This is a genomic window from Alkalihalobacillus phoenicis (assembly GCF_047302405.1).
In the GTDB taxonomy this organism is placed as follows: Bacteria; Bacillota; Bacilli; order Bacillales; family Bacillaceae_D; genus Alkalihalobacillus.
The window spans coordinates 3,114,257-3,171,927 of the sequence record NZ_CP154853.1 but is presented as its reverse complement, the minus strand read 5'-3'; the positions used below and the strand labels follow the sequence as shown (position 1 = coordinate 3,171,927).

Genomic DNA, 57,671 nt, shown 5'->3' with positions numbered 1-57,671 from the left:
TTTAGGGTTTGGATTAAGTTTACTAGTCGGGGTTCCGCTGGCGATTTCGATTGTATACTCCCGTTATTTAGCGTCTTCTTTTTATCCAATTATTATTGCGATTCAATGTATTCCGATGGTCTCGGTTGCTCCTATTCTTGTGATCTGGTTTGGGTACGGTTTGGCGACAAAGGTGCTTCTCGCGAGTTTAATTTCCTTTTTCCCGATTGTGATTAATTCGGTTGTTGGCTTCCGTTCCCTTGATTCGGACATGCATGACCTTGGTCGCTCGATTGGGATTTCGGAATGGAAAATTTTTTACTACTTACGACTTCCAAACGCGTTGCCTCATCTTTTTGGTGGCTTCAAGGTCGGGATTACGTTAGCCGTAGTTGGAGCCATTGTCGGTGAGTTTGTCGCGTCAGAAAGAGGGCTTGGCTATTTACAATTAACGGCCAATAATCGTTTAGATACGGTGATGGTTTTTGCGACATTGTTTGCTTTAGCACTTCTAGGGATGATGTTATTTTTTGCAGTACATCTTGTAGAGCGGTTCGTGATGCCTTGGTATAACGCGACAAAAGCGGAAGGGAGCAAATAAGATGACGACGAAATTGGAACTGAATAATGTCGGAAAAATTTTCAATACAAAATCGGGTGACGTTCAAGCATTAAAAAATATTTATCTCTCGATCGAACCAGGGGAGTTCTTATCGGTTGTTGGTCCAAGTGGGTGCGGGAAAAGTACGATTATGAGAATCATTGCTGGTCTAGAGAAACCATCTAGCGGAGAGGTCGTTATAAACGAGACTCCTTTGAAAAAAATAGCGGAAGGTTCAGCGGTTGTGTTTCAAAAAGACGTTCTGCTCGCGTGGCGGACGATTTTAGAAAATGTATTGTTTCCTTTGGAAGTGAAGGGCATTACTTGGTTTCATCGTGAAAACCACCAAACCAATCGTTCGAAGGCTTTGGAATTATTAGAATCGGTTGGGTTAAAAGGCTTTGAAGATAAATACCCACATGAACTATCAGGTGGCATGAGGCAACGAGTCTCGATTTGTCGGGCTTTAATTCAAGATCCAAAACTATTATTAATGGATGAACCATTTGGTGCGCTAGATGCGTTAACGAGAGAACAGATGATGTATGACCTTTTAAAGTTATCGAATAAGTTTGGTTTTACGACGGTCTTTATTACCCACAGTATTGAAGAAGCGATTTTCTTGTCAGATAAAGTGGTCGTCATGTCAGGGCGACCGGGAACGATATTGAAGGAGATTCCGATTCGATTAAACCGTCCACGTAATGCTCAAGCGAGAAGGCAACCGGCGTTTGATGAGCATGTACAAGAAGTACGAACGATCTTTAAATCACAAGGGATTTTAGCTGAGGCCTAATTCAAAAATAATAGGAGGTACTGATATGGTGAAGTTCTTGAAAATGATGATGCTGGCTATTCTTTTTACGGTTGTGTTAGTGGCGTGCGGGGATTCAGAGTCGGCGACAACGGAATCGGATGGAGAGCTCGAGGCTGAATCAACAATAGACGGCATTGGGGCACCGGAGACGACAGATGTTACGTTACGATTAAATTGGAAGTTTAAAGGAGAGTTTGCCCCGTTATTTGTCACGAAGGAGAAAGGTTTTTTTGAAGAGTACGGTTTAAATGTTGAGGTATTAGAGGGAAATGGGTCGGCATCGGTTATGCAAGCTGTTGCTCAAGGACAGGAAGAGTTTGGGATTACATCGACCGTTGAACCGGCTCAAGGATTAGTCGAAGGAATGCCGATTAAAATGATTGCTTCCTATATGAGCCGTTCCCCCTTTTTAATTGTGTCACACCCTGATTCGCCTGTTGAGACACCGAAGGATTTGGAGGGCAAGAGTATCTCGATTTCGATTTCATCTACTTTAACGAATGTTTTTCCAAACTTTCTGCAGAGCAATGGAGTGGATGAATCCAAAGTAAAATCATTACCAGTCGAAACATCGGCGAGAAATAGTTTGTTTTTAAATAAAGATGTTGAAGCAGTCGCTATTTTCTCAACCAATGAGTACCCCGTTTTTGAACAGCAAATGGGTGTTGAGTTAACGCCGCTTTATTTAGCCGATTACGGGTTTGATTTAGCGAGTCTGACGATTATTGGCAACGATAAGTTTATGGAAGAAAACCCTAATACCGTGAAACGTTTTCTAGCCGCTTTAAATAAAGGGTTTGAATACACATTTGAAAACACGCAAGAAGCAGCCGAAATTTCTGCAGAGCTTTTCCCAGAGGCAACCGATGTGGAGACCGCGAAAGGACAAATTGAAAGGTTAGAGGAAATCGCTTTATTTGATGGGGTTCCTTATGGGTGGATGTCGCCAGAAAACATGGAACAAACGCTTGATATTTTAGAAGAAAGTGACTTGATTTCAGAACGTTATGAGCTTGAAAGATACTTTACGAATGAGTTTTTGCCTCAAGACTAACGGAGAGTATGGAAGTCAGTCGCTCTATTTAAAACGGTTGACTGCTAAAAAGTGAGGAATTCGGAAGCGACTGAAAGGGTATCATTGCCCTTTTGAGTCGCCTCTATAATTGGGGGATAAAAATGAATTATGATCCAGCGAGGCTTTGTTCGTTAAAGTCAGCCTTACTTATTATTGATATGCAAAATGACTTTGTCGCGGATGGTGGTGCATTTGATCAAGCTGGTTTTGATGTGACGCCTTATCAAATGCTTGAGCCGACTATTTACAACATGATGGAGGCAGCGAGAGAAAGCCAATTACCGGTTGTGTTTGTTTGGATGGAACATAATGACGAAAATGACGGGAAGTCAGCTTGGAAAGAGCGGAGAGTCGCCAAAAAGCATCCCTATAGTTGCCGAGAAGGGTCATGGGGGAGTGAGCCGTATGGTCGGTTAACTCCAAGTACCGACGAGAAAGTGTTTAAAAAGTATCGCTACAGTGCCTTTTCAAATAACAGTCTTGAACAATATTTACAAAGTTTGAAAATTGAAACGTTGGTGTTATGTGGGATTAATACGAATGTCTGTGTAGAGTCAACCGCACGCAATGCTCACGAAAAAGATTTTCATGTCGTCTTAATAAAGGATGCAACCACTTGTGCTTATCAGGATGTATATGAAGCTTCTTTAAAAAATATGGAACGACATATTGGGGCTCTCACAACGAGTGAGGAGTGGATTGGTTTGATAAGAGATTTTCAAGTAGAAAAGAGCTGATACGGTATGGATATATTATTTACTCGTTGTTTTAATCCAACTTTTCCAACTTGGGTCGATATCGGAATTCGTAATGGAAAGATTGCCTATTTAAAGCCATCAACAGAGAACCCTCCTAAGGCAGAAGAAGTCATTGATTTAGGTGGGAAATTATTGCTTCCGGGGTTGGTTGAGAGTCATATTCATTTGGATAAGGCGTATTTGTTAGAGCAATTAACTGGAGATGTCACGACACTACGTCAGGCAATTGAGAAGACAACCGAATTGAAGCATGGATTTACGGCAACCGATATTGAAGAGCGCTCGCTTCGAGTCATTCGTCAAGCTGTGGCTAAAGGTGTGACGAGAATGCGCTGTCATGTTGAGATTGATCCCATTAGTCGATTAATGGGAATGGAAACAACTTTAGCTTTAAAAGAGCAAGTGAAGGATAGCATTGACCTTCAAATCGTGGCCTTTCCTCAAGAAGGCATTTTTAACGACGGAGAAACAGAAGGATTGATGGAACAGGCAATGGAAATGGGGGCCGATGTCGTTGGGGGAATTACGTATAACGACCGTGACCTAGATAAGCATCTTGATTTTGTCTTTCGTCTAGCTAAAAAATACGAAAAACCTGTTGATTTGCACGTCGACTTTTCTGATAACTCGGATGAGTTAGCGATCATGGATGTGATTCGATTTACTCATCAGTTTGGCAAACAAGGTCGTGTGTCAGTTGGACATTTGACTTCACTTGGTTCTGTTGAGAAAGAGAAAGCGGCATTCATAGCGAAGGAATTAAAACAAGCTGACATACAGGTTATTTCTCTTCCAGCAACCGATTTATATTTAAATGGCCGTGGCGATAAAGAGTGTGTGAGAAGAGGACTGACTCCGGTAAAGCTTTTGCTAGAACATGGGGTCAAGGTGATTTACGGTAGCAATAATATTCAAAATGCGTTTACTCCTTTTGGAACGGCAGACCCACTAGACATAGGGTTTTTATTGGCCCAAACGAGTCATATGGGAAGTGAACAAGATGCTAGGCAATTAATCGACATGGTAACAAGTGGAGCTGCTCAGTCGCTTGGATTTGAACAGTACGGGTTACAAGTAGGAGCTGACGCGGATTTGGTTATTTGCCCAGTGATGGACATCAGAACATTGCTCTATACAAGGCCGGAAAGAGAGCGAGTGTACAAGAGTGGAAAACTTGTGGCCGAAACAACGGTACAAGTAACCAACCATTTGAAAGGAGCCACAACGTGATTTTTATGGAGGGTAGAGCGAGATGAAAACATATTGGAAGCAAGTCAAAATAGGGGAGCATCTCTACAGACTAGAAATGGAAAATGGTTTCTTTACCGCCGTAGAACGAGATGATTCGAGCTTAGGAATAGGGGAGCAAGGATGGAACGCTAAAGGATTGCTTTATTTACCGACATTATCCGATCGGCACTGCCATTTGGATAAGCATTTTATCGGAGAAACGTGGCGTTCCCGTACCGCGATTGATACATTGCCAAACCACTTACGGAGAGAAAAGGAATTATTGGCCAGTCTACAAGGGGATGTGCTTGAGCGGGCAAGAACATTACTAAATATTATGTTACGTCATGGCACGACGAAAATTCGAACACATGTCGATATTGATCCAGCTCTTGGCCTTGCTCATTTAGAAGCCATTTTACAAGTGCGAGAGGAATTTAAGGACAGCATTGAGTTTGAAATTGTTGCTTTTCCACAACAAGGTCTCATTCGCTCTAAATCGATTGACATCATGAAAGAAGCGATGCAAATGGGGGCTGATCTTGTTGGAGCAGTGGACCCAGGTGGGTTGGATCATCAGATTGAGTCTTGTTTGGAGCACGTCTTTGAATTAGCGACCGAGTTTAATAAAGGGGTGGATATTCATTTACATGACCCAGGGCATCTAGGTTTATATACGATCGATAGAATGATGGATAAGACGGAGCAAGCTAGGTTACAAGGGCGTGTCGCTGTTAGTCATGCTTATTGTCTTGGTCACGTAACCGAATCTGAGTCTAGCGAACTTGCCAAAAGATTAAAAGAGCAAAGAGTAGCGATCATTAGTAATGTTCCCATTGATCGTCCAATGCCGAATGTGCCACAGTTAGCCGCATTAGGGGTCGATGTCCAAATCGGGACGGATAATGTTCTCGATTCTTGGTCTCCTTTTGGTGATGGTGACATGCTTAGGCGAATGAACCGATTGGCGGAACGTTTCCAGTGGATTGAAGACGATCAGCTCCTTGGAACCTATCGATTTGCAACTAAACAGTCGCTCGTACCACGTGTAGGTGCTCCGGCTGATTTTATGTTAGTGTCGGCGATGAATTTGGAACATGCTGTTGCTTCTGTACCACCGAGAGAATTTGTGGTGGTTGCAGGAAAACTCGTCTATGAAAGAGAGCAGAGTGTAAGAGCTGCTTATGAAAGAAACGATCAACTTTAGAGCCTTTGTAGGAGAGGATGAAAATGGTTGAAGAAGTAGAAAAGAGAGGGCTCAGCATTGATGAATTGTTAAAACTCGGACCACTGGAGGGTGCTGAGGTCGTTGCTGGACATACAAACACACAGAAACTGATTAGCCGTGTCAACATTATTGGAGGGCCAGATATTTTAGATTGGGTTAGAGCGGGTGAGTTCATTATGACGAATGGATACCCATTTCGTGATAACCCTGATGAATTTGTGAACTTAATTGAAAGATTACAAGAGAAAAAAGTGGCAGGAATCGGGATTAAAGTGAGAAGATTTCTCCCGACGATTCCTGAGAGTTTAATTGAGAAGGCAAATGAATTACATTTCCCCGTTATTCAGATTCCTCCCTATGCAATATTTTCGGATATCGTTCGGATCGCGATGGAGGAAGTGTTTAATAAAGAATCTGAGCATCTCATTACTCTTTATAACCGTGTCCAAGAGTTTACTGTACAAATCATGCAAGGCAACGCGATTTCAGATGTCATTTACGATTTAGAAAAGTTAATGGGAAACCCGATTATTGTTTATGATTTAGAAGGGAATATTATAGCTCCTTTAATAGAGGAAGTGCTAGATTCGGGTGAAGTGTTTAAGGTCGCCGAGGACATTGAATCAAAGACGGGAACTGGCATCACGACGATCAAAATGAGGGATGAGACGTTTCGGTGTTATTCTACCCCATTAGCGAATGAAGGATTATTAAGCTATATTCCATTTATTGCATGTATCGAAACGAATTATAAATTAACAGAAGTAGATTGTTTAACGATTGAAAAGATTAGTTCCCTTTTAAACATGGAGTTAGCTAATATAACAGCTCGAAAAAAAATCGAGAAAAAATATTTGAATCAATTTGTTCAGGATTTGCTAATTGGAGATGTATTAACGAGTAGAGATCTAGAAGTAAGAACGAGTTCATTTGATTTAGATTTACAAGATAAATGGTTTCAAGTCCTCATTCTTGCCACTGAAAAACGAGACACTTTGACGACAGGAGAAGAGCTTCATTACTTTATGAAAAACGTATCAAGTCCTCTTCATGGGAAGGTGCTTAGTACAATTTTAAATGATGAATATGTGTTCGTTGTTGTGGAAGAATCAAAAACGTTTCTTCGACAAACGATTAAAATCATTCATACCGAGTTAGAGAAATCTCCTATATTCAAAAAACACCAGCTCGATTACCGATTATGTGTTGGCGAACCTGTGCATTCAATGGAGAACATCACTAAAAGTTATCAACTTGCGGTGAATGTAAAAACCATTAGTCAGAAATTTATATTTAACGAAAGAATCATTACGTATAAAGATTTACACCTATTTCGCTTGTTGTATTTATTGCCTCAAACTAAAGAGGTAGATGACTATTTAGATGATCTAATAGGTCCACTAGAAGCTCAACCTAAAAAAAGAGAAGAGTATATTGAAACGTTAGAGGCGTATTTTCAATCCAATCGTAATATTAGGAAGACAGCAGAACAGCTTTTTACTCATTACAATACGATTGTCTATCGAATTGAAAAAATATCTTCATTATTAAATATGGATTTTGAGAATGCAGAAAGTAGTTTAGAATTACAAGTTGCCTTGAAGTTACGAAAAATGCGGCAAAGTTCAGGGCTTATTAGTCAAACGAGTTATTAAATGAAATGAATGAAATAGGAAAAGGGGAGAGCAGATGAACGATCAATGGAATGCATTTAAACACATCGGTGTAACAGGTGATGGCCCTAATAAAAAGGGAGCACTCAGTGGGGCGTCTTTTGCAGTTAAGGATGTATTTGATGTCAAAGGGGTTGTGACAGGAGCGGGTAATCCTGATTGGGAACAAACACATCTTCCTGCCACTACGCATGCAAAGGTGGTTGAGCAATTAATCAATCAAGGAGCCAAGCTAGTTGGGACAACACATACGGATGAATTAATGTTTAGTTTAAACGGAGAGAATGTTCATTATGGGACACCAGTGAATCCAAAAGCACCTGAGCGTATTCCGGGAGGCTCATCAAGTGGTTCTGCTGTCGTAGTAGCAGCCGAGCTTGTCGACTTCGCCATTGGAACGGATACAGGAGGATCTGTCAGAATTCCTTCGAGTTATTGTGGAATCTTTGGAATCAGACCGACGCATGGAGCGGTCTCAATGAATGGCGTCATTCCGCTAGCTCGTTACTATGATACAGTTGGTTGGATGGCCCGAACTCCAGAATTATTATATGAAGTTGGCACCCACTTGCTAGATCAAGTAGGAAACACAAATCCTTTTTCTAAAGTGATTATTCCGCAAGATGTTCTTGCTCTTGTTGATGAAAAATTGAAGGAACCATTCGCTAATATTGTTGAGCAATTCCAACAATCTATTAATCAAGTTGATTATATAACGCTTGATGAGGGGAACTTGCAAAATTGGTTAACGACGTTTCGAACACTTCAAGGATTTGGAGTATGGGAGTCTCATGGAGCTTGGATTGAAAAAGTGAATCCGAATTTCGGTTCTGACATTGCCGAACGGTTTAAGTGGGCGAGCACGGTTACAGAGGAAGAGGCTGAAGAGGCACGATTAAAACGAGAGCAAATTCGTCAACATGTGCTAGAGCTACTTGGTGAGGATCATGTGATTCTTATGCCAACATCTCCCGGTGTCGCTCCTTTATTACAAACAGAAGGAGAAGGACTCGAAGTGCAGCGAAACAAAACATTACAAATGACATGTATTAGTGGTTTGACCGGATTTCCCGAAGTTACTTTACCTTTACTGAACATAAATGGGACCCCTGTTGGATTATCGATTATTGCCGGTCCAGGGCAAGATTTACGCCTTTTAAATTGGGTCAAAAACAACATTACTCAACAAAGCGAACAAAAAATATAAAACGATTTTAAAAGGAGCGTAAAAGATGAAGCTAGCTACCTTGAAAATAAAAGATAAAGAAACAGCTGCTATTGCCGGAGATGATGGACTTGTCTTAATGGAAACTCTAAATGAAATAGACCAAAAAAATTGGAATACGAGCCTCCTTGAAATGATTGAATCAGGTCAAATCGATGGACTAAAAGATTGGTATAACACTGGAGGGAAGGAGTGTTTGCGTGATTGTGAGACAATCCCTTTTGAACAAGCGAAATTTGCCCCACTATATCGGCGTCCTCGAAAAATTTGGGGTGTAGGGATGAATTATTTGCAGGAAAGGCCAAATAAAAACGAAACATATCTTTCCCCGGTTAGTTTTATGAAGCCAGATACGAGCATTATCGGAATGGAGGACACGATTCAGATTCCAACAGGTTCAACGAATACAACAGCAGAAGCCGAGTTAGGCATTATTATTGGCAAGAAATGCGTACAGATTGAAGAAGAAGACGCAAGTCAATATGTATTAGGATTTACAACCGTTCTTGATATGACCGAGGCAGATATTCATGCTGAAAATCAAAGATACCTCACCCGTGCCAAAAGCTTCGATACCTTTTTAAGTTTTGGCCCGTATTTATTGATTGACGAATACGAAGAGGTTCTTGATTTAGAGGTCTCGACAGTATTAAATGGGCGCTTAGAACATCAAGATGTTGTCGCCAATATGAGATATAACCCTTGGTATTTGGTTGCATTTCATTCGAAGGTTATGACATTACTTCCTGGTGACATCATTATGACTGGAACTCCTGGTTCGGTCGTTATTAGAGATGGAGATGTGGTGGAGGCGCATATTAGTGGAGCTCCTCCTTTGGTGAATCGGGTTAGAGGAGAGAAAGTGAATGAGGTTAACTGATAACAATTTGAAAAAATATAATGAATAATAGCATTGGGAGAGCTCCAGTGCTTTTTATTTTGGATACTTAATAGATTTAACAACAAGTGTAAAAAGGAAGAAAGAAGTTATGATAAATAATAATTATAAAACAGTCGTTAAGAACCTTACTCTTAACGACTTTTCAAGTAATTAAAAAACTTTCAATAAAGAATAATCCTTTCTATATTTTGGTATTATTTTCCGAATTATCTAGCATATGAAAGGGCAAAACGAGTACAATATATATAGTAATAGCTCGAATTTGGGAGGTCATGATGTCAGATTTATTTCTTGTAATGATAATTTTAGGCTTAGGTGCAGTTGCGTCACTTATTGCTAATTTATACAAGGGGAATCGCTATAGATTAAACATGATTATCTGGGCAATTATTGTAGTAGTTTTTCTCTTGCTTTGGTATTTTAAGAGTTAAATTACCTTTTAAGCGAATTATCAGTAATTATAGAATAGTTACCATGCATATGTAAATATTACCCAAGTTTTAATGTTAGAGATGACTTATAATAAAGGAAAAGAGCAAGCTTCAAAGCCTCTGCTGTCGCACTCTATACGGGTGCGTGGATTGACCCCTTTGAGAATGAAAGCAATTCCCTATAATTGAAGTGCCTGACCCCGGTTATACTGCACAGTAATCGGGGTCAGGCACTATTATTTAGAGTTTAACTTAATCGTTCAAATTGTTTGGAATAAAGGTGTGCATATTCTCCATTCCTAGAAAGTAATGAATCATGTGTCCCTTCCTCAACAATCCCGTCCTCTGTTAAAACGATAATTCGTTTGGCATTTCTAATCGTAGAAAGCCTGTGGGCGATCACAATGGTTGTTCGGCCTCTTGCTAATCGCTCCAGTGATTCCTTTACGATGTTTTCACTTTCGTTATCTAGTGCACTTGTTGCCTCATCGAAAATTAGAACAGTTGGATTTTTTAGGAATACACGTGCGATACTTAGCCGTTGTTTTTGGCCACCAGACAGTTTGACTCCCCGTTGCCCTATTTCAGAATCGTATCCATTTGGCAAGCTCATGATAAAGTCATCGGCATTGGCAAGCTTGGCTGCTGTCCTAATCTCTTCTTCGGTAGCTTGTGGATTTCCATAACGAATATTTTCCATGACCGTACCGGCAAAAAGGTAAACGTCTTGCTCGACAACACCAATGTTTTTTCTTAAAGATTGTAGGTCGACATTACGGACGTTTATCCCGTCTAGTAAAACCTCACCGTTTGTCACGTCATAAAAGCGTGGGATAAGCGAGTATAAAGTCGTTTTACCTACTCCAGATGGTCCTACTAAGGCCACATATTCTCCAGAACGTATATGAAGTGAAAGATTAAAGAAAACGTCATTTAAATGCTCATCGTATCGGAAGGAGACTTGTTTGAACTCAATTTCACCGGATACATCCTTTAGAACTTTGGCATTTGGCTTGTTTTCAATCGTTGGCTTCATCTTCATGATTTCCATAAAGCGCTGAAAGCCTGTTAATCCTTCTTGAAGCTGGGTACTCATATGTGTCAATTTTTGAATCGGCTCAATCAGAAAGCTGATATACAGCAAGAAGGTAATTAAATCAGCTAAATCTAACGTTTGATTCACGATATTTGCACTACCAAAAATAATGAGCGTAACGGAAATCAATTGGATAACCGTTTGAAAGCTATTGTAAAAAAGTGCCTCAGTCTTGTATGTTTTCTTTCGACTAATAAGAAAACGATTATTTTCCCTGTTAAATTTTTTGATCTCCATCTGCTCGTTCGCAAACGACTTGGCTACACGGATTCCTGCCAAACTATCCTCAACTTGTGCGTTTACATCTGCAATACGTTTTTTGTTGTCTTTAAGGGCCCTATATAACATCTTATTAAAAAATAAGGCGAAAACAGCTAACAGTGGAAGAAAACAAAATACCGCAATCGTTAAGGGAGCGTTAATCATAAACAAAATCACAAATGCTCCGATAAAGCGAACGAGGTACTTGATATAGTCTTCTGGACCGTGGTGATACAATTCGGACAAAAGCAGCAAGTCGTTTGTAATACGAGACATGAGCTGACCAGTTTTTTCCTTATCATAAAAGCTAAAGGAAAGCTTTTGCATATGAGCAAAGAGCTCACTCCGCAAATCCGTTTCCATACGAGCTCCCACTTCATGACCTTTATAATCAACAAAGTAAGAGCCAAGCGTTTGAATGGCGACGATAATTAGCATCAATCCACCAATCCAATACACTTCATTTAACGCCGTCGAAAGGTCGCCCTCTAGAACTTCTTTCGTAATGTAGCGTACGAGAAGTGGAATGACCAAAGTCAACAACGAGACGATAAGAGCACAGCTTAATACGGCTATATATAATTTTAAATACGGTTTATAATACGAAAAAAATCTTTTAAATGGAAAATTCATAAATTACCCCTTTTGTGTTAGTTAGTTAAACACATATAAGGGGAAATGTTTACATTTTAAATTAGTGATTCACCCTTATATGTTGGTGTGATTATCTTCACTAAATTTCGCATGTAAATGACCTCCTCGATTATTGATAACTCTAATTATAAAGGGTGGTTTTTATTTTTGTAAGGGTAATTTTGATAATTAAGAAAATATACTTAACGGGACGGATGCCGATGAGAAGGACCGACGTATTGTGAGGTTAGGTAAAACAGAAGCTGGCTTAGACATCGTTCGTAAGGCAAACGAAAAGGGCAAAAGCTTGTCTGAAACATTGGACGAGAAAGAAGGAGAGCAAATACTCCATACTTTTAAAAAGCCAAGAGATTCGCTTTCATGATTTAAACTTGATACATGTTCTAAAGAAAGACTCCTCAACCCATGTGGCTATGAAGAGTCTTTCTTTAAATGAATCATGAATCATTCTAACACTCAGGATTTGATAGATGACTTACGAATAACGAGCTCAGGGCTAAGCTCAAGGCTTTCCTGTTGAAATTGGCCATTAATTAAATTTAATAATTGTTGGACGAGTGCTTCTGCCAATTGCTCGACGGGAACACCAACGGCGGAAACAGGGACCTCTAACTCAGCTAGCTGTGGAATATTGTCATAAGAAATAAGAGAGAGATCACGTGGAAAAGAAAGATTTGCTTGGCGTAGAGCTGATATCGTACCAATTGTAATATCATAACTTGAACAAATAAGGGCTTCTGGTAATGAATGAGCATGTAAAAAGGACGTCGTTGCTTGCGAGCCATTTATGACATCGAGTCCTTTAGTTGGAATAAAAAGTGGTGATAACCCCCGCTTTTGCATCGCTTCCGTATATCCTCTTTGTTTTGTTTGTTGACGTCTACCAAGGCCATCAATAATCCCAACATAGCCTATTTTTTTATGACCTTGACGAGCAAGCTCTGTCACAGCGAGCTCCATGGCATCTTCATGCTTGACCCCGACCGTTGGAAACTGGTTAATTCCTGGTACACCATAAGATAGTAAAGGAATATCAAGGTGAGCAGGTAATTGATTTTGAGCAATATCTTCTTCAAATAAGAGAATCCCATCGCTACGCATGTTTGAAAATAACTCAATTGCTTCCATCGGGTCATTGATGGACAAGAGCATATGCATCCCTTTTTCTCTCATTTTCTTGTTAACTTGACTAGCTAGTTCAGTTAAAGCAACTCGGTTAATCGCAGGCCAGACGAGCCCGATCGTATTCGTTCTTTTGGTTACTAAATGTTTGGCCGCAAAGTTAGGTGTATATCCGAGCTGCTTTGCTTTGGCAATAATCGCTTGTTTCGTTTCGGGCTTAACAAGCGGGCTATCATTAAGAGCTTTAGATACGGTCGAATAACTTACATTTGTCGCTTTTGCTATATCTTTAATGGTGACCATACAACTTGTCTCCTCATTGATTTAAATATCAAACTATTTTTACTGTCTATATCTATTTTACGTACTCTACAAAAAAATAACAACGTTTTCATTGAAATCGATAGCGTTTTCATTTATAGTATGAAATAACAACGTTGTTATTTTGTGAGGGGGAGCAAATTATGCGTCAATTTCTGATTTTTCTGGTAGGTGCATCTGTTCTTTTTCTGAGTGCATGTTCGTCTGTAGTTGGGGTTTCAAGTGATGTTACCGTGATGCGGTTACCTCATAATATGAATGAGAGTCATCCCATTCACAAATCTCTCGTTTATTTTACAGAATTAGTAGAGGAGAAGAGTGGGGGAACTTTACAATTTGAGATTTTTCCAAATGGACAACTAGGCTCTGAGAGGGAGGCTATTGAATTAACGCAAACAGGTGCGGTCGATGCAACAAAAGTTAGTGCAACCGCTTTAGAAAGTTTTTCACCTGTCTATGCTTTGTTTAGCATTCCATACGTATTTGAAGGAACCGAACATTATTATGAGGTGATGGAAAGTAGTATAGCGACAGATATCTATGACTCAACTTCTGATAGTGGTTTTTTCGGCTTAACTTATTATGATGCAGGTACGAGAAATATGTATACGATTAATCAGCCCATTTTGGAATCGAGTGATTTACAAGGGTTAAAAATACGGGTACAACCGAGTGAAACGGCGATTGAGATGACACGCTTAATGGGCGGAGCACCAACTCCAATGGCTTTTGGTGAAGTATACACAGCTTTGCAACAAAGGGTAATAGACGGTACTGAGAATAATGAAACCGCTTTAACTGCCAATAATCATGGAGAAGTAGCGAAGGACTATTCTTATACGGAGCATGCGATTGTTCCTGACTTATTAATCTTTAGTAAGCAACGCTGGGATAGCTTTAGTAATGAAGAAAAGGAGATTATTACGGAGGCTGCCCTAGAATCTACCCAATACCATAAAGAAATTTGGGCCGAGGAAATAGAAGATTCGACTGAAAAAGCGAAAGAAATGGGTGTAACGTTTCATGAAGATGTGAATAAGGAGGCGTTTCGTGAGCTTGTAGAACCGATGCATGAACGAGTTCGAGAAGATGAGGTAATGGGTGAGTATTATAAAAGGATTCAAGACATGATTGGCGGGGGTGGAATCAATTGATTGACACGATTAATAAAACATTAGGAAAAATTATCATGTCTTTTTCTGCAAGCATGTTTGCCATCATGGTCCTTGTTGCTGTTTGGCAAGTATTAAGTCGCTATGTCTTAAATGCACCGAGTACTTTTTCAGAAGAGTTTTTAAGGTATTCGTTAATTTGGGTGACGATGATTGGTGGTGCTTATGCCTTTCATATGAAAAAGCATATTGCGATTGGGATGGTGGTTGAGCGTTTGTCAGAAAAGGCAAGAAGAGTCGTACAAATGATCGTTCAATTGTTTTTACTTACCTTTGCATTAGTTGTGATGGTTTATGGCGGAATTCAACTTGTTTCACTAACGATGGCTCAACAAACCGTTTCATTGGGGATTCCAATGGGTTATATTTATCTATCACTTCCTATATCTGGGCTTTTGCTTACATGGTTTTGTTTAACGGAATTAATTACTGGTAAACACGGGGCGATGATAGATAGTTAAGTTTGTCATATCCATCCAATATTTCGAAAAAAGAAGGAGACTCAAATGGCCTTATTTGCTGGAATTAGTTTAATTGTTGTTTTTGTCCTTTTGCTCTTAATTGGCGTCCCTATTGCCATAAGTGTTGCAGGAGCATCGATTATCACGATGTTATTTATTGCTCCATTTGATGCAGCCATTTTTACTTCAGCACAGAAGATGGTAACTGGGATTGATAGTTTTACTTTATTAGCAGTGCCTTTCTTTTTGCTTACAGGGATTATTATGAATCAAGGCGGGATTGCCTTAAGGCTTGTAAATGTTGCTAGATTAATAACTGGTAGAATGCCAGGTTCATTAGCACATACTAATATTGTTGGGAATATGCTCTTTGGTTCAATTGCGGGTTCTTCTGTTGCATCTGCTGCTGCAATCGGAAAAGTGATGCATCCTCTTCAAGAAAAGGAAGGATACGACCGTAAGTTTTCTGCAGCTGTCAATATCGCTTCAGCACCAACGGGTTTAATCATCCCACCAACAGGTTTATTTATTATTTATTCACTTGTAAGTGGTGGAACATCGGTAGCGGCTTTATTTTTGGCTGGTTACATACCAGGTATTTTATGGGGGCTAGCAACGATGGTCGTGGCATATATCATTGCTAAAAAGAAAGGATATACGTTTATTCCGAATCAAACAGCCATTCACCCCTTAAAAGTCATTTGGAATGCAGTGCCTAGTTTATTTCTTGTCATTATTATTATTGGTGGTATCATAGGTGGGTTTTTTACAGCGACAGAAGCATCAGCTATTTCGATCGTCTATGCCCTCCTCTTATCCTTTGTTTACAAGAGCTTGACGTTAAAACAATTACCAGGGATTTTTAAAGAAGCGGTTGAACTAACGGTTGTGATTATGTTCTTGATTGGGACATCGGCTATGCTTTCGCTGGTGATGGCTTTTACAGGAATTCCTAGTGCGATTAGTTCGGCGATTCTATCATTAACGGATAATCCACTTCTTATCTTATTGTTAATTAATTTAATTCTTTTACTTATTGGGATTGTTATGGACGTCACTCCGGCTATCTTAATATTCACCCCAATTTTCTTGCCTGTTGTGATGGAATTTGGCATGGATCCTGTCCATTTTGGCGTTATTTTAATTGTGAATTTATGTATTGGAAACATTACTCCACCTGGAGGGAGTGCCTTGTTTGTTGGGAGTACCGTTGGTCGCGTTAAGATTGAGGAAGTCGTACGCCCATTAATGCCATTCTATGCAGCGGTCATTATTGTTTTACTACTTGTTACGATGTTCCCATTCTTAAGTACATGGTTACCAACACTCGCAGATTTAATGTAAGTTGAGAGGAGAGAAAAAGATTGAATATTCAAGAGAAATATCAATTTTTACTAATAGATAAAGAGAAGGATTATGTCCACTTTAATTGCAAAGAAGCTCATGTACATGCATATGTATTTGTCCTTGAGGATAACATTTTTCGTGTATTACTAGAGCGGGATGGAGGTCTTGAACTACCTGTGACGTGGAGCATTGCACCAGGCAGTGATGATGTCGAGGTTCAAGGACGTCCGCGCATGAGTACAGAAGGATTTACTTGTCCTCCTTTTGACTTAGAGGAAACGAACGAACAATTTGCTATTTATACAGGCTCTTTAAAGGTGATTATCAATAAAAAAGGGCTTCGGATGACTTGGTACACAATGAGTGATGGAGAATGGCGTCTTTTTACTAGTGATCGACAAACACAGGCTTATAACTTTAATGGAGAGTTAGGCTCTTCGTTAAAGCATTATTTAAAAAGAGACATCCATGAGCAGTATTATGGTTTAGGGGAAAGAACGGGGGAGTTGAACCGTCACCATGGTCGTTTTCGTAATATAACGATTGATGCGATGGGCTATGATGCCCAATTCTCTGACCCTTTATATAAGCATATTCCTTTTTATATTACACGGAATCCAAAAACAGCTTTTTCCTATGGCTTATTTTACGATAATCTGGCCCCAGGCTATTTTGATTTAGGAAGGGAACTAGATAATTATCATAATCTATACCGTTATTTTGAAGCGGAATCTGGTGACCTTGATTATTATATGATTGTAGGAGAAACGGTGCTTGATACAGTAAAGTTGTATTCTTGGATGACTGGAAACACCGTGTTACCACCGAAGTGGAGTATAGGTTATTCTGGTTCTACAATGAGCTATACGGATGCACCTAATGCCCAAGAGCAAGTAGCTGAATTTATCGATCTATGTGAAGAGCATGACATTCTATGTGATTCCTTCCAATTATCATCTGGCTATACATCTATTGAAGATAAACGTTTTGTCTTTCATTGGAATAAGGAAAAATTCCCTGAACCAAAAAAACTTGCTGCTGATTTCTTAGAAAAAGGTTTAAGGCTTGCAGCGAACATTAAGCCTGCCTTTTTAGCTGGACATCCGAAATATGAAGAGCTCAAGCAGAGCGGTTATTTTATTGAAGATGGCAAAGGCGATACAGAGAAGGCTCAGTTTTGGGATGGCGGGGGTTCTTACCTCGATTTTACAAACAAAGAGGCTTATGACTGGTGGAAAAGCCAGGTGAAAGAGCAGCTCTTAGAGTATGGAATTACGTCAACATGGAATGACAACAATGAGTACGAAATATGGAATAAACAGGCAGTAGTGAATGGTTTTGGGAATGAGTTACCTTTCCAAACGATTCGTGCTGTTTTCCCGTTATTAATGATGAAGGCTTCCTTTGAAGCTCAAACAGAATTTCAACAAACGGAACGACCTTTTCTTATTTCCCGTTCGGGTGGTCCAGGGATGCAACGTTATGTCCAAACATGGACAGGGGATAATCGGACGGAATGGAAAACGATTCGTTACAATAATAAGACAGGTCTTGGATTAAGCTTGTCTGGAATTTACAATTATGGTCATGATGTTGGGGGTTTTGCAGGTCCAAAACCAGAACAGGAGCTTTTTGTACGTTGGGTTCAAAATGGCATATTCCACCCTCGATTTACGATTCATTCTTGGAACGAAGATGAAACCGTGAATGAGCCATGGATGTATCCAGAGGCCACTACAGCGATTCGGAAATTAATTCAGCTTCGTTCGATGTTGACTCCATATTGGTATACAGCATTTTATCAAGCCAGAACCACATATGAGCCTATTATGAAACCGACTTTCTTGGACTTTGAGGAGGATTTACGTACGTGGGAGGACAATGATGATTTTCTTGCTGGACCTGCCTTCCTTGTAGCCTCCGTTGTTGAGAAGGGGGTATCGGAACGCCAAGTCTATGCCCCTAAGCATGAAGGTGGCTGGTTTGATTTTTACAGAGGGACAGCAGTAGAACCTGGTTCTGACGTCTATCTACCTGCACCTGATGATGAGACGCCTCTTCTTGTTAAAGCAGGGTCGATAATACCGATTAATACAGCGGAAAGGACTTTTAAGAATAAAGATCAAGATGAACGTGGATTTTTATTATTTCCAGCGACCTCTAGTGGATATGAGAGTGAGTATACGCTTTATGAAGACGATGGCATTTCTGCTAACTGGGAAAAGAAGCATGCTCTTATTCATTTAAAAATGGTGACCACTTCAGAAGCCATTTTAGTCACAACCGATGTACAGGAATCAGGATTCTTTCTCCCATACAACGAGGCCATCTTTAAAGTAGTACCTACTGAGACGCGGAAGCTTATAGTCAATGGACTTGAAATTCGCTCAGGGGAAAAAGGAGTTATACAATAATGTTCATTCATCAAGACTTTATGCTTCAAAATGAATATGCCAAAAAGCTCTATCATTCTTATGCTAAGGACTTACCGATTTATGATTTTCATAGTCACCTCGACCCAGTCGCAATTGCAGAGGACGCCACTTTTTCATCCATCACGCAATTGTGGTTAGAGGGTGATCATTATAAGTGGCGTGCAATGAGAGCTTGTGGAGTGGATGAGACCTTTATTACAGGAGATGCCAGTGATAAGGATAAATTCTTTGCATGGGCGAAAACTGTCCCACAATTACTTGGAAATCCTTTATACCATTGGACTCATATGGAGCTAAAACAGACATTTAAGATTGATCAATTATTAAATGAAAATACGGCAGAAGAGATTTGGGAGGAAGCGAACCGGAAGCTTCAACAAAGAGAAATAACGGTTCGTTCCCTTCTGCAAGAAGCAAAAGTGGATACCCTTTTTACAACAGATAGTATAACGGATACACTGGCAGCACATAGGAAAATTGCTCATAATCATGAGGTAGAAACAAAGGTGCTACCGACATTTCGTGCAGATATAGCCCTTCAGGTCGGAACAGAATCCTTTTGGTTTTTCCTTCAGCAGTTAGCGGAAGTGACTAAAAGGGAAATTACGAATCTAGACACCTATTTAGAAGCCTTAAAAGATCGAATTGATTTCTTTGACGAACATGGCTGTCGGGCGAGTGATCATGGGATTGGAACATTCCACTTTCTAGTGACATCCGCTCAAGAAGCTCATATTTTATTCGAACGTCTCTATGAAAAGGAGGAGCTAACTATCATGGAGACACAGAAGTTAGCTTCCTTTATTTTAGAAGAGTTGGGAAAGGCGTATGCGAATAAAGGATGGGTGATGCAACTACATATCGGCCCAATCCGTAATAATAATGAGCAGATGTACCAACAGCTTGGACCTGATAGTGGATTTGATTCGATGAAGGATGATTTGTTTGCCGAACCGTTAAATGCATTCTTTAATCGGTTAGAAGAATCAGAGGAGCTTCCTAAAACGATTTGTTACAATCTGGACTGGACAAAAAATGAAATGATTGCAGCGACCTTAGGGAACTTTCAGAAGGGTGGCATTCCTAGTAAAATGCAGCTTGGCTCTGGATGGTGGTACAACGATACAAAGGATGGAATGCGCCGTCAGATGAAAAGCTTGGCAAGCATTGGTGTCTTTAGGCATTTTGTCGGGATGTTAACGGACTCAAGAAGCTTCTTATCCTTTGCAAGACATGATTATTTCCGGCGAATTCTCTGCCAAATGGTTGGGGAATGGATGGCTGATGGAGAGATACCTGACGACGCGGAGCTGGCTGGAGAATTAATTAAAGCGATTAGCTTTAATAATGCTCAGACCTTTTTTGAATAGTGGTTCTTTTTAATGGTTTGTTACTTACCACTCTAAAAATTCCTTTGCGTGCCTCTTGATTCTGTGGAGATCTTCGTCGTTTAAAGTACTTTAGCTATTTAATAAGGAATCCCTTTTGAACAATTTTAATACCAATAAAATTAAAAAGCTTGTTCACATCTCGTTCTAAGAGAGTAAACAAGCTTTTTAATATGCTAAGATTTGTTTTGTATAATCCTTTAAGTTTAACGGTTCGTATCTTTGGAAAATGATCCAAATATCAAGATAAATGAAGGATTAAATGTAGCAACTAAGTATTTTTGTACTTGTTGAAAAAGCTCTTGATTCATCCCCTACACTCCTTAAATCCATTTCCTTTATTATTTCAAATTCACAGTAAAGAAACATAAAGATTAAAAACCTTACAAGTACATTTTCCCATTTCCTACAGTTACCTTTTTTATAGTTATGTTCTTTCTAGTTTTTAAAAACTTTTTTACCTATTTCTTTAGCCATTATGGACAAGAGGTTAGACAAACAAACCCGAATAGCTTAGGGTTTAATTGTAATCTATTTTTGTCTGATTCCCTCTAAAAATGCGATAATATAAAGTATGGAATTTTATAAGCAATAGTAACAATACGGAGGCATTAAAATGATCGATCAATCCATTAAGAACTTTATTGAGAGATATGTCCTGAAAAAAGGGGAAGAGTTACTGATTAAGGGTTTGGCTGAGGAATCGTCTCCATTTATAGAAGTAGAAATGGTAAAGAAAACCGCACGGACTTATCGGAAAGTTGGAGAATTAATGCTCTCTCCGACTGTTTATCCAGCTGCTGATAAGAGACCAGAGCCCAAACTTGAAAAATGGAACTTAACACCTAAAAAAAGGGTTCAACTTAATGATTATGATAGAACGACCCTTCAGTGGCTTGAGCAAGGCTGGATTATGAAGGAAGTGCGTTTTGAAAAAGATGAAAAAACGATTCAATCGAGTGATTATCGGATGGGGTATCGACTATTCGCCTATTTTGAACATATCTCGAATCAAAATAGAGTCGCTAGTATAGAAGAGTTTAATCTATGGAAGGAAAAACTGAACGAAATTTTACAAACGATGCCAGTGAAGCAGCATTCGAAGAGAAAAGAAGTTTCAAAGCTATTAGAAAAGTCACTAGTCTCACAAGTACATAATGACATTGATGCCGTGCAAACCGCTCTTCCATTTCCACATAAATGGAGTTTGAAAAAGCGGATTAAATTTCTTCATTTTGCTCTTGCTACCCTTCAACTCTCGAAACAAAAGGATAATTTTGATTGGAAAGAAGTGGGGGCAAGTTATTATAAGGAAATTGGTGGTTCAAAAGTATTTGATTCGAACAAAGAAGAATTTATTGCCCAATTAGAGGAGTGGGCTGAATGTCCGATTGTTAATCTCGGTCTCACGAGTCTTGGAAAAATAACGCCACTCTATTTTTCAGGAGATATAAATGGCACATACTCTTCTTATTCATATGGTCCTGTGCATAGTTTAACCGACTTAGCGATCACAGAGGAAAACTATCAAACGAAGGCAACGACATTATGGCTTGTAGAAAATCGAGCGATATTAACGAGAGTAGCTTCTGAAAAGGGATTTCTTGAAGAAATGAACACCCTCATGGTCTGTGTAGATGGTCATTTACGAACGTCTCACAGACACTGCATTCAACAACTGCTTGCTAACGGTTCTCTTAAACAGGTCATTTTCTGGTCTGATTATGATAAGGATGGGTTCCAAATTAGTAAAGAGTTGTTTCAAGCGTGTTCAAACGATTTTGACATGAAGTATAAATGGATTACCGATAGGCACAACGTTATGACGGAGATAGAAGAATTTGAAAAGTATATGGAGACATTATTAGGAGAGCGCTCCATTGAACAAGAGCAAGTGTTAGGAGGAAAGGAGGACTGGGTTAGATGGATCACTCATTAACTTCCATATTTACAGCGAATCAATCAGAGCCAGAGGTCTCTCAGTCGATGCGAGACATTGCTTCGTTAGCAGGGGTGTTAAAGGACTTGGGTTCACAAGACGCTTTTCAATCACCCGGAGAGATTCTACGTTTTTTAAGAATCATCCAGCTTATTAATGAAGAGGCACTTGGGCTTGATGACCCGATTGAAAATGAAGAAACGGTTTTTTATCGGTACCAAAATAAGTTTAATGATGAATCGCCTCCTTCTAAAAAGAGAGTGGAACAGGTTATTCGTATTTTAATTAACAACAATTGGATGTCGAAGCAATCGAAACAACTGAAAATGAGGGATTTAGGAAAGCGGATGATGGATATGCTCATCCGACTTGCGAATGATTCACTTGCTTATTATAAACATGATGATATTGGTCGTTCTCTGTTTCAGGCAAGGCGAGATGCAGAGCTTAGTGAAGCCTATGATGACAAAGGGATATCTGGTGGAAACAAGATTGCCAGTATTATTCGAAATGTCGAAAATGCGATTCAATTAATGAAAGAACGAGAGCTGGAAATGTTAGCTGACCGGAATGCTTTACCACAACTGGAGCTCATTCATGGGCTGATGGAAGATTTAGATATCAAACTTAAGGAGCGTTTTCGTCAATTCCAAACGATGGAGGAAAGTCTAGTCCTCTCATCCCTTATGCAGAAGGGAACAGGAGTACTTGCGGAAGGAACCAATTTAAGCGTTGGTATGATAAGTAAGTTTTTGAAATTTACACATATGCAGGAAACCCCTCTTTCCTCGAATATCCAACCTGAAAAAGTAAGGGAATTTATTACGAAGATGTTTGCCCCTCCATTAGATTCGGACGTTCCAAATGCCCATCAACTTCTAAGTTTTATGGAACAAAATCAATACGAAGATGAAGCAATTGATGGCCTATGGATTCCGGTGAAATTTGCAGCACCATTGTCACCAATAGCCATTGAAGAGGGGATACATTATCTTGAAACGTATGAACCGATTGAAGCTCCGCTGGAAGAAGAAGAGGAGGAACTCATCTATTCCACAGAGCTCATCTCTGAAGAAGATGTCGAAGAATTATTGAATAGTGCCAATTGGTTAATGATGAAAGAAATGATCGAGACCGAAAAAATAGAAAAGTATATAGAAAAACAAGAAGAGGCACCAATGGAGCAAGTCGTGATTGAAGCGACCTCGGTGAATTGGAGTGACGCTATTAATGCGATGACCGCGATTTCGGCATTAGTTGGAAATAAAAAAATATCGATTTCGAATGAAAAAAAGGGAGCAAGAGTGCCTGTGTATGATAGAGAATGGGAGTGGTTGAAAGATGCAGACAGAGCGAAAGTCGTCAGGAAGCGAACAACGAACAAGTCAGCAGAATGATAATAGGCCAATAACGGAAGAAAAAGAGGAAACAAATGTGAACCCTCTTAATGTGTTGCAATCCTTAAAGGGGGTATTATCAGAAAAGGAAGAGCTGGCTTTTATGAATATCCTGTTTTCTTCCTCTGCATCTATCCGTGGTGGGAATTTTGGTTTGTCTAGAAAAGAAGTGGAAAAGCAATTAGAAATTCAAGGGGACGATAAAGAATTTTATTCCTTTATCACAAGATTAAATCAAGCGGTCAGCAGGTATTTTAAAATTATTTATGATGAACGAAGAGATCAAGTGATTGTGTTGATGCGTGTACCAGCAAGGGCGGCCCGAAACACACTGACAAAAGAAAGCTTAGTGATTCTACTCTATATGTTCTATCAACAAGAGGTCCTTCAGCATGAGTTTACGTTATTTGATCAACTTTTAAATGCGTTTGGGCATGAATCAACGAAGGCCAATCAACGAATTTTAGTTAATCTTGATCCTTTGAAAAAAATCGGTGCAATTGAAGACTTTGAAACTTCTTCTCATGAAAAAGCATATGCTTTAACGGCGATCGGTGTTCACTTGTTTTCGGATTCTTTTTTACGACGCTCAACGGAATTTAGTCAATCCAACCAATTAAATAAGGACGAGGTTATGAAGTTTTTTAAACGATATAATCTTTATCAGGAAGGGGAATCCGAATGATCCCGTGGCGCTTAACTTTTTCAGGCATCCGCGATTATGAGCCAACGCAACTAGATTTGTCCGAGAAAGATCATCATGTCATGATAACTGGACCAAATGGAGCTGGTAAATCAACGATCACATTTTGTATGGGAGCTGTATTGTATTCATCGAAAGTAGATATTGAAGGGTTAAAATCTCGTAATTTACCAGAGCAGCAGACGTGGAGGGGAAAGATTACTCTCCTTTTTAAAAATGAAGGAGCAATGAAAATAGATGCCCCTACCTATATTCAATTTTCTTTGCACATCGTTCAAGAGCCAGGACAACCAATCAAAAAAGAGTTCTATATTTATGCGGGAGAGGAAATCGATCAGTGGGAAGTCCCTGTTAAATTTACCTCAGGAGACCGATTTAATAATTTTACTGCTTATAAAAAGGCACTCGAGCAAAAATACAAAATTGCTCCTGACTTATTTTATTTAATTTGGTACCAGCAGGAAGTCAATCAATTTGCGGTCATGAATCCAGAAGAGCGATTTCGGATCTTCAGTGAAATGCATGGAATCGACCGAGTACAACAAAACTGGGAAGAAAGTATGGAGAAGTTAAAGGATACAAAAGAAACATTAGGCTCTGCTGAGATTAATATGAAACAAAAAAAGCAATTACTCTCTTTATCAAAAAATGCTTTAGACCGTTTTTTGGATAATAAAAAGCGCTTAGAATCGGGTGCTAAGCTTTATATAGAATCTTTATTGCACCTAGAAGTTCATTATCAGAAGGAAAAAGAACAGTTTGAAGATATTATGGAACGAATAAGCAGTGAGATTGAAGAAGAACAGGAGCTTTTAGTAGTTAAAGAAAACGAGCAAGAACAAAATAGATTCGAATTAAAAAAAGGCAAGAGTGAGAATGAGTTACTCTCGCAAAGGTTAGAAACCGAACGAGAGAAAGAGAATCGATTAACTGAAACGATTAAAGAAAATGAAGATATTATAAATCGATTAGAGAAAGAACTATCTGTTATTTTGGAGCGAAAACAATATATTCGTCGAACAGAAGAACAAGTCTACGGTGAATTAGAGGCTTTGAACAGAGCTCAAAAAGAAACAGCTGAGTTATTTAATTTAGTCAAAAAGAGGCTAGATGAAGTGTCCGTTGAATGGCAAGCGGTTGTTGAAGAGATAACAAGCCTTAAACAAGAAATACAAGTTGATAAAGAGGCGGCCCTTACTCACGAAGAGCGATTAGCAACCTATAAGAGTAGTTACGTTGTGCAGAATAAGATTGAGAGATTAGAAAACGAATTAAAGACCAATCGAAACGAACATATTGATATAGAAAGAAGATTAACTGAGTTATCTCAGGAACTAAAACAGTTAGAGCAAAACCGTGATTTATCAGAGAGACAAATAGATTCATTGAATTTTTTTAAAACGAAAAGAATCGAAGCATACCCTCTTCGTGAATTAGTAGAGTTAGATGAACAGGCGAAACTAAAGGATGAACATCGGTTTGATGCGATCAAATACACGATATTTTTTGAAGGGAAGAGCATTAAACCACCAAATGATCTTTATCATGTCCCGCTAATGAAGTTAATTCCTGACCGTTCCGTCACTCATCTCTCTTCGCTTCATTTAAAGATCAAAAGTGGAATGGGTGCAAAAGAGCATTTAGCGATGAAAGCCTTATGGTGGATTGAACAACTGTTTGTCCAAGGGGAAGTAAAGATTGAAAATGGAATCTTAGTTGATTCATTAGGATATAGAGGTCCGCAAGAAAAAGAGCGTTTTATTTTAAGTGACAAAGCTTTACTGGCGAGAAAACAAGTGGTCATCCAGCAGATTAAACTAGCTAATGAAGACAAAATAAAATTAGATGAGAGCATGGAACAGTCTACTAAAGCTCTCCGGGACTTGAATAGCATTATACATCGTGTGAAGGAATCAGAGGCGTTTATGACGTTGGAAGAAGAACGAAGAGTACGATTGGAAAAGTTAGCTGGAAAGATTGAACAAAAGGAAGTATTGGAGTCCGAGCAAAGAGAGTTGGACGTGAAAAAAGAAAAGTTAATCCATCAGAAAATCGAGCAAGAAAATGTACTGAATGAATTAGAAAAGGAAGAACAGTTTTATAAAGAGCTTGGACAAATGTCAGATAAATACGAAAAGCTTCATAGCTTAAGGGAAAGAACGGCAAGTGATCGAAACGACTTGGACGAGCAAAAGCAACTTACGAAAGAACTGGATCAACAAGAAGAGGCTTTAGAAGCTAAGATTAGACGGTTGGAACGGAAAAGCAGTGGAATCCAAGAATCAAATTGATTCGGTGCACGATAGAATAAAAGCTAAAGGAAATCAGCTCCAAAGCTATCAAGAAGATTTAGAACTAAACAAAGAACAGATAATCAAATGTATCCAAGAGCTGAATGAAATGAAGGGCCTTGTTGCTGAAATTTATGATGAGTGCTCATCTAAGTTAGAAGGTGGGGAGTTATTAACGCTTGCGAAGTTACGTAATAACAGTGAATTAGGGAAAGCTAATTTCGATTGGGCCCGCTCTGAAGATGGGATTGACCCAGCAGCAGAGGCAAACTATGAAACGATAAATGAGGAATATGAGCGATTAGCTAATGAGTATAATCGAACAAAGCTATTGCTTGAGCAAGATACAGCACGGACACAAGAGCTAAAGAATAACCTAGAGATCACGATAAACATGCGAGTTCTAGAAATTCAACAGCGCTTTAAAATGTATATGAATGAATTTCAATTTGAAGGGGATGTTAGTTGGGAATCCTATGAGGACCGAAGACAACGGACACTTTTTAAACTATACATTAAAGCAAGAAAAGAAGGGCATAAAGGAGCCTTAGAGGATGTAAGTGTCAAAGCACGTGGGGGGAAAGTGGGAAAAGGGGTATCTGGTGGAGAAGAATCACTTAGTTCCCTTCTATTTGCTTTAGCACTCCTACAAAACTTACAAACGACCCCAGGTTTTATTGTCCTTGATGAGTTTGATAGTGCGTTAGATGAAAATAGAAAAGTAAAAGTATTTGATTTATATGTGGAACAGTTGCAACGAAAACTCATTATTTTAACGCCAAAGTCACATGAATCAACATACCATAGCCGTTTTTCAAAAGCGTTTATCGTCAAACATGACCCAACTATTCCGAAAAGCAATGTGGTAGGGATTGTGAAGGCTTAAGTATAGCCATACAAGCATATAAATAAAGTAGGGATTACAGAACGATAAATAGCTATCTTAGCAATTGAAAACAATTTATATAAAAAGTGATGAGCACAAAAAGCTACATCACTTTTTTATTATAATAAACTAACCTAAATTATTGGGACACTATAAAACACCTTCGAAATGGTACACTTAAACAAAGTACTAATTCGGAGGTGTTTTTGCATGGGCAAAAACGTATATTCAAATGAGGTTAAGTGGTCAGTTGTGAAAGATAAGATGAGTGGTCAGTTTACTAACCGTGAGATCATGGAGAAGTATGGGATTAAAAATGTATCCCAAATCAAAACGTGGATGAAGTGGTATCGTGAAAATCAGGTTCATCGATTCGAACAACCAATAGGAAAACAATATTCATATGGTCATGGGCCTGACAGTTCAAGTAATGAAGAGAAGAAAGAACGTCAAATGAATCACTTAAAACAGGAAAATGAAATCTTAAAAAAGTATTTGGAGATCGAAAAGGAGTTGAGAAAGAAATCGTCCTCCAACTAGTCCAGACTTTACGAAAAAAATATACAGTATCAGCTATTTTATCAGCTTTAAATGTTCCCAGATCCACCTATTATCGCTGGGCATCTGCGCAATCAGTCGAGTTGTCTAAGGAAGAGGAAACGATTATTTACCTTTGTGAAAAAACAAAGTATCGATATGGTCATCGTAAAATCAAGGAGCTACTAAAACGTGACTATCTGATCAAATTAAACCGCAATACCGTTCAACGGATCATGCAGAAATACCACCTTCAATGTAGAGTCAAGCAAAAAAGAAGGTGGAAAGCTCAAGGGGAATCTGTCGTTATCGCGCCAAACTTATTACAGCGAGAGTTTCACGCAAGCAAGCCTAACCAAAAGTGGGTAACGGATATTACCTACATTCAATATGGTCCAGACACCTTATATTTATCAACGATCATAGACTTGTTTAATAATCAAATCGTTGCTTATAAGCTTTATACTCATCAACAAATCCCTTTGGTGATTGATACCTTGGATGAAGCACTAGAAAAGCGAGGGAACCCTAAAGGAGTCATCATCCATTCCGATCAAGGAAGTGTCTATTCTTCTTATGCTTATCAAAATCGGATAAAAGAAAAGCATTTAGTCAGTAGTATGTCACGCCGGGGAAACTGTTGGGACAACGCTGTCATTGAATCTTTCCATTCGAACCTGAAATCAGAAGAATTTCAGTATGTTAAATTCAATTCTTTGTCTTTAGAAGAAGTAAAGGATCGTGTAGATCAATTTATGAGGTATTATAACGAAGAGCGTATCCAAGAAAAATTAGGCTACCACACACCAATAGAGTTTGGTGATATGGCAGCCTAAGAAGGTGTTTTATTACTGTCTCAAATGACTAGGTCAGTCTATAAACCCAATTTCTTTTATCCCTGAGAGAAGAGAGAGTAATATTGGGAAATTTACATCTTTATAGTTAATTAATGGTTGTTATAGTGGGTAAAAATACCTATAATGTAAGTAGGTATAAAACGGTTTCAAATTGATAAAGGCAAACTCATCGAAAGGTGGGGACGCAAAGCTATAGGGACTAACGGATCTTGATCCTATGTCAGCCAGTTACCGAATTCCCACATTAGTGCTTATTTTTAAAAGTGGCTTGCTCGGTTTCTTCGAGTGGGTCACTTTTTTTATAAAAACGAGAAGGAGGCTCAGGGATATGGTCCAAAAAAGGGATGATTCAAAAGATAATGGAGTGTCAACTAAATATATTCAACAGTTATCATCAAGTTTTGCTATATTGGAAAATATAACAGAAGGAGTTCTGGTCTTAGACGAACATTGGTGTATTATATACGTCAATCATAAAGTTGAGAGGTTTGTTGGGAAAACAAATGATGAGCTTATTGGTAATATTCTTTGGGATTTATTCCCTGAATCAAAAGTAGATAGTAATTTTAGTAAGTACGCACATCAGGCAATGGCAAAACAAGTTCCCGTTGTGTTTGAAGAATATTTTAAACCAGCGAATGTATGGCTAAAAGTTAGAGTGATACCTTGGAATAAGGGGTTAATTTGTTATTCATTTAATATTACTGAGCGCAAAAGCTTTGAGAGATCAATTGATTATATTGCTTTTCATGACTTTTTAACAGATTTACCTAACCGCAGGTATTTTGAAAAGAAGTTACAACAAATAATAGAGGAGTCGAATCAAAACAAAAGCTCCTTTGCTTTGATCTCATTAGATATGGATCGATTTAAAAATATTAATGATACATTGGGACATCATATCGGTGATCAATTAGTCATACAAATGGCTGGAACATTAATTCAACAAATGGGTTTAAAAGGATTTATTGCCAGGCTAGGAGGCGATGAATTTGCCGTCATTTTAGATAAGCAGTTCCAGACCGAAAAAGTGGTAGATAAGATAGTTAAAGATTTTATTACTCATTTAGAAGAATGTCCTTTTAAGATATCTGATCATGAATTTTATGTAACGGTTAGTTTAGGAATCAGTTTTTATCCACAACATGGTACAGATGTTCAATCCTTATTAAAAAAAGCTGATATCGCTTTATATCGGTCAAAAGAACAAGGTCGAGATACATATCGAATTTATCATCCGGACATGGATATCGACAGTTATAAAAGGTTTTCGCTTGAAAAAGACCTGCGTATGGCGATTGAAGGAAACAAGTTAGAATTGTATTATCAACCACGAGTGCAAGCAGATTCTGGAAAAATGATAGCGGCAGAAGCACTTGTTCGTTGGAGACATCCGGAATGGGGGATGGTCTTACCGAAAGATTTTATTTCAATAGCGGAAGAGTCTGGACTTATATTCCCACTGACATATTGGGTTTTACGAACGGCCTGTAAGCAAATAAAAGCATGGGAACTTGGAGGAGCTCCGATTGTTCCAATCTCTATCAATATCTCAGCTCATCAGTTTTCAGCATCAAATTTAATTGATAATATTCAACAAATTCTTAAGGGAACAAAAGTAGATGGGAAATGGATAGAAATAGAGATTGCAGAAACATCTATTTTGAATAACCAAGACTTAGTCGAATCAACGATTGCCGAATTAAAGAAATTAGGGATAAAAGTGTCATTAGATGACTTTGGAACGGGCTATTCTTCGCTTGCTTATTTAACGCAATTTAAGGTAGATGTCTTAAAGATAGATCGGCATTTTATTCGGAATATTACGACGAATGAATCTGAAGCTACTGTTGTAAAGTCAATCATTCGCTTAGGACATGGTCTAGGTTTAAAAGTAGTGGCTGAAGGAGTCGAAACACATGAGCAGCTGACTTTCTTAAAACAGCAAGATTGTGATGAAATACAAGGTTTTATTTATAGCAAACCGGTCCCTATACATGAGTTTGAGAAGTACCTCCGAAAGCCAAAGTTAGCCTTAACTAGTTATGAAATTGAAATAAATTATAAGAATAGAAGAAAATTTTTCCGGATCATTCTTCCTTTTCCTCTAAGCTCACAAATGACGATTATCAAAATAAAAGATAAAGATATTAAATTAGGCTATTCGGAGGTGGTCATTGAAGATATTGGACTTGGGGGGATTTGTTTCTTATCACATTTATGTTTAGCTGTAAATGAAGAGATTATTTATCAATTTGAGACCGAGGTTTTAGGAGAGCATATAAGGGCTTCTGGTTGTATTGTTTGGAGACAAGAGGTGGAGAGGAACACTTACCGATATGGGGTAGAATTTAATCGTGATACGAAGGAAAGTGAACAGTTATTTCAGCTATTGAATCGGCTAGCTTTACAAATGAAAAAGAGTCCACTTGTCCCAAATAGTCGAATTATTGAGATAGATAAATTTAAATATTTTAAAGAGAATATAATGAATAACTAGTCATTTCCAGTATTTAAATGGAGCTTTTCCCTGAGAAAAGCTTCTTTTTTTGGCTGTCATCAAGTAAAATGACTGTTAGATAATGAGAATCAATATCATTTGGATTTTCTTTGAAAGGAAGTTACATGATGTTAACGAAGAGGGAACTGACTCAACTGAAGAATACAATGTTTGTCTATTCTGAGATTCATTATAAACATTATGAGCCGGGTTCGGAAATGAAGCGTAAATATGTTTCAAAGCATACGCTCATTTATATCATCTCTGGAAAAGGACGATTAACTTGTAATGAAAGAACGTATGTCGTGGAGCAAGGGAAGGTCTTTTTGTTAGCTCCCGGACAAATAGTCGAAGGAGTCGTTGATTGTACAGAACCTGTTCGGTTTTATGCCATTCCCTTTTTCTATCAGTGTTTTGGAGGTGGGGCCCCTATGCAAGCGTCTTTCCCATTTTTAGACGAAGGGGAAGTTTCTATTAAAGACACTTCACAAATTCTGACTTTGTTAAAGCAAATCGATGAAAACAAAGAGACCGAAGATCCTTTGCAAGAGTGGAGGCAACGAATTCGTTTTCAAGAAGTGATGTATACCATTGTATCAAATAGGCAGAGACAAAAAGAATGTGGTGACACTCATATAGTAATCGAACGAATCGTGAAATATATCAATGAAAATTATATGAAAGAGATTTCGATCAAGGGACTCGCAGAATGGTTTGGGTTAAGTCCAACGAATTTCGCAAAAATCTTTAAAGCTTATGTTGGGGTGAAGCCGAGTCACTATCTCACGCAAATAAGAATGAAAAGGTCAAAGGAATTACTCTATTCGAATCAACGTCTAAAAGTGGTTGCTAAAAGTGTTGGTTACAACGATGACCAACTGCTGCTTTAGTCGGAGCGTTGTTAATGATTTTCGCTGATATGATCGGTAGGATTTTTCTGTCCCCTTCTGAAATCCCAGCCGGAATCGTTGTATCCGCGATTGGAGCACCGTATTTTATTTATTTGTTGATGAAGAGTCATTGAGTACGGAAGCGAGTGTGGCGTGTGGATATGCGATTATATGTAACGTAAAGTTTGTGATCCTGAGATTAGGGTACGGATAAAGGGTTATAGGTAATGAAAAACATGTGACCCCAAGATTAGGGTACGAATAACCGATTTTATGTAATAGAATATTCGCAATCAAAAGATTACAGTACAAATAACATACAGTCTCTGCAAATGATTCGCTCCAAATAGCCATTAACTTACTGATAATAGTTAATGGCTATTTAAATCCTGCGAACGGTGTTTCATGGATTCATACTGAACTGACTATTAAATTAGCAAATAAAAAGAGGAATTTTAGAATGTTTTCAGAAGGTATTTATGAAAGTTTTCATATGGGGAGGGGAATGAAGATGAAGGAGTTGAGGGTAGAGGATGTTTTGAAAGCATTAAAACTAAGATTAGATGAAAATAACTTATTACATGTCCACCGTACATCAGAAGTGATACCTAAAATGGGCTTTATATTTAATGAACCTATTACTCATCATGAGTTAGAACATTTAATCTCCAAGTATAATTTAACTTTACCGCAAGAATATAGAGATTTTCTATTAGTACATAATGGAGCAAAGTTTTTTACTGATGAATATGGCGATTCTTTTAGTTTATATTCAATTGAGGAAATGATTCATGAAAAACATTTAATGGAAGGTTATTGTGATATTCATTACTTTTTGAAAAGCTGTTACCCAATTGGATATATGACGGATTTCGGGACATTATTACTTGATCATTCTAAAGGGAAGCAAAGCATTAAAGGAAATATGCTCTTACATTCGATTGAAACAATAAACCTGAATTGTGATTTAAAAACTTGGTTAGAAAGAATGATAATAGCTCAGGGGGTAGCTTATTGGGAATGGTATTCAAAAGTGGTTGAGTTTGATTAGAGGGAAAAAGTGAAAATATGGCTCGTTATGTAATGGTGTAATACTGTCAACGTGGAACATTATAAAAGTATTAAGGAGGAAGCCATCATGTGGAAAAAAGAAATGATCCAAACAGCTCGAGGAGAGTTTGAAGTTTTCGCGAAAGGTAAAGGTGAACCAATATGTATTACTCATTTGTATAGTGAATTCAATGAGTTAGGAGCTTACTTCGCTGATGAATTTACCGATTATTTCAAGGTCATCTTAGTGAACTTAAGAGAAACAGGTCAATCATGTAAGGCAGAAGATGACCATTTACTGAGTATGGAAGAAACCGTGTTTGATTTAGAAGCGATAAGAGTAGCACTTGGCTATTCCAAATGGGCTTTCGGTGGGCATTCAACTGGGGGAATGTTAGGTTTAAAATATGGAATCCTTGCACAGGAGTCCTTAACGAAATTGATAGTGGGAGGGGCCGCAGCATCCAAAAAATATATGGAACACCCTGGTAGCATGTATTGTTCAAAATCACCATTGAACAAAAGGGTATTAGAAGTTTTAGCTATTTTAAAGACTTCTGACAATCGAGAGGAAAGAATAAGTGCAAGTACTGAATGGTCAAACATGTCTTTGTATCAACCAGAAAAAAGGGAGGAGTACTTTAAGAAGCCAAGCAGTGGTAGAACGATAGCGAAACGATTAGATTATTACTCTTATGAAGAATTACCTACCTATGATTTGGTTGAGCAATTAAAAAAGGTTAAAATTTCAGTCTTTGTTTACTGTGGTGTGCATGATGCTCAATGTCCTTATGTATTTTCAGAAGAAATTGACGCAAATTTACCTAACTCTATTTTACATACATTTGATTATAGCAACCATAGTCCATTTCTCGAGGAAAAGAACAAATTTAATCAAATGGTGATTCATTTTAAAGACATTAAAATGGGGAATTTATTAAGTGAAATGACCAATTATTCGGAAACTAAAAATTGATCTTTACGTATAACAATTAAAGTGATTCTTGCGGGAGGTCTGAAAAATGTTCGAATATAAATTTGTCAAAGTGGAACTAAGTAAATGGAATAGTACACCAAAAGAAAATTACCAAGAAATCATTACCGAGCATGCGAATGATGGCTGGAGGTTTATTCAAATATTCGCACCAGCTACCTCTGGCTATGGTTCGGCTTCGTATTTTGAAATTATTTTTGAAAGACCAAGCATATGATAGCTTTTCTCTAGTTTAGTCGTATAGTACGATCTTAACGGTTGTAAAGTGGCTAAATTAGGAAATGGGGGAGTTGGAGAAATTTTGATATTTAACGAATTTGGTTTACATCATTAGAGGTAATGGGTGGATAGATGGAATATGGTTTTTTTAGAAAAACGGAGAAGAATAAGAAAGGTATATAGTCATATTCTAGATGAACCCAAAACTCCAAATTGATTACTTTGGTTTGATATTCTTTAACATAAGGAGCTTTAAAAGTGGATTTATTAATTAATTTAAACACAGCAGTAGAATATATAGAAAAGCATTTGGATAATGACCTTGATTATGGAGGACTAGCGAAGATTTCTTGTCTCCCAGAACATCAATTTAAAAGAATGTTTTTCTTAGTAGCGGGTGTATCTATATCAGAATATGTACGTAGAAGACGTTTAACTTTAGCTGTTTTTGACTTGAAAAAAGGAAAGAAAGTAATTGATGTCGCTGTAAAGTATGGTTATCAATCCTCTGATTCTTTTTCTCGAGCGTTTCGAGCGCTTCATGGGGTGACTCCAAGCAAAGTTAAAAGTAGAGAAGTACCACTAAAAACTTTTCCTCGAATGAGCTTCCAAATTTCTATCAAAGGGGATGATGCTATGGATTATCGATTTGTTGAAAAAGAAGCTTTTACTGTAGTAGGTAAAAAGGAAACGGTGGCATATAACGGTTCTGAATTCAACCCGGCAATATGGGAGCATTTAGAAGAGATTGAACATGAGCTTAAGCCGTTTGATAATACTGCATTTTCAGGTGTCTTACATATGTCTTTAACAAAGGGTACAGGAGAAGTTGATTACTATATTGCTGTTTCTACAACTAGTCCATGTTCTCCTACCTTTGAGCAAATAAACATTCCGGCGAATATATGGGCTGTATTTATTGCAGAAGGTGAGATGCCAAAGGCTTTATTAAATACATGGGAAAAAGTATATACCGATTGGTTTCCGAGCTCAGGTTATGAATTAGCAGAAGTCCCTGAGATTGTGAAGCCTATTGATGAAACAAAACTGGAAATATGGATTCCTGTCAAGGGTAAGAATTAATGTATATAGTCAGCGTTTTTGAAGGAAGAAGGATAAATAGTAATGTTAACTTTAAATACATATAAAATGGGGTCTTGTGAGTGAATTGAGCTAACAAGCCTCTTTTTTATTCAAAATGGGAAGGTTCTCCTCGACCAAATTAGAGGAAAGTGAGATGTCTTAGGTTTGACATCTCACCATTTGTGATCAATCGTTGTTATTCTGCATTTTTTCTACATTAATTAACAAGTTGCTTCCCATCTCTTCAATTGCTTTCTCTAACCCATTTTCATTTTCCATCATGGTGGCTAAGTCAAGGGAAATGATTTGCCACCAAACTCCATATTTATCTTCTAACCAGGCACTAGCTTCACGATACAGACCTTTTCCTTCTTTTGAGAGAGCTTTCCAAAAGTTATCAACTTCTTTTTGAGTACGGCAAACTATAATAAATGATATTCCTTCAGTAAAGGGGGGAAGTGTTTCATTTGTATAAGCCCCTATAAACTGCTGATTCTTTAAGTGAAAAAAAACCTCATCGTTTTCATTTTGATGATAGGTTTTTATTGAGTGTAGAGCGCTTTGAACCTCCTGAAATAATGACTGATAAAAAGCTAAGGCTTCTTTAAGCTGCTGATCATTTGAGAAAAAAAGATGAGGAACAACCTGTTGTTGAGTATCGACCGATATAATAAGTTTCCAGTAAATCCCAAATTTATCTTTCACCCAGGCGAAAGGTTCAGAAAGTTCATCTTTAGAAAGAGGTACAACAATATCACCTGAAGTAGAAAGCTGCTGATAGATCTCATAAAATTCTTCTTGATTCTCGCATTGTGCGGATAAGGAGATTGATTTATTAAATTCATATTCTGGACCTGTTCGACCGTTTAATGCTGTAACGGATGTGCTCCCTATAGTGAAATCTACATTCATCACACTTCCTGCCTGTGCAGGGTCTATGCCACATTTAATACAATCTTTTCGCTCTTCTGGAAAACGAGTGACTTGAACGATGGCTGAGTTTTTAAATATCTTTGTATAAAAGTACGCGGCATCCTCAGCTGCGGTATTGAAATTTAACTTTAACGATATAGAAGTCAAATTATGCTCCCCCTTGTTTTTTATAAGTTAATCATGCGATATAGCATAACAAAAATAGAAAAAGAAGTTCCGACTTTTGAAGAGCATAAATGTCGGATTTACGTAATTTCCGTCCATTGTGTAGTAGACCCTTATATAAAAATCACCAAATTATATATGAACAAATTAGTGGAAAACGGATCTATTTAACGATTTTGATATGATATAATAGGAAATATTTTCAAATTAATAGGTTTTGAAAGGAGTCTAATATGAAAGAAAATCCTAATCGAGGAATTTTAATAGGTATTTTAATTTGTTTAATTTTATTAGTATTAGGTAGTAATTCATCTGATCATTACTATCCGCAACAGTTTCCAAGTCAGATTGAAACCTATTCCAATGATGAGCAAATATTCACATTAGGAGATAACAAGATTGTCATTTATTCTTGGGGAGAATTTACCGTTTTTGAGTGGGATGAAGAAAGTAAGAGCTTTAAGTGGATCGAGACATTTGATCAGTATGAGCTTCAAAACGAAATCGACATGGATAGTTTAGAGTGAGCGGCCAGTGTACTTGAAACTTTAAATAGGAGGAGAACAAGTAATGAATGATTACGGTAATGATTTATTTAAAGGAACAGCCTATTATTATTCTCGTTATAGACCATTATACCCGGCTGCATTAGTTAGATATTTAATAGAGAAGTTTTCATTAAATGGCCAAGGACATATGCTCGATTTAGGTTGTGGGACTGGTCAATTAGCCTATCGTTTTACTGATTGGTTCGATAGTATTTTAGGAATAGACCCCGAACGAGAGATGATCCAAGAAGCAAAACGATTTAGTAAAGAAATAAGAGCAGATCATTTAGAGTGGTTTAATGGTGATTTATTTAAGTACATAAATATGGAAACAAAATCTTTTAAACTCGTAACCATTGCGAAAGCGTTTCATTGGATGGATAGAGCAAAGGTGCTGGATACTTTATATGACATGGTCAGTGATGGGGGAGGAATTGCCATTATAGATAATTATAATCCTCAGCAAGAGAAGTTACTGTGGCAGAAGAAGGTTGATGAAGTAGTGAAGGAGTGGTTTGGAGAGGAAAGAAGAGCAGGTAGTACTACTTTTTCTCATCCGACTGTTAGTTACGAAGAATTGATAGCACATTCCAAGTTCGAATTAGAAACCGAACAAATCCAACCTTATGAACAAGTTTGGGATATCGATTCAATCATTGGCAATTTGTATTCTACATCCTATGGAAAACTGTCATTTTTAAAAGGAAAAGTCGATCAATTTGAGAGTCATATTAAAGAAGAATTATTGGCTCTTAATAGTAAAGGTATTTTTAAAGAAGAGATTCATCTATCGGTAAAGCTCGCGATGAAGAAAAATGCTTGAGCGGAGGGGGGGATGGGCTCAAGTGTTCTACATAGTAGTATTCTATATAAAACAAGCAATACAAGAAAAAACAAAAAAGTTTACCTTAGGAAACTTTTTTGTTTACACGCAAATGTAATTGAGTTAAAATATTTATTATAACTCCTCCTTAGGATGTTTAAAAGGAAAGGGCTTCCCATTAAGCTCTTTCCTTATTTCCCTTTAACTATCCAAAAACCGAGAAGGATGACTCCAATTCCTATACCAGTTCGCCATGTAGGAACCTCTTTTAGAAATATATAGCCAATAAGAACACTTACAAAAATCTCTAATCCTTTAGAAATAATAAGTGAGAATGTGAGGTTGCTAAAACTCTTTGCCAAAAATTTAACTCCGTAACCAACCATTAGCATTGAACTTATTAACTCAACTTTCGCAGAGTATGATTGACTCTTAACCGTTGATAGAGATTGATTTTAGGGCGATACAATACTCAAATTGACTTTACATGAACGGTTCAATCGTTGACAGTCTGAACACATCTCTTCGTAGGCTGTTGAAGAAATCTGTTCACTAAAATTAGGCCCTCCGGCTGTCGCTCCCAAACAGACACTCCGCGTCCTGCAGGAACCTCATGAGCCTCCTCAGCGTTTCACGCTTGCGGGGTCTCATTGGACGGTTTATTCCTGCGGGAGTCTCCGTGTCTGTTTGTCCGCTAGATCATGGAATCGAATCTAGGTTCGGTTTTCTCATTGAATAAAAAAACAGTCATGACTTCAACGTACATTAGCTTGAGAATGTTTTTTCTCTTTCCATGACTAAATCCGTTACAGTTGTAAACAAATCAGTGTGGATGCTCTGTATGTTAGCTAGATGATCGAGCTGGTTTCGATTTGAATCATGTCTTTTCATGACGGCAGACTTAGGAAAAAATAGGTGGCAATTACCTATTTAGTTCAACAACCAATTAGTTCAACAACCAACAAAGTTAAGAAAAAGGTCCTTCTGCGTTAGAAATAGCTGATTGAGAATGGCCCTATCATCAAGCATCTCCCCTACACTTAGCGGACAAAACCATACGGAGACTCCCGCAGGAATAAACCGTGGAGCGAGACCCCACAGGTGTACCGAGGAGGCTTGCCAGGTTCTCGGCAAGGACGTGGAGTATGGTTTTGGTAGCGACCGCCGGAGGGCATATTTTTTTTACTGCACAGTTTATCCGTTTGGTGTGATAGTGCGTTCTCGCTTTTCAAACGTGTCAAGGGCATTTGTTTAGGAGTTTCCCTTTCGCTCTGCCAACTAGTGGAATGGATTTTCTCAATGCGAAAGTTGAGTTATTAATAAGGGAATCATTTTTACATAATACCAAAGTGTTGAGAAAAAATGAGCATCTATATGTTTGGTTTGATAGGCATAGATGGAATTGATCATAATTAATCCACCGATCATCAAAAGAACTGAAATAATAACCATAATAGCCAGACTCTTACGTTTCAACTTTACCACCAAAAGAAGACTACTTGTAATTTATGGGAGAGGGAAATTGTCATGAAAAAAACGGACTATATACAATTAAAGCACTTCTCAAATGAAGATTTAGAGGTTTTAAAGACTTTTAAATTGCCGGAAGAACAGGGACAATTTACATCGTTGCCGATTCATTTTCAAGAAGTAATAGAAGGACAGCACCGAATTGTGATAGTTGATGATGCTGAACCAGTTGGCTTCTTTTTATTGCATGTAACGGAGCGAGTAAAAGATTACTCAGATAACCGAAAGGCAATGCTGCTCACTTCATTATCAATTAATCATTTGAAACAAGGAAAAGGTTATGCAAAACAAGCAATGACTTTAGTAAAGGAATTTGTTGTTTCTGAATTTCCTCACTACAATGAAATCGTATTAGCTGTCAATCATAAAAATACCGCAGCTCAAAAGTTATATATAAAAGTTGGTTTCCAAGATACTGGACGGAGGAAAATGGGGCCAATTGGGGAACAATTTATAATGAGTTTAATGTTATGACAAAAGGATTTGAGATTATAAATATTTGTGAAATTTGTATTATAGAATGCTAATTGGTGAACAAGTAAAGTTTTTTAATAACCATTAGTAGCACTAGTATTCACACAATCTAAGGTGATGTTGTTCCCCTCACAAGTTGAGCGTATTTCTAATAATGTTTTAGCTGCTTTCTATACGAACGCTTTCAGTTCATATACAATATAGGAAGTAAGTCTTAAAGTAGGTGTTAAGATGAATGGAAGACAAAAGAAATTATTAGAAATTTTATTGAGGGGTCATAATGAAGCTGTCCAGCAAGTTCAGACTTTGGCAGAATTACTGGACTGTTCTGAGAAAACAGTTCGTAATGACTTGAAACAGGTTGAAGTTTTTCTTCAAGAAGTTTCAAAAGCCGTGATCGTTCGAAAACCTGGTGTAGGTGTTTATCTTGAAGCCGAACAAATCGAACGAGCACAATTGTCTAAAATGATATGGCAAAAAGCATCTCAAACACAGGGAGAGAGGCTGGTTGAAATAGGTTATCAATTATTAACGAGTGATAAACCTATTACTTTACAGAAACTGTCAGAGCGTTATTATGTTCCTAAGGCTACGATAAAGAAAGATATAGAGGAAATAACTAAATGGTTAAATCGATTTGATATTGAATTGGTCTCTAGACAAAAGTTAGGAAGCACGATTCAAGGGACAGAGCTCAAACGGAGAAGTGCACTTGCTCATTTAACCAAATTAAATGTAACTTTAGAGAATAAAGGCTATGTATTGGACCTATTCCCACCATATGAAGTGACAATTGTAAAAAACCTATTACAGAACTTAGAGAGTCGCTTTTCGATTCCTTTTGCCGATGGTGCTCTGGAAAGTTTACTAGTCCATGCTCTTATTATGATTAAACGGACTAGGCAAAGGTCTTCTGTAAGTGTTGTTGAAGTAGATAAGAGAAAGATAAAGCAAAAACAGGATTATCAATATATAAAATGGTTTACTGAACAGCTGGAACGTAATTTGAAAATCACTTTTCCAGAGGATGAGCGGGTTTATTTTACCTTACATTTAATTAGCAGCAAAAGAAAAAGAGAAGCAGGACCGGACGATTTACTTGTTGAGCAAGACTTATTAGTCAAAGTAGTAAGCGATTTAGTCAAGAAGGCGGACCGCTTAACGATGGCAGGATTTGAAGCAGATCCTTTACTTCAAAGAGGTCTTATGATTCATTTACATTCGGTTTTAAATCGAATCACATCTGGTTTTGCCATTACAAACCCGTTGTTAGTTGATATTAAAAAAATGTATCCTTATATTTTTAATATGATTATTTTGGCCTTGCAGGAAATCAAAGAAACCTATCATTTAATAATTCCAGAAGATGAGGCAGCTTATCTCGTTCTTCATTTTCAAGCTTCGATTGAACGAAAAGATGGGATTAGAGAGAACAAAAAGAGACTTTTAATTGTTTGCCACCTTGGAGTAGGGATGTCGCGTCTTTTAGAAGTCAAAATGGAGCAGTATTATCAGGACATTCATGTAATTGGATGTGTTGGGAAAGCTGATTTAAATGAATTTTTGAATAAACAATCAGTGGATATGGTGATTTCGACGGTTGATCTTCCAAATCTACATATTCCATATATTGTTATTTCGCCATTATTAGAGTCACGAGATAGAGAAAAGCTTAATCAATTTTTTGAGAAATATGAAAATGAGAAAAAAGATGGGGGAGAGGGCTCTTCCCTTTTGTCCTTAGTGAATCACGAGATCGTACACCTACATATAAAAAAGGAACATCCTTTTGAAGTAGTGGAGATGCTTGGGAATTCCCTTTATAAGCAAGGTTATGTTCATAAAAATTTTACTCACAGTGCCTTAATTCGGGAGCGAACATCAGCAACATCAATTGGTGGTGGCGTTGCTATTCCTCATGGACAACCAGATTTAATCATTAAATCAGCTATTAGTGTTGCTACTTTAGAAGAACCGCTGAGATGGGGAGATGAGCTAGTCTCCGTTGTTTTTTTATTAGCAATATCTAATGACGATTCTAAATTAACAAGAGGAGCAATTGGAGAAATCGTTGCCATTAATGAGTCTGGAGCCATGGTTCAGGAACTAATAAAAGTAAATGATGCAAAGGCATTTTTAGATATATTAAAGAGAAGAACATTGTAGAGAGTGGGGAAACCTGCTCTTTTTCTTTTTATTAAATGAGAAAAATGTCTATTGAATAAACTATTTTTACCGAAATAAGTGGTAAAAACAAAAAATATATAGGTTTTGGAAAGGCATTATAATATAGGAAAGCGCTTAAATGAATTTTGTTTTGGGAGGAAATAAGATGAAGATATTAGCTGTCACGGCTTGTCCAGTTGGTATTGCCCATACTTATATGGCTGCGGAAAACTTGCAAAAAGCAGGAAAATCACTGGGAATAGAGATAAAAGTAGAAACACAAGGCTCGATTGGTGTAGAAAATGAGTTGACAGAAGAAGATATTCTAGAAGCTGATGGTATTATTATCGCAGCAGATAAAGAAGTGTCAAAAGATCGTTTTGTTGGAAAAAAAGTAATTGTCACAGGAGTACAAGAAGGAATTCGTAAACCGGAAGAGTTAATTAATCGCTTCAAAAACGGAGATGTTCCGGTTTATAAAGCAGACTTAGCTACTCAAAGTGTGAAAAAAGAAAAGCGAAAAGAAAATCCGATTTATAAGCATTTGATGAGTGGAGTATCTTATATGGTACCATTCATCGTTGTTGGGGGATTATTGATTGCTTTGGCTTTAACGCTTGGTGGAGTCCAAACCCCAGGTGGAATTGTGATACCAGAAGATTCGGTTTGGAAGCAGATTGAAAGTCTTGGTGGAACAGCCTTTATGTTTATGGTTCCAATATTAGCAGGTTTTATTGCCGTTAGTATTGCAGATAGACCTGGGCTTGTACCAGGAATGATTGGTGGGTACATTGCAGCAAATGGTAGTTTTTACGGAAGTGAAGCTGGAGCGGGATTTATCGGAGGGATTATTGCCGGGTTTCTAGCCGGTTATGTCGTATTAGCTATTAAAAAGCTTAAAGTACCAAAAGCGATTCAACCAGTTATGCCGATCATTTTTATACCGATTATCGGTTCAGTCGTTGTAGGGTTAGCATTTATATATGTAATTGGTGCCCCGGTGGCTCAGATTTTTGAACTATTAACTTCAATGCTTGCAGGGATGCAAGGGACAAGTTCTATTATTTTAGCGTTGATTCTTGGAGCAATGATTTCTGTTGATATGGGTGGGCCCTTTAATAAAGTAGCATTTCTATTCGGTTCTGCGATGATTGCAGAAGGGAACTATGAAATTATGGGACCAATCGCTGTAGCTATTTGTATCCCGCCAATTGGTCTAGGCCTTGCTACATTCTTATTTAAACGTAAATTCAGACCGCAAGAAAGAGAAGCTGGAAAAGCCTCTTTTACAATGGGCTTTTTTGGAATTACGGAAGGGGCGATCCCTTTTGCGGCACAAGATCCTTTACGAGTGATTCCAAGTATTATGGTTGGATCCATGGTTGGTTCTGTAATTGCGATGGTGGCCAGTGTTGGCGATAGGGTTGCACATGGTGGACCAATTGTTGCAGTACTTGGGGCTGTAGACAACGTCCTTATGTTCTTTGTTGCAGCTATTATTGGTTCGGTCGTTACGGCATTAATGGTGAACTTTCTTAAAAAGGACGTAAACCTAGAACCTGCTCCGATAGCTTCTGATTCTAGCAAAAATAATGTTGCTGGTGGAGAAGAAGTTGTTGAGCCAAATGGTACAGATATGAAAGTGGAGATAAAAAAACTGACTGACATCACGAGCTATGATTTAATTGAAACGGATTTAACTAGTTCAACTCGTGATGATGTCATTGATGAATTAATAAAGAAGTTAGATAAGACGGGTGTGTTAACTTCAGAATCTGACTTTAAACAAGCGATTTTAGCTCGTGAAGCCGAGAGTACAACAGGACTTGGAATGAACATTGCGATTCCACATGGTAAATCAAAAGCGGTCAAACGCCCAACGGTTGCCTTTGGAATTAAACAGGAAGGCGTTGACTGGAGTAGTCTTGATGGGACATCGGCAAAACTTATCTTCATGCTGGCCATCCCAGAAGAAAGTGCAGGAGATGACCATTTGAAAATCTTACAAATGCTATCTCGAAAGTTGATGGATGACACTTTCAGAGAACAACTTCTTCGTGTAGCGAATAAAGAAGAGGCGTATGAATTATTGAATCAAATTGTTTAAGCACTACTTTGGAGAATAGAAACTGCTGTGAACAAAGGGTCTTCTTTTTTAAGAGATGTGCTAATATTGTGCTAGTGATAACTAAAGATGGAGGTAAGGCATGTACGAGGAACCTATTTTTTTAAAACCTGTCTTTCATGAAAGAATATGGGGTGGACAGAAATTAAGTACAGAGTTTAATTATGTGATTCCCTTTGAAAAAACAGGGGAAGCGTGGGTTATTTCTGCTCACCCTAATGGACCGAGTGTAGTTAAAAACGGGCCATTGGTAGGGAAAACATTAGCCGAGCTTTGGAACGAGCACGGACAATTATTTAATAAGGAGCAAGACAATCAGGAAGAATATCCTTTATTAATCAAAATTTTAGATGCTGCCGATGATTTGTCCGTTCAAGTTCATCCCAATGACGAGTTTGCTCGCGAGGTTGAAGGGGTTCCATACGGGAAAACAGAATGTTGGTATGTCCTTAGTGCAGAAGAAGGAGCAGAACTAATTTTGGGACATAAGGCAACTACAAGAGAAGAGCTTGAGGATATGATGGGAAATGGGCAATGGGACCATTTACTGAAGCGAATTAAAGTACAAGCCGGTGACTTTGTTTATGTTCCCAGCGGCACGATTCATGCTATTGGCAAGGGGATTGTGATTTTAGAGACTCAGCAAAGCTCCGATATCACGTATCGAGTGTATGACTATGACCGTGTGGATGCCTCTGGTCAAAAGCGAGAGTTACATTTGGAACGTTCCAAAGAAGTGACCACCGTCCCACATCAGGATGTTGAAGTCGAGCAAAGTATATCTGTATTTGGAGATTTAGCAGTAAAGAAATTGGTAGAAGAACAGTATTTTAGCGTTTATCATTGGACGTTAAGTGGGAAATCAAGTTTGAAGATGGAAGCAGATTTTTTACAAATAAGTGCCATTGAAGGACAAGCAGAAATAACAGTGAACTGGAAGGCGATATCTATTCAAAAAGGCGACCATTTTATTTTGCCTAATGGAATTAAGGAATATCAGCTCTCCGGAAAAGCAGAGTTTATTGTTTCTCATATTTAAATAGTGATTTTCTTTTATCAGCCCCGCCCATTCTCGTTTGGTAGGGGTTGATATATAATTCTCCACGATAACCCCCCGTCTATGCGACTTGATGTCACTGAGACGGGGGGGTATGTATAGGAAGAAGTTAACTTAAAGTTAGGGCTATTGCTCCTTTAATTCCTTGTTCATCATTTAATGACGGTGCTACAATAAATTGAGCCATTTCTTCTATTGTCATATAGCCATTTAATAACTCAATCAGTTTGCTCTGTACAAGTGAGTATAATTGTTTCTGCTTCATAACTCCGCCACCTAATATGATTTTTCCAGGAGACAATACTAATATGTAGTTCATGATTGCTTGAGATAAATAATAAGCTTCAAGTTCCCAAACACCGTCAACCGCAGCTAGTTCATGCCCCTTTTTTCCATAACGTTTTTCGATAGCAGGACCAGAAGCAAGACCTTCTAAACATGTCTGATGATAAGGGCAGCACCCTTCAAATATGTCGTCTACTCTCTGTTGAACCATTATATGGCCCATTTCTGGATGACTTTCTCCTAAATAGGGCCTACCTTCTTTAACGAAACCTGCTCCAATTCCCGTACCTACTGTTATGTATAGAACGCTCTTTGTTTTTCTTCCTTGGCCAAATTTGTATTCTCCCAAAGCCGCTGCGTTTACATCTGTATCTAAGAAAATAGGGATCTGATAATCTTGTTTTAATTTGTCTAAAAGAGGATAGTTTTTCCATTTTTGTTTGGGAGTGTTTAAAATAGTGCCATATGTTGTACTATCTTTGTTTAAATCAACGGGTCCAAAACTTCCCACTCCGATAGCTTCAATTGAATGAACATCAAAAAACTCTTTTGCTTGAAGTAATGTGCTTTCTGGGTCCTCCGTTGGAAAAGTTATTTTGTCTACGATCTCCCCGTGTTGATTTCCTACTGCACATACAAATTTAGTTCCACCAGCTTCGATACCACCGATTAACATGAGGTCAGCTCCTTATTTGTTTATTATTAATAAAATAACATAAAGCAAGAAAAGAGTGAATTATGAATCGATTAATATTAGGGCAATACTTCAATTAGAGGTATTGTTTTTTAGCTTAGGAAGGATAATGACAAAGCATAGTAGAAGGTATAGATTTTTAAAGTAAATTCTTGCATAAAATAACTAGAACACATGGAGGTATTTCTATGGGAAAAGTCGTTGCAATTGGTGGAGGGGAAGTTAGTTCTAGAGAAACTTTTTTAATTGATAAATTTATCGTGGAGTTTGCAAATAAACAAAATCCCGATTTAATATTTATCCCTACAGCAAGTAATGACAATGAGAACTATTCTAATGCAATTAAAGAGCTCTATGGTAAGAAGCTTAATTGTAACGTCGATGTCTTAAATCTTATTAAAGAAAACTTCTCTTTTGATGTGCTTAAAAGAAAGTTATTGAGTGCAGATATTATTTACGTTGGTGGTGGTGACACTATAAAAATGTTAAAAGTTTGGGAAGAAAAGAAGGTGAATAAAATTCTTATTGAAGCATACCGAAAAAACAAAGTAATGGCAGGCTTAAGTGCAGGCGCTATTTGCTGGTTTAAAGAGGGGCATAGTGAACGAGATGATGCAGTTAATGCTCGAGGGTATTGGGATAAGGAAACACCAATTGGGTTAGGTTTAATACCAGCCATTCATTGCCCGCACTATAATGAAGCGGGGAGTGAGAGTTTTGATAAACAGATGAATCAACAGTTGTTGCCTGGTATAGCTATAGATAACAATTGTGCCTTTGTACAAAAAGATAATAAATACAAAATTATAAAAGCAGAATCAGCTAGTAAGGCATATTTATTTCAAAGTTCTAATGGAATAGTGAAAAAAACTGAATTAACTTCTACAGAATTTATGCCAATTAACCATTTGTTTTAATATTAACTCGTATTTGTAAGAAAACTAGATAAAAATATTCCGTAAGGGGGCTTTTTTGAATTATCCTATAAGAGTAAGAGCTGGTGCAGTAATTATAGAAGATAACTCAATTTTATTAATTGAATTTAAGGATGAAAATGGAGTGCATTATAATTTGCAGCTGGTGGTGTAGAACAAGGTGAATCGATTATTGAAGCGGTGAAAAGAGAAGCAATGGAAGAAGCGTGCGCTGATGTGGAAGTAGGTTCAATAGCGTTTGTTTATGAATATGCCCCACATTTGAATGCGAATAAATTTGGTGAAACTCATTCTTTGCATCTAATGTTAGAATGTAAGATAAAAGAAGGAAGTAAACCCAAAACACCTGAAAACCCTGATGAAAACCAAACCAATGTAAAGTGGATCTCATTTTCAGAATTATATAGTATTATTTTATATCCAATGTATAGTTGAGTACGCTGAAAGAAAAAACAATATAGAACTAATAGAAGAGCCTACACTCGAAGAATATCCCAATATATAATCATTTTAAATCGATTATACAAAACGAGACATAGAAAGCCGGAGTTGATTCAAGATGATCAAAGCTGTTTTATTTGATTTAGACGGAACTTTATTAAATCGAGACCAATCAGTTAGTAATTTTATTGAAAAGCAATATGAGCGATTGAATAAATGGGTAGGGCATATCAGTAAAGATGCTTACATAACAAGGTTTTTAGAACTGGAAAAGCGTGGGTATGTATGGAAGGATAAAGTCTATCAGCATTTAGTAGATGAATATGAGATAAAAGGGGTAACGCCTGAGTTTTTATTAAAAGACTACATGAATGAATTTAAGCATCATTGTGTCCCTTTTCCTAATCTTCATCGTATGTTAGAGCAACTGAAAAGTAGCAATTACACTTTAGGTATAATTACAAATGGGTATGGACAGTTTCAAATGGATAATATAAAGGCTTTAGGGATTGAAGGATATTTTGATGTTATTTTAGTATCTGAATGGGAAGGGATAAAAAAGCCTGACCCGAAAATATTTCAAAGAGCGTTGAAGCGACTTAAAACTTCTCCTAATGAAAGTCTATTTGTAGGTGACCACCCTGAAAATGATGTAAGGGCAGCACAAAATGTAGGCATAAAGGGAATATGGAAAAAGGATATTTACTGGAATCATGTTGCTGCTGATTTAATTGTTGATGACTTGGTGGAGTTACCTTTGATGGTCGAAGGGGTAAATCGAAGTTTTTGTTAATGGTGTGGTGATTAGCTGAAATAAGATAGTTATTTCTTGTTAAGGACGAAACGGAGGGCATTTGTTCCCTACTTAAATTTTCCATCGTTATTCAAAACAAAGGGTAACATTCAACATGTTGAGCCGTGGTAACCCTTATCTTCTATTTCCTCAGCTTTTGTTGTACTGTTTTTGGAATTCTGATCTTGTTAATGACGCAGTTTGCTCATCCTCCTTTTATCAGCGTTGATCCTTTAAACGCCATTGCCAAATCAACATTAGGAGAAAAGAAGCTCATTTGTCTGAAAAAAATTATTTTTTTAGCAGGGATAATAGTATATGTAAAGAATTATATATAAAAGGGGTGTAAATTAATTACATAGTAAAAAGCTAGTTAAGAAGAAAAGAGGAGATAAAATGAGTGAAAGTGTGTTGGTTGAAAAAAACAATGAAATCGCTACCATTTATTTAAACGAACCGGATTCGTTAAATGCGATGGGATTAAAATTGATTAAGGAATTGACGACGGTGTTAAGAGAGTTAGAAGAGGACCGTTCGATTAAAGTCGTCATTTTAGCGGGTAAGGGTAAGTCTTTTTGTGCCGGTGGAGATATTAAAATGATGGCAAACGAGGACCTTACTTTATTAAAAACTAAAGAAGTGATTGATGATTTTACTGGAATTGTCGCAACGATGCGCAAGATGACAAAGGTAATTATTGCGGCTGTACATGGTTATGTTGCTGGGGCTGGAATGAGCTTAGCTTTAGCAGCTGATCTGATTTTAGCGGAAGAGGATAGTCGTTTTGTTTTGTCGTTTAAAAATATCGCTTTAATTCCAGATCTCGGCATTCATTATCATTTACCGAAAGTGGTCGGTGAATTGAAGGCCAAGGAATGGATTATGCGTGGAGTGAATTTAACAGCGGAAGAAGCCAAAGCAGAACGACTAGTCAGTGAGGTTGTCACAAAAGGAGCGTTATTGGAAACAGCGAATGGACTAGCAGCCGAAATCGCTAGTGGTCCAACTCAAGCCTTCGTCAGCTCAAAACGAATTATTCATGATTCTTTTGATTCGTCGTTTGAAGAAGTAATAGAAAAGGAAAATGCTGCACAAATTATTATGCGTGGAACGGACGATCATCGTGAAGGGATTCAAGCCTTTTTCGAAAAGCGCCGTCCAAAGTTTTCTGGGAAATAGATTTATATGATAAAGAGAAAGGAGCTGTCCAAAAGGATCATGAAAATGACATGATTGGGTTCAGCTCTTTTTCTAACTATTGAAGAGTGAGCAGTCATGAACTTTCATCCGCTCGCTTTCCGTGGACGAACCGCTGAGGCTTTTATTAAGCTAACTGAGTTTCCTTCTTTATACTATTTTGAAATTGAATTCGATTCTCTGTTTTAACATCAAAAAAGTGGATTTTATCCATATCCAAAGTTAGTAATAGATCTGCACCGCTAGATAAATCGGTGCGTGAAGGGATACGGGCAATTAAATCTTGGTTTTCAATTTTTGTATAAAGGTAAGTTTCTGAGCCCATTAACTCTGCAACTTCTATTTTGGCAGTGATTTTTTCTGGAGTAGTAATTCTATTGAAAAATTGACTATCATATATATCTTCAGGACGAACTCCTAGTATGATCTCTTTATTTGAATAGCCTTGTTCTTCTAGTGCATTTACATATTTTATAGGGAGCTTGAATGAAACTTTATCTGATAATATAAAATGCTCATTTTGAATCGTACCATGTAAAAAGTTCATGGCAGGAGAGCCGATAAAACCGCCAACAAATATATTAGTAGGGGTATCATAGACTTCTTTTGGTGCTCCAACTTGTTGAATCACACCGTCTTTCATAATGACAATCCTTGTAGCCATTGTCATAGCTTCTGTTTGATCATGGGTGACATAAATAGTGGTCGTTTGCAGACGTCTGTGGAGTTTGGTAATTTCGGCTCTCATTTGAACACGGAGTTTAGCATCTAAGTTAGATAGGGGTTCATCCATTAGAAATACTTTTGGATCACGAACGATCGCTCGTCCTAAAGCGACTCTTTGGCGTTGTCCGCCAGACAAGGCTTTAGGTTTACGAGTTAACATTGACTCTAATCCAAGAATTTTGGCTGCTTCTTGTACTCTTTTTTCAATTTCACTTTTCTTGAATTTTCTAAGCTTGAGGCCGAACGCCATATTATCATAGACGGTCATATGAGGGTAGAGTGCGTAATTTTGAAAAACCATTGCTATATCACGGTCTTTAGGGGCTGTATCATTCACTCGTTTATCTCCAATATATAAATTGCCTTTTGAAATCTCTTCTAATCCAGCAATCATCCGTAATGTCGTTGATTTTCCACAGCCTGATGGTCCTACGAAAACAATGAATTCTTTGTCTTGAACATGAAGATTAAAGTCGGTTACAGCTGTTACGTCTTCGTTATACATTTTATAAATATTTTCTAATACTATATCAGCCATTAGGATTCCTCCTTTTTATTTATATAAAACATTATAACGAATCCTAAGAAGCACTTGTTGTAGGATGGAAGTTAATCAGACAAACAATATAAAAATATGAAAGTGTTCTAGGGGATTGTGGTTTTGAAAAGTTATTGCAGATATATTAAAGTAAGAACTAAAAACAACTGAGTGGCTGCGGATTTAAAATCAAATATAATGAAGTGGGCGAGAGTGACTTTTTAGAATCCGATTATTTCATCGATGATAGCTAATGAGTAAGTAACCAGAACTATTTAAAAGGGAGATGAACCATTCGTGTACGAGCTGAAAACAAAAGAAACCGACCATGATGTCATTGAGTTTATTGAAAAAGTTGAAAGTCCTAAGAAAAAACAAGACGCTTATGAATTATTAGACATTTTTACGGAAGTTACTGGTTACGAGGCAAAAATGTGGGGGCCAAGTATTATTGGCTTTGGTTCCTATCATTATAAATATAAAACCGGTCACGAGGGAGATGCACCGCTTGTTGGCTTTTCACCACGCAAAGCCAAAATCAGTCTCTATTTTGCAACCGGTGATGCTAAACGAGATGAATTATTAAAAGATTTTGGAAAACATACATCAGGAAAAGCTTGTGTTTACATTAATAAAATAGCCGATATTGATGTTGATGTATTAAAAGTATTAATTAAACAGTCAATCACATTTCTGCGAGAAACTTATCCAGAAGAGTGAGGATGATTGTGTATAGTTATGAGCGGATAGGCTGTCTAGGAGCTGGTTAGTGAGCTTTGGGTGGCCTTTTTTGTATAGGCATTTGGCGGAGCTGAGTGGCCTAATTATGGTGCAAATCCTGATTTATTCGTACCGTAATGGGCGGAGAGTGAGAATTTCATTACCAATCCCATGTGATACGCACCGTAATCGGAGGAAAGTGAGAATTTTATTACCAAAAGTGTGTGATACGCACCCTAATGAAGCCAACCGATAAATTATAATCCCAATCCCCACTTCCACCGAAAAACTAGAGCCCTCCACTTACCTAATCAAACTGTTTCGCGATACATCCAACTATTGAGATAGAAAAATGCGGTTGGTAAACCTCCAAAGCGGATAAAACGTTTCGCTGTTTTTTTGAGTCCTTTATCTTGCTGTACTTTATTATCAGCTAAATATATGGCGATAAGGCCTTTATTAATCAGTTGATGGAACTTCCAATCTGGTAATGTTCGTATGCTCTCCTCGGCTTTTTCTTTGATAAATTTAAACCGTTCAACCATTTGTTCTTCGTTGTCGTAATAAAAAATAAAGTTGAGGTCGCCGCCGATTCGATCCTCTTCTTGATCGATAAAATAATCGAGTAGAATATGAAGACCTTGAACCCAAGGGAAGTAGCCATTTTTTAAGGCTTCGAATTCCTCTTTTTTCATCTCACTCTTTGAAGCGTAGGCAACAAGACAAAAGATTCCTAAAGTAGAGCCCGCACATGCCGAAAATTCGTACCAGGTCATCGGTGGTAACTCATGTTTATGGTGCTCATGCCAATTTTGAAGCAACTCGACACGCTTACTCTTTTCCACATGCTTAAATACTTGTAAATCACAATAATATCCGGCTAATTGGTGCAAGGCATCTTGGCAATTTGGGAACCCAGGTAATTGCTGGAGAACTTCTTGGCAAGTTAATATAAGTGAAGCTAAATACCCCCCATCGTCTTGGTCAGCGCGAAGGTGATAATAGTTTTCGGGTTTGGCTCCAGGGGTTAAGGCGTGAAACATGGACTGATGGAGAGCTCGGAAATCTTCTTCTTTTAAAGAAGTACTCCTGTCACAAAGGTTATCTAAGTAATCACTTATGGTTTGATAGGCGACGATAAACCGTATCACTCTTTGACGTTCGTTTCCTGCGAGTAATCCATAAACGGCTCCACCGTCACAATGAAATGCCTTCTCTTTTAGACTTGTTACTGCTTGTGTTCGAAGTTCTGAATTTGGGATGTTTATCGCTTTTCGCCTCCACTCATCTAAATAGAAACGGACTTCTGGAAATGTTTCTTTTTTCACTTTATAAAGCATCGTCCAAGGGGTCTTAGGAATTTTCATTGAACACACTTCCTTTTTTAGTCATTTGGAGTAATATGCCCCATTTTATCCTCGACCATGCTTAGGGAAATGACCTGCTAGATATTTCCTTTTTTTACTTTGTCGGTATTTCTTGTAAGAGCCCACACATCTTTCGTTTAGTAACATAGGGTATGAATTGAGGAGATTAATGGGAGAGGGGTGTCAGTTATGAAGAATAAGAAAGGATTTTTGTTGTCTTTTGTTGCTTTCTTTGCCATTCTTACCGTCTTTGGTTTTATTTTCTTCGTTCAATCAACCCATTCCAATACAGATACTCAAGGAAATGAAGAGGCTTCAACAAATGAGAATATAAAAATATCAAACAACATCCAAAACTCTGTTTCAAGTGATTCAGAAGTGGAGATTGAAAATTCCATCACAAATAATGCAGAAGAGGGAGAAGTCGATATCGAAAATGAAGTCATTAATGATATAAATGACTCAGGTTCTGCCACTCTTCGTAATGAGATTGAGAATTTCTTAACAGAAAATCTAACAGGATCGCTCAATAATAGTATTGAGAACATTTTAAATGGTGACGGAAATTATGATGTTGAAAATAACATAAACAATGATATTAATGTCAATATCAATGTTCAAGTCAATAACGAGGTTAACAATCAACTTGAAAATAATGAGGAGTCCAATCATAACGAGGATTCTGATAATCAAGATGAAAGTGATAATGGAAAAGAAGAGGGAAATGGAAATGAATTGGTTTGGGGAATTGACTCCGCTAGTGAAACGACAGAACCTTTTTATGCCTGCGTGCAAGAGAATTTTGGGGATCCTCAAGTAGTCGGTCGTTATTTAGGCGATAAAGAAGGGGTATCCTATGGTTTAACAGATGAACAAGTTGAGTTGATCCATTCAAATGACGCTCAAATTTTATTAATTTATAATCAATTTGAGGATGCGACTGGGTATGATAATGGGGTCGCACAAGCACAAGGAGCGATCGAATTAGCAAATGAAATTGGGGCACCAGATGGTGTTGCGATTTTTGCTAATATTGAACCGATCTACCCTGTCGATGCAGCCTTTTTAGAAGGTTGGTATGATGAAATCAGTGCTTCTTCCTATGAACCAGCTATCTATGGAATTTTTGCATCAGACGAAACGTTAACAGCTGCTTTTAATGAAGCCGTTGAAAATAATTCAACTATATTAGCCGATACGTTTCTTTGGTCAGCCGCTCCAAATATCGGGATTACGACGGAGGAGAATGCACCAGAATTTGACGTAGAAGCCCCTGAAGATTCTTTGTCTTATGGTTGGCAGTACGGGATTGATGCGGAAACATGTAATATTGATACAAATCTATTTCAATCCGAATTAACCGATGCCCTTTGGTAATGGAGGCCTATAAATTTTGAGGAGATAAAATAGGATGGAGAAAGCACTGTGTGAATGGACTAACTAGGTCAGTCACGATATTTCAAGTGTATCATCTCTAGCTAAAAACCTTGATTGCATAGATGCGACAAGGTTTTTTAGCATGAATTTTTTAGGAGATTCTGCTGAGAAAAATAGCTAAGAGCTGTATTAAGGTTATTTTTTGATAATCATTTTCAAAATAATCATTGATAAATCGTAATGATTCCGATATAATCCAAATCATAATGATTACGATTTGTGAACATTATAATGTAAGAAGGTTTTTATACATATAACTAAACGTATACAAGGAGATAAAAAATGAAGAAGTGGTTTTATATTTCGATTTTATTCGCATTATTCGTTATTTCTGCATGTACCGATGAGAAGAGCAATTTAACTTCGGTGAAAGAAAAAGAACTAACCTTTTTGTCCAATTTCACATTAGATACTTTTGATCCTCATTTATCGTGGAATACGCTTCGGGCAGGTATTACAGAAACTTTAGTAAATCTATCAGATGATGGTGAGCTCTATCCAGGTCTTGCGGTGGGGTGGGAAACAGAAAATAATGGACAAACATGGATTTTAACGATTCGCGATAATGTTACATTTCATAATGGGGTTTCCCTTACAGCTGAAACGGTGAAAGCTTCGATTGAGAGAAATCTTGAAGTGAGTGAGGCGATGAAATTAGCTCTGAAAATTGAGAAAATAGAAGCGGACGGACAAACATTGACGATTTATTTAGAGGAGTCCCTTTATTCATTTCCTTCAGAACTTACACATCCGAATACTTCTATTGTGGAAGTTGGATCAGAGAATATTGATAATAAGCCAATAGGTACAGGACCATTTCAATTGAAAGCTTTTGAACCAGGCTCAAAAGCTGAATTAGTAAAGTTTGATGATTACTGGGATGGTGAACCAAAGCTCGACCGTGTGCATTTTATTTTTAATGCGGATGAAAATGCTCGGACGGCGGCTTTACAATCTGGAGATGCGGATATTGTCTATCGTCCAGCACTAGAAAGTTTAAGAATGTTAAGTGAATACAGTGATATTGACACAATCGTATCACCAAGCTCTCGTTCTACTATGCTTCTTTATAATACAGATAAGGAAACAGTAAGTGATGTGAATGTTCGCAAGGCAATTAGTTCACTTGTTGATAGAGAGCAAATAGTTTCAGATATTATGTCCGGTAACGCTATTGTGGCTAGTGGACCATTTTTAAAAAATACACCTTTTGCAATAAGTGAAGACGAAAAAGCATTTAATCGACAGGAGGCTAAGGAATATTTAGAGGCTGCTGGGTTTGAAAATGAAAATGGAAAAATGATGAAGGATGGAGAAGAACTAACCCTTAAACTAGTTACCTATTCTTATCGTCCTGATTTACCTTTAATAGCTCAATATTTAGAATCAAATGCGAAAGAACTTGGCTTATCGGTGGAGATTTTAATAGTTGAAAATATTGATGAACAGCTGAATTCAGATGATTGGGATATAGCGATTTACAGTGCTAATACGAACCCTCGTGGTGGTGCTAGTTATTATCTTAATGCGGTTTTATATCCGGGTGGTTCTGTTAACTTTAAAGATTTTAACGACACAAAGTTAATAGAAACCATTGATACGTTTAATCAAACTGAAAATGAAGAGGAAAGAATTCAACTTGCTAAAGAAGCAATATCAATAGCAAGTGAACAGGAATATATCTCTTTTCTCGTTCATCCAAGTAATTACGCGGCCTATAAGAGCAATGTAAAAAATTATAGTCTCAACATAGGTGAGTTTTATATGTTGACGAAAGATATTGATGTGATGGAGTAATGAAATATGTATTAAAGAAATTACTTGAAATGGTTACATTTTTACTGATTCTTTCAGTTGTCAGTTTCACTTTCATGAAGCTGGCACCTGGGGATCCCGTTCGAGTAATGTTAAAAACAGAAGATGTTTCAATAAGTGAAGAGCAACTTGATGCGTATCGAACAGAGCTTGGATTTAATGAACCGGTATTGAGACAGTATCTGGAATGGTTAAGCCGATTTTTTTGACTTTGGAGAGTCTTATATCACTAAACAAGCGGTTAATGAGGAATTGTTAAGTCGCTTACCGTCTACTATCTTACTTGCTGGTGCATCTCTTCTGGTTATGTTAATAGTGTCTTTCCCTCTTGGGGTCTTGGCTGCACTATACCGAGATAGTTGGGTTGACTATATGAGTAGACTTGTAGCTTTAGTTGGAGCGGCGATTCCTAGCTTCTGGCTAGGACTAATTTTTGTTCAAGTATTTGCAGTGAAATTAGGATGGTTTCCATCTATGGGGAAAGGTTCATGGCAGCATTTAGTGTTGCCATCTTTGACACTTGGTTTAGCTATGTCGAGTGTATATATGCGATTGATACGTGCCAATTTAATTGAAAGTTTAAATCAAGAATTTATAAAAGCGGCACAAGCGAGAGGTTTGAAAAAAAGTAAAATTTTGTTTCAGTATGCGTTTCGTCATTCATTAGCACCTATTATTACTTTACTTGGAATGTCACTAAGTAGTTTACTAGCAGGGACAGTGGTAATTGAAGTAATTTTTTCCTATTCAGGGGTAGGGAAGTTTGCGATAGATGCAATTGCAAAGCGTGATTACCCAGTTATTCAAGGGTATATATTGTTAATGGGTGTATTTGTTATTCTAATCAATTTATTAGTGGATGTCTGTTATCGTTACATCGATCCGATGATTCGTGTTAAAGAGGTGAAAAAAATATGAAAAAGAAAGTCGTTATTGGTTTTTTTATAGGGACTTCTCTACTGTTGATTTGTTTGCCTTATTTAGCACCAAATGACCCATTAAAAGTAGACATGTCTGCACGGTTGTTAAATTCTTCACATGCGAATTTACTAGGTACGGATCATTTAGGAAGGGACTTGTTTTCTCGTATTTTAGCAGGTGCTCAAATGACAGTCGGAACAACCTTTATTATTTTAATGATTTCTTTAATGATTGGTGTCCCTCTTGGGCTTATTGCAGGTTTTCGAGGCGGCATGATCGATAAAGTCATTATGAGAACCGTTGATGCTCTGCTCGCTTTTCCTGATTTTATCATTGCTATTGTTATTTGTGGGATCTTAGGAACAGGGATGACGAATTTAATTATCGCGATCGTATTCGTAAGGTGGATTAACTACGCTCGTATTATTCGGGGAACGGTTTTATCAATAAAACAGACTGA

General features: G+C 37.7%; 48 protein-coding genes, 3 pseudogenes and 1 riboswitch (2 of these 52 running past the window's edge). Of the genes and pseudogenes, 44 read left to right on the top strand and 7 right to left on the bottom strand.

The window, feature by feature from the left end; genetic code table 11:
• From AA0017_RS15005 to AA0017_RS14960, 10 genes are all read left to right on the top strand, one after another.
• Positions 1-580, top strand: partial view of an ABC transporter permease gene (locus tag AA0017_RS15005; protein ID WP_413375680.1) — the 3' portion only. Its footprint begins 254 nt before the window's first position; 580 of the gene's 834 nt are visible here — the last part of the coding sequence; the start codon falls outside the window, past its left edge; it ends in the stop codon at positions 578-580.
• 1 nt (position 581) lies between these two features.
• Positions 582-1,376, top strand: a complete 795-nt coding sequence (locus tag AA0017_RS15000) for an ABC transporter ATP-binding protein (protein ID WP_003323433.1) — start codon at positions 582-584, stop codon at positions 1,374-1,376.
• 25 nt (positions 1,377-1,401) lie between these two features.
• The gene (locus AA0017_RS14995; RefSeq protein ID WP_413375677.1) at positions 1,402-2,451 is read left to right on the top strand and encodes an ABC transporter substrate-binding protein; all 1,050 of its coding nucleotides are present in this window, start codon (positions 1,402-1,404) and stop codon (positions 2,449-2,451) included.
• A gap of 122 nt (positions 2,452-2,573) precedes the next feature.
• On the top strand, positions 2,574-3,209 hold the full coding sequence (locus AA0017_RS14990) for a cysteine hydrolase family protein (RefSeq protein WP_413375675.1): 636 nt from the start codon (positions 2,574-2,576) through the stop codon (positions 3,207-3,209).
• 6 nt (positions 3,210-3,215) lie between these two features.
• Complete coding sequence (locus AA0017_RS14985) at positions 3,216-4,460, top strand: amidohydrolase family protein (protein WP_413375673.1); 1,245 nt, start codon at positions 3,216-3,218, stop codon at positions 4,458-4,460.
• A gap of 22 nt (positions 4,461-4,482) precedes the next feature.
• The gene (locus AA0017_RS14980) at positions 4,483-5,667 is read left to right on the top strand and encodes an amidohydrolase family protein (RefSeq protein WP_413375671.1); all 1,185 of its coding nucleotides are present in this window, start codon (positions 4,483-4,485) and stop codon (positions 5,665-5,667) included.
• Between the two features lie 23 nt (positions 5,668-5,690).
• On the top strand, positions 5,691-7,343 hold the full coding sequence (locus AA0017_RS14975; RefSeq protein ID WP_413375669.1) for a PucR family transcriptional regulator: 1,653 nt from the start codon (positions 5,691-5,693) through the stop codon (positions 7,341-7,343).
• Between the two features lie 34 nt (positions 7,344-7,377).
• Positions 7,378-8,568: an amidase gene (locus tag AA0017_RS14970; protein WP_413375667.1), complete on the top strand. Its 1,191-nt coding sequence runs from the start codon at positions 7,378-7,380 to the stop codon at positions 8,566-8,568.
• Positions 8,569-8,593: 25 nt separating this feature from the next.
• Positions 8,594-9,466, top strand: a complete 873-nt coding sequence (locus tag AA0017_RS14965; protein ID WP_413375665.1) for a fumarylacetoacetate hydrolase family protein — start codon at positions 8,594-8,596, stop codon at positions 9,464-9,466.
• A gap of 296 nt (positions 9,467-9,762) precedes the next feature.
• A complete protein-coding gene (locus tag AA0017_RS14960; RefSeq protein WP_413375664.1) occupies positions 9,763-9,918 on the top strand; it encodes a hypothetical protein in 156 nt (51 codons plus the stop codon).
• Between the two features lie 247 nt (positions 9,919-10,165).
• Here the strand turns inward: AA0017_RS14960 and AA0017_RS14955 are convergent, their stop codons facing one another.
• Positions 10,166-11,908, bottom strand: a complete 1,743-nt coding sequence (locus AA0017_RS14955) for an ABC transporter ATP-binding protein (RefSeq protein ID WP_413375662.1) — start codon at positions 11,906-11,908, stop codon at positions 10,166-10,168.
• Positions 11,909-12,149: 241 nt separating this feature from the next.
• Between AA0017_RS14955 and AA0017_RS14950 the strand changes: the two genes are divergently transcribed.
• A complete protein-coding gene (locus AA0017_RS14950) occupies positions 12,150-12,293 on the top strand; it encodes a hypothetical protein (protein WP_413375660.1) in 144 nt (47 codons plus the stop codon).
• Positions 12,294-12,385: 92 nt separating this feature from the next.
• Here the strand turns inward: AA0017_RS14950 and AA0017_RS14945 are convergent, their stop codons facing one another.
• Positions 12,386-13,354, bottom strand: a complete 969-nt coding sequence (locus AA0017_RS14945) for a LacI family DNA-binding transcriptional regulator (RefSeq protein ID WP_413375658.1) — start codon at positions 13,352-13,354, stop codon at positions 12,386-12,388.
• Positions 13,355-13,515: 161 nt separating this feature from the next.
• On the opposite strand from AA0017_RS14945, the gene AA0017_RS14940 reads away from it, so the two are divergent.
• From AA0017_RS14940 to AA0017_RS14855, 18 genes and pseudogenes are all read left to right on the top strand, one after another.
• Entirely contained in the window at positions 13,516-14,526 is a 1,011-nt protein-coding gene (locus tag AA0017_RS14940) for a TRAP transporter substrate-binding protein (RefSeq protein ID WP_413375656.1), read from the top strand.
• Complete coding sequence (locus AA0017_RS14935) at positions 14,523-15,005, top strand: TRAP transporter small permease (RefSeq protein WP_413375654.1); 483 nt, start codon at positions 14,523-14,525, stop codon at positions 15,003-15,005. Before AA0017_RS14940 ends, AA0017_RS14935 begins: the two co-directional genes overlap by 4 nt.
• Before the next feature lie 45 nt (positions 15,006-15,050).
• Complete coding sequence (locus AA0017_RS14930) at positions 15,051-16,349, top strand: TRAP transporter large permease (RefSeq protein ID WP_413375652.1); 1,299 nt, start codon at positions 15,051-15,053, stop codon at positions 16,347-16,349.
• Between the two features lie 20 nt (positions 16,350-16,369).
• Positions 16,370-18,766, top strand: a complete 2,397-nt coding sequence (locus tag AA0017_RS14925) for a TIM-barrel domain-containing protein (protein ID WP_413375650.1) — start codon at positions 16,370-16,372, stop codon at positions 18,764-18,766.
• Positions 18,766-20,157, top strand: coding sequence for a glucuronate isomerase (gene uxaC, locus AA0017_RS14920; RefSeq protein WP_413375648.1), 1,392 nt, complete (start codon positions 18,766-18,768; stop codon positions 20,155-20,157). The genes AA0017_RS14925 and uxaC overlap by 1 nt, the downstream gene beginning before the upstream one ends.
• Before the next feature lie 634 nt (positions 20,158-20,791).
• Positions 20,792-22,114 (top strand): DUF2399 domain-containing protein, encoded by a 1,323-nt coding sequence (locus AA0017_RS14915; RefSeq protein ID WP_413375646.1) that lies wholly within the window; start codon positions 20,792-20,794, stop codon positions 22,112-22,114.
• On the top strand, positions 22,099-23,511 hold the full coding sequence (locus AA0017_RS14910; protein ID WP_413375644.1) for a hypothetical protein: 1,413 nt from the start codon (positions 22,099-22,101) through the stop codon (positions 23,509-23,511). Before AA0017_RS14915 ends, AA0017_RS14910 begins: the two co-directional genes overlap by 16 nt.
• A complete protein-coding gene (locus AA0017_RS14905) occupies positions 23,456-24,196 on the top strand; it encodes a hypothetical protein (RefSeq protein WP_413375643.1) in 741 nt (246 codons plus the stop codon). Before AA0017_RS14910 ends, AA0017_RS14905 begins: the two co-directional genes overlap by 56 nt.
• Positions 24,193-26,505, top strand: coding sequence for an AAA family ATPase (locus tag AA0017_RS14900; RefSeq protein WP_413375641.1), 2,313 nt, complete (start codon positions 24,193-24,195; stop codon positions 26,503-26,505). Before AA0017_RS14905 ends, AA0017_RS14900 begins: the two co-directional genes overlap by 4 nt.
• Complete coding sequence (locus AA0017_RS14895) at positions 26,483-27,391, top strand: hypothetical protein (RefSeq protein ID WP_413375639.1); 909 nt, start codon at positions 26,483-26,485, stop codon at positions 27,389-27,391. Before AA0017_RS14900 ends, AA0017_RS14895 begins: the two co-directional genes overlap by 23 nt.
• 210 nt (positions 27,392-27,601) lie before the next feature.
• Positions 27,602-28,764 (top strand): IS3 family transposase gene (locus AA0017_RS14890; RefSeq protein WP_413375637.1). Its coding sequence is split into 2 segments (ribosomal slippage): positions 27,602-27,878 and positions 27,878-28,764, totalling 1,164 coding nucleotides; the frame shifts between segments, so codons are not numbered across the junction.
• A 170-nt stretch (positions 28,765-28,934) separates the two neighbouring features.
• Positions 28,935-29,021: riboswitch (cyclic di-GMP riboswitch) on the top strand.
• 92 nt (positions 29,022-29,113) lie between these two features.
• A complete protein-coding gene (locus AA0017_RS14885) occupies positions 29,114-31,285 on the top strand; it encodes an EAL domain-containing protein (protein ID WP_413375635.1) in 2,172 nt (723 codons plus the stop codon).
• 125 nt (positions 31,286-31,410) lie between these two features.
• Positions 31,411-32,175: an AraC family ligand binding domain-containing protein gene (locus AA0017_RS14880; protein WP_413375633.1), complete on the top strand. Its 765-nt coding sequence runs from the start codon at positions 31,411-31,413 to the stop codon at positions 32,173-32,175.
• Positions 32,160-32,309 (top strand): annotated as a pseudogene (locus AA0017_RS14875) (iron chelate uptake ABC transporter family permease subunit); the annotation flags it as partial. The gene AA0017_RS14880 and the pseudogene AA0017_RS14875, both read left to right, overlap by 16 nt.
• A gap of 377 nt (positions 32,310-32,686) precedes the next feature.
• Complete coding sequence (locus AA0017_RS14870; RefSeq protein WP_413375631.1) at positions 32,687-33,226, top strand: SMI1/KNR4 family protein; 540 nt, start codon at positions 32,687-32,689, stop codon at positions 33,224-33,226.
• Positions 33,227-33,313: 87 nt separating this feature from the next.
• Positions 33,314-34,201, top strand: a complete 888-nt coding sequence (locus tag AA0017_RS14865; RefSeq protein ID WP_413375629.1) for an alpha/beta fold hydrolase — start codon at positions 33,314-33,316, stop codon at positions 34,199-34,201.
• A 46-nt stretch (positions 34,202-34,247) separates the two neighbouring features.
• Positions 34,248-34,436, top strand: a complete 189-nt coding sequence (locus tag AA0017_RS14860; protein WP_413375627.1) for a DUF4177 domain-containing protein — start codon at positions 34,248-34,250, stop codon at positions 34,434-34,436.
• Positions 34,437-34,696: 260 nt separating this feature from the next.
• Entirely contained in the window at positions 34,697-35,521 is an 825-nt protein-coding gene (locus AA0017_RS14855; protein ID WP_413375625.1) for an AraC family transcriptional regulator, read from the top strand.
• A gap of 186 nt (positions 35,522-35,707) precedes the next feature.
• On the opposite strand, the gene AA0017_RS14850 is transcribed toward AA0017_RS14855, so the two are convergent.
• Positions 35,708-36,601 carry a VOC family protein gene (locus tag AA0017_RS14850; protein WP_413375623.1) on the bottom strand — a complete coding sequence of 298 codons (894 nt, stop codon included), beginning with the start codon at positions 36,599-36,601 and terminating at the stop codon, positions 35,708-35,710.
• 251 nt (positions 36,602-36,852) lie between these two features.
• On the opposite strand from AA0017_RS14850, the gene AA0017_RS14845 reads away from it, so the two are divergent.
• A complete protein-coding gene (locus tag AA0017_RS14845) occupies positions 36,853-37,146 on the top strand; it encodes a hypothetical protein (RefSeq protein ID WP_413375621.1) in 294 nt (97 codons plus the stop codon).
• Positions 37,147-37,189: 43 nt separating this feature from the next.
• On the top strand, positions 37,190-37,990 hold the full coding sequence (locus AA0017_RS14840) for a class I SAM-dependent methyltransferase (RefSeq protein WP_413375619.1): 801 nt from the start codon (positions 37,190-37,192) through the stop codon (positions 37,988-37,990).
• A 1,296-nt stretch (positions 37,991-39,286) separates the two neighbouring features.
• Here AA0017_RS14840 and AA0017_RS14835 read toward each other — a convergent pair.
• Complete coding sequence (locus AA0017_RS14835) at positions 39,287-39,466, bottom strand: hypothetical protein (RefSeq protein ID WP_413375617.1); 180 nt, start codon at positions 39,464-39,466, stop codon at positions 39,287-39,289.
• A 51-nt stretch (positions 39,467-39,517) separates the two neighbouring features.
• Between AA0017_RS14835 and AA0017_RS14830 the strand changes: the two genes are divergently transcribed.
• The 4 genes from AA0017_RS14830 (at position 39,518) to manA (ending at position 45,324) form a co-directional block, all read left to right on the top strand.
• A complete protein-coding gene (locus AA0017_RS14830) occupies positions 39,518-39,994 on the top strand; it encodes a GNAT family N-acetyltransferase (RefSeq protein WP_413375615.1) in 477 nt (158 codons plus the stop codon).
• Between the two features lie 231 nt (positions 39,995-40,225).
• Entirely contained in the window at positions 40,226-42,160 is a 1,935-nt protein-coding gene (locus tag AA0017_RS14825; protein ID WP_413375613.1) for a BglG family transcription antiterminator, read from the top strand.
• Between the two features lie 166 nt (positions 42,161-42,326).
• The gene (locus tag AA0017_RS14820) at positions 42,327-44,267 is read left to right on the top strand and encodes a fructose-specific PTS transporter subunit EIIC (RefSeq protein WP_413375611.1); all 1,941 of its coding nucleotides are present in this window, start codon (positions 42,327-42,329) and stop codon (positions 44,265-44,267) included.
• Positions 44,268-44,367: 100 nt separating this feature from the next.
• Positions 44,368-45,324, top strand: coding sequence for a mannose-6-phosphate isomerase, class I (gene manA, locus AA0017_RS14815; RefSeq protein WP_413375609.1), 957 nt, complete (start codon positions 44,368-44,370; stop codon positions 45,322-45,324).
• A gap of 127 nt (positions 45,325-45,451) precedes the next feature.
• Here the strand turns inward: manA and AA0017_RS14810 are convergent, their stop codons facing one another.
• A complete protein-coding gene (locus tag AA0017_RS14810) occupies positions 45,452-46,303 on the bottom strand; it encodes an ROK family protein (protein WP_413375606.1) in 852 nt (283 codons plus the stop codon).
• 206 nt (positions 46,304-46,509) lie between these two features.
• Between AA0017_RS14810 and AA0017_RS14805 the strand changes: the two genes are divergently transcribed.
• The 4 genes and pseudogenes from AA0017_RS14805 (at position 46,510) to AA0017_RS14790 (ending at position 49,669) form a co-directional block, all read left to right on the top strand.
• Positions 46,510-47,238: a Type 1 glutamine amidotransferase-like domain-containing protein gene (locus AA0017_RS14805; RefSeq protein ID WP_413375604.1), complete on the top strand. Its 729-nt coding sequence runs from the start codon at positions 46,510-46,512 to the stop codon at positions 47,236-47,238.
• A gap of 55 nt (positions 47,239-47,293) precedes the next feature.
• Positions 47,294-47,761, top strand: a pseudogene (locus tag AA0017_RS14800) (NUDIX domain-containing protein).
• A gap of 54 nt (positions 47,762-47,815) precedes the next feature.
• Entirely contained in the window at positions 47,816-48,490 is a 675-nt protein-coding gene (locus tag AA0017_RS14795; RefSeq protein WP_413375602.1) for an HAD family hydrolase, read from the top strand.
• A gap of 396 nt (positions 48,491-48,886) precedes the next feature.
• Positions 48,887-49,669 (top strand): enoyl-CoA hydratase/isomerase family protein, encoded by a 783-nt coding sequence (locus tag AA0017_RS14790; RefSeq protein WP_413375600.1) that lies wholly within the window; start codon positions 48,887-48,889, stop codon positions 49,667-49,669.
• A gap of 145 nt (positions 49,670-49,814) precedes the next feature.
• Here the strand turns inward: AA0017_RS14790 and AA0017_RS14785 are convergent, their stop codons facing one another.
• Positions 49,815-50,951, bottom strand: a complete 1,137-nt coding sequence (locus tag AA0017_RS14785) for an ABC transporter ATP-binding protein (protein ID WP_413375598.1) — start codon at positions 50,949-50,951, stop codon at positions 49,815-49,817.
• Positions 50,952-51,248: 297 nt separating this feature from the next.
• On the opposite strand from AA0017_RS14785, the gene AA0017_RS14780 reads away from it, so the two are divergent.
• Positions 51,249-51,671, top strand: coding sequence for a DUF1801 domain-containing protein (locus tag AA0017_RS14780; RefSeq protein WP_413375596.1), 423 nt, complete (start codon positions 51,249-51,251; stop codon positions 51,669-51,671).
• A 311-nt stretch (positions 51,672-51,982) separates the two neighbouring features.
• Here the strand turns inward: AA0017_RS14780 and AA0017_RS14775 are convergent, their stop codons facing one another.
• The gene (locus AA0017_RS14775) at positions 51,983-53,038 is read right to left on the bottom strand and encodes a tetraprenyl-beta-curcumene synthase family protein (protein WP_413375594.1); all 1,056 of its coding nucleotides are present in this window, start codon (positions 53,036-53,038) and stop codon (positions 51,983-51,985) included.
• Positions 53,039-53,227: 189 nt separating this feature from the next.
• Here AA0017_RS14775 and AA0017_RS14770 point away from each other — a divergent pair, with 189 nt between their 5' ends.
• From AA0017_RS14770 to nikC, 4 genes and pseudogenes are all read left to right on the top strand, one after another.
• Complete coding sequence (locus AA0017_RS14770; protein ID WP_413375592.1) at positions 53,228-54,415, top strand: glycoside hydrolase domain-containing protein; 1,188 nt, start codon at positions 53,228-53,230, stop codon at positions 54,413-54,415.
• A gap of 342 nt (positions 54,416-54,757) precedes the next feature.
• Entirely contained in the window at positions 54,758-56,272 is a 1,515-nt protein-coding gene (gene nikA / locus AA0017_RS14765) for a nickel ABC transporter substrate-binding protein (RefSeq protein WP_413375590.1), read from the top strand.
• Positions 56,272-57,208 (top strand): annotated as a pseudogene (nikB, locus tag AA0017_RS14760) (nickel ABC transporter permease). The gene nikA and the pseudogene nikB overlap by 1 nt, the downstream one beginning before the upstream one ends.
• Positions 57,205-57,671 carry the 5' portion of a nickel transporter permease gene (gene nikC, locus AA0017_RS14755; RefSeq protein ID WP_413375588.1) on the top strand. The gene runs 340 nt beyond the window's last position, so 467 of the gene's 807 nt are visible here — the first part of the coding sequence; its start codon is at positions 57,205-57,207; the stop codon falls past the right edge of the window. Before nikB ends, nikC begins: the two are co-directional and overlap by 4 nt.

Coding starts and splice junctions, on each gene's coding strand:
- AA0017_RS14885 (WP_413375635.1), top strand. CDS start 29,114: ATGGTCCAAAAAAGGGATGATTCAAAAGATAATGGAGTGTCAACTAAA.
- AA0017_RS14995 (WP_413375677.1), top strand. CDS start 1,402: ATGGTGAAGTTCTTGAAAATGATGATGCTGGCTATTCTTTTTACGGTT.
- AA0017_RS14910 (WP_413375644.1), top strand. CDS start 22,099: ATGGATCACTCATTAACTTCCATATTTACAGCGAATCAATCAGAGCCA.
- AA0017_RS14960 (WP_413375664.1), top strand. CDS start 9,763: ATGTCAGATTTATTTCTTGTAATGATAATTTTAGGCTTAGGTGCAGTT.
- AA0017_RS14945 (WP_413375658.1), bottom strand. CDS start 13,354: ATGGTCACCATTAAAGATATAGCAAAAGCGACAAATGTAAGTTATTCG.
- AA0017_RS14965 (WP_413375665.1), top strand. CDS start 8,594: ATGAAGCTAGCTACCTTGAAAATAAAAGATAAAGAAACAGCTGCTATT.
- AA0017_RS14985 (WP_413375673.1), top strand. CDS start 3,216: ATGGATATATTATTTACTCGTTGTTTTAATCCAACTTTTCCAACTTGG.
- nikA (WP_413375590.1), top strand. CDS start 54,758: ATGAAGAAGTGGTTTTATATTTCGATTTTATTCGCATTATTCGTTATT.
- AA0017_RS14990 (WP_413375675.1), top strand. CDS start 2,574: ATGAATTATGATCCAGCGAGGCTTTGTTCGTTAAAGTCAGCCTTACTT.
- AA0017_RS14905 (WP_413375643.1), top strand. CDS start 23,456: ATGCAGACAGAGCGAAAGTCGTCAGGAAGCGAACAACGAACAAGTCAG.
- AA0017_RS14870 (WP_413375631.1), top strand. CDS start 32,687: ATGAAGGAGTTGAGGGTAGAGGATGTTTTGAAAGCATTAAAACTAAGA.
- AA0017_RS14810 (WP_413375606.1), bottom strand. CDS start 46,303: ATGTTAATCGGTGGTATCGAAGCTGGTGGAACTAAATTTGTATGTGCA.
- AA0017_RS14955 (WP_413375662.1), bottom strand. CDS start 11,908: ATGAATTTTCCATTTAAAAGATTTTTTTCGTATTATAAACCGTATTTA.
- manA (WP_413375609.1), top strand. CDS start 44,368: ATGTACGAGGAACCTATTTTTTTAAAACCTGTCTTTCATGAAAGAATA.
- AA0017_RS14865 (WP_413375629.1), top strand. CDS start 33,314: ATGTGGAAAAAAGAAATGATCCAAACAGCTCGAGGAGAGTTTGAAGTT.
- AA0017_RS14970 (WP_413375667.1), top strand. CDS start 7,378: ATGAACGATCAATGGAATGCATTTAAACACATCGGTGTAACAGGTGAT.
- AA0017_RS14940 (WP_413375656.1), top strand. CDS start 13,516: ATGCGTCAATTTCTGATTTTTCTGGTAGGTGCATCTGTTCTTTTTCTG.
- AA0017_RS14770 (WP_413375592.1), top strand. CDS start 53,228: ATGAAGAATAAGAAAGGATTTTTGTTGTCTTTTGTTGCTTTCTTTGCC.
- AA0017_RS14880 (WP_413375633.1), top strand. CDS start 31,411: ATGATGTTAACGAAGAGGGAACTGACTCAACTGAAGAATACAATGTTT.
- AA0017_RS14900 (WP_413375641.1), top strand. CDS start 24,193: ATGATCCCGTGGCGCTTAACTTTTTCAGGCATCCGCGATTATGAGCCA.
- AA0017_RS14820 (WP_413375611.1), top strand. CDS start 42,327: ATGAAGATATTAGCTGTCACGGCTTGTCCAGTTGGTATTGCCCATACT.
- AA0017_RS14795 (WP_413375602.1), top strand. CDS start 47,816: ATGATCAAAGCTGTTTTATTTGATTTAGACGGAACTTTATTAAATCGA.
- uxaC (WP_413375648.1), top strand. CDS start 18,766: ATGTTCATTCATCAAGACTTTATGCTTCAAAATGAATATGCCAAAAAG.
- AA0017_RS14915 (WP_413375646.1), top strand. CDS start 20,792: ATGATCGATCAATCCATTAAGAACTTTATTGAGAGATATGTCCTGAAA.
- AA0017_RS14830 (WP_413375615.1), top strand. CDS start 39,518: ATGAAAAAAACGGACTATATACAATTAAAGCACTTCTCAAATGAAGAT.
- AA0017_RS14860 (WP_413375627.1), top strand. CDS start 34,248: ATGTTCGAATATAAATTTGTCAAAGTGGAACTAAGTAAATGGAATAGT.
- AA0017_RS14980 (WP_413375671.1), top strand. CDS start 4,483: ATGAAAACATATTGGAAGCAAGTCAAAATAGGGGAGCATCTCTACAGA.
- AA0017_RS14785 (WP_413375598.1), bottom strand. CDS start 50,951: ATGGCTGATATAGTATTAGAAAATATTTATAAAATGTATAACGAAGAC.
- AA0017_RS14975 (WP_413375669.1), top strand. CDS start 5,691: ATGGTTGAAGAAGTAGAAAAGAGAGGGCTCAGCATTGATGAATTGTTA.
- AA0017_RS14840 (WP_413375619.1), top strand. CDS start 37,190: ATGAATGATTACGGTAATGATTTATTTAAAGGAACAGCCTATTATTAT.
- AA0017_RS14775 (WP_413375594.1), bottom strand. CDS start 53,038: ATGAAAATTCCTAAGACCCCTTGGACGATGCTTTATAAAGTGAAAAAA.
- AA0017_RS14845 (WP_413375621.1), top strand. CDS start 36,853: ATGAAAGAAAATCCTAATCGAGGAATTTTAATAGGTATTTTAATTTGT.
- AA0017_RS14790 (WP_413375600.1), top strand. CDS start 48,887: ATGAGTGAAAGTGTGTTGGTTGAAAAAAACAATGAAATCGCTACCATT.
- AA0017_RS15000 (WP_003323433.1), top strand. CDS start 582: ATGACGACGAAATTGGAACTGAATAATGTCGGAAAAATTTTCAATACA.
- AA0017_RS14930 (WP_413375652.1), top strand. CDS start 15,051: ATGGCCTTATTTGCTGGAATTAGTTTAATTGTTGTTTTTGTCCTTTTG.
- AA0017_RS14825 (WP_413375613.1), top strand. CDS start 40,226: ATGAATGGAAGACAAAAGAAATTATTAGAAATTTTATTGAGGGGTCAT.
- AA0017_RS14805 (WP_413375604.1), top strand. CDS start 46,510: ATGGGAAAAGTCGTTGCAATTGGTGGAGGGGAAGTTAGTTCTAGAGAA.